43 protein-coding genes (1 of these 43 running past the window's edge) are annotated in these 57,671 nt (G+C 48.7%); 17 read left to right on the top strand and 26 right to left on the bottom strand.

What is annotated here, in order from left to right; translation table 11 throughout:
• From NC981_RS13545 to NC981_RS13535, 3 genes are all read right to left on the bottom strand, one after another.
• Window positions 1-53, bottom strand: partial view of a DUF4160 domain-containing protein gene (locus tag NC981_RS13545; RefSeq protein WP_348243333.1) — the start only. It extends 244 nt beyond the left edge of the window; the window shows 53 of its 297 coding nt (coding positions 1-53); its start codon is at window positions 51-53; the stop codon falls past the left edge of the window.
• Between the two features lie 511 nt (window positions 54-564).
• Window positions 565-2,382 (bottom strand): ABC transporter ATP-binding protein, encoded by a 1,818-nt coding sequence (locus tag NC981_RS13540; RefSeq protein WP_348243331.1) that lies wholly within the window; start codon window positions 2,380-2,382, stop codon window positions 565-567.
• 131 nt (window positions 2,383-2,513) lie between these two features.
• The gene (locus tag NC981_RS13535) at window positions 2,514-3,923 is read right to left on the bottom strand and encodes a GTP-binding protein (RefSeq protein WP_348243329.1); all 1,410 of its coding nucleotides are present in this window, start codon (window positions 3,921-3,923) and stop codon (window positions 2,514-2,516) included.
• A gap of 138 nt (window positions 3,924-4,061) precedes the next feature.
• Between NC981_RS13535 and NC981_RS13530 the strand changes: the two genes are divergently transcribed.
• Window positions 4,062-4,805: an NYN domain-containing protein gene (locus NC981_RS13530; RefSeq protein WP_348243327.1), complete on the top strand. Its 744-nt coding sequence runs from the start codon at window positions 4,062-4,064 to the stop codon at window positions 4,803-4,805.
• Here the strand turns inward: NC981_RS13530 and NC981_RS13525 are convergent.
• Entirely contained in the window at window positions 4,802-5,638 is an 837-nt protein-coding gene (locus NC981_RS13525; RefSeq protein WP_348243325.1) for an ADP-ribosylglycohydrolase family protein, read from the bottom strand. The two genes, NC981_RS13530 and NC981_RS13525, sit on opposite strands and share 4 nt — an antisense overlap.
• A 101-nt stretch (window positions 5,639-5,739) precedes the next feature.
• On the opposite strand from NC981_RS13525, the gene NC981_RS13520 reads away from it, so the two are divergent.
• The gene (locus NC981_RS13520; RefSeq protein WP_348243323.1) at window positions 5,740-6,330 is read left to right on the top strand and encodes a peptidoglycan-binding protein; all 591 of its coding nucleotides are present in this window, start codon (window positions 5,740-5,742) and stop codon (window positions 6,328-6,330) included.
• A gap of 638 nt (window positions 6,331-6,968) precedes the next feature.
• Here the strand turns inward: NC981_RS13520 and asnB are convergent.
• Window positions 6,969-9,008, bottom strand: a complete 2,040-nt coding sequence (gene asnB, locus NC981_RS13515; protein ID WP_348243321.1) for an asparagine synthase (glutamine-hydrolyzing) — start codon at window positions 9,006-9,008, stop codon at window positions 6,969-6,971.
• Between the two features lie 205 nt (window positions 9,009-9,213).
• On the opposite strand from asnB, the gene NC981_RS13510 reads away from it, so the two are divergent.
• Complete coding sequence (locus tag NC981_RS13510; protein ID WP_348243319.1) at window positions 9,214-9,378, top strand: metallothionein; 165 nt, start codon at window positions 9,214-9,216, stop codon at window positions 9,376-9,378.
• Between the two features lie 58 nt (window positions 9,379-9,436).
• Here the strand turns inward: NC981_RS13510 and hemL are convergent, their stop codons facing one another.
• The gene (gene hemL / locus NC981_RS13505) at window positions 9,437-10,735 is read right to left on the bottom strand and encodes a glutamate-1-semialdehyde 2,1-aminomutase (RefSeq protein WP_348243317.1); all 1,299 of its coding nucleotides are present in this window, start codon (window positions 10,733-10,735) and stop codon (window positions 9,437-9,439) included.
• 105 nt (window positions 10,736-10,840) lie between these two features.
• Here hemL and NC981_RS13500 point away from each other — a divergent pair, with 105 nt between their 5' ends.
• On the top strand, window positions 10,841-11,038 hold the full coding sequence (locus tag NC981_RS13500; RefSeq protein ID WP_190376795.1) for a ChaB family protein: 198 nt from the start codon (window positions 10,841-10,843) through the stop codon (window positions 11,036-11,038).
• 46 nt (window positions 11,039-11,084) lie between these two features.
• Here the strand turns inward: NC981_RS13500 and NC981_RS13495 are convergent, their stop codons facing one another.
• Window positions 11,085-11,459 (bottom strand): DUF1257 domain-containing protein, encoded by a 375-nt coding sequence (locus NC981_RS13495; protein WP_348243315.1) that lies wholly within the window; start codon window positions 11,457-11,459, stop codon window positions 11,085-11,087.
• Window positions 11,460-13,046 (bottom strand): AAA family ATPase, encoded by a 1,587-nt coding sequence (locus NC981_RS13490; protein WP_348243313.1) that lies wholly within the window; start codon window positions 13,044-13,046, stop codon window positions 11,460-11,462.
• Between the two features lie 91 nt (window positions 13,047-13,137).
• Between NC981_RS13490 and NC981_RS13485 the strand changes: the two genes are divergently transcribed.
• From NC981_RS13485 to NC981_RS13470, 4 genes are all read left to right on the top strand, one after another.
• The gene (locus NC981_RS13485; RefSeq protein WP_348243311.1) at window positions 13,138-13,950 is read left to right on the top strand and encodes a hypothetical protein; all 813 of its coding nucleotides are present in this window, start codon (window positions 13,138-13,140) and stop codon (window positions 13,948-13,950) included.
• 27 nt (window positions 13,951-13,977) lie between these two features.
• Window positions 13,978-15,165 (top strand): ATP-binding cassette domain-containing protein, encoded by a 1,188-nt coding sequence (locus NC981_RS13480; protein ID WP_348243309.1) that lies wholly within the window; start codon window positions 13,978-13,980, stop codon window positions 15,163-15,165.
• 131 nt (window positions 15,166-15,296) lie between these two features.
• On the top strand, window positions 15,297-17,045 hold the full coding sequence (locus NC981_RS13475; protein ID WP_348243307.1) for a PAS domain S-box protein: 1,749 nt from the start codon (window positions 15,297-15,299) through the stop codon (window positions 17,043-17,045).
• A gap of 49 nt (window positions 17,046-17,094) precedes the next feature.
• A complete protein-coding gene (locus tag NC981_RS13470; RefSeq protein ID WP_348243305.1) occupies window positions 17,095-18,384 on the top strand; it encodes a sugar ABC transporter substrate-binding protein in 1,290 nt (429 codons plus the stop codon).
• A 219-nt stretch (window positions 18,385-18,603) separates the two neighbouring features.
• Here NC981_RS13470 and cysC read toward each other — a convergent pair whose 3' ends face one another.
• The 3 genes from cysC to NC981_RS13455 all read right to left on the bottom strand — a co-directional run bounded on the left by cysC (window position 18,604) and on the right by NC981_RS13455 (window position 21,179).
• On the bottom strand, window positions 18,604-19,155 hold the full coding sequence (gene cysC / locus NC981_RS13465) for an adenylyl-sulfate kinase (protein ID WP_348243933.1): 552 nt from the start codon (window positions 19,153-19,155) through the stop codon (window positions 18,604-18,606).
• Between the two features lie 48 nt (window positions 19,156-19,203).
• A complete protein-coding gene (locus NC981_RS13460) occupies window positions 19,204-19,989 on the bottom strand; it encodes a sulfotransferase (protein WP_348243303.1) in 786 nt (261 codons plus the stop codon).
• 68 nt (window positions 19,990-20,057) lie between these two features.
• Window positions 20,058-21,179, bottom strand: a complete 1,122-nt coding sequence (locus tag NC981_RS13455; protein ID WP_348243301.1) for a quinone-dependent dihydroorotate dehydrogenase — start codon at window positions 21,177-21,179, stop codon at window positions 20,058-20,060.
• A 174-nt stretch (window positions 21,180-21,353) separates the two neighbouring features.
• On the opposite strand from NC981_RS13455, the gene NC981_RS13450 reads away from it, so the two are divergent.
• The 3 genes from NC981_RS13450 (at window position 21,354) to NC981_RS13440 (ending at window position 26,538) form a co-directional block, all read left to right on the top strand.
• A complete protein-coding gene (locus tag NC981_RS13450) occupies window positions 21,354-24,083 on the top strand; it encodes a GAF domain-containing protein (RefSeq protein ID WP_348243299.1) in 2,730 nt (909 codons plus the stop codon).
• Window positions 24,084-24,205: 122 nt separating this feature from the next.
• The gene (locus NC981_RS13445; protein ID WP_348243297.1) at window positions 24,206-24,625 is read left to right on the top strand and encodes a hypothetical protein; all 420 of its coding nucleotides are present in this window, start codon (window positions 24,206-24,208) and stop codon (window positions 24,623-24,625) included.
• 2 nt (window positions 24,626-24,627) lie between these two features.
• Window positions 24,628-26,538: a penicillin-binding protein 2 gene (locus NC981_RS13440; protein WP_348243295.1), complete on the top strand. Its 1,911-nt coding sequence runs from the start codon at window positions 24,628-24,630 to the stop codon at window positions 26,536-26,538.
• Between the two features lie 61 nt (window positions 26,539-26,599).
• Here NC981_RS13440 and NC981_RS13435 read toward each other — a convergent pair whose 3' ends face one another.
• The 5 genes from NC981_RS13435 to NC981_RS13415 form a co-directional block, all read right to left on the bottom strand.
• On the bottom strand, window positions 26,600-27,229 hold the full coding sequence (locus tag NC981_RS13435) for a ribonuclease H-like domain-containing protein (RefSeq protein WP_348243293.1): 630 nt from the start codon (window positions 27,227-27,229) through the stop codon (window positions 26,600-26,602).
• Window positions 27,230-27,287: 58 nt separating this feature from the next.
• On the bottom strand, window positions 27,288-27,839 hold the full coding sequence (locus NC981_RS13430) for a CAP domain-containing protein (protein WP_348243291.1): 552 nt from the start codon (window positions 27,837-27,839) through the stop codon (window positions 27,288-27,290).
• A gap of 335 nt (window positions 27,840-28,174) precedes the next feature.
• Window positions 28,175-29,752, bottom strand: coding sequence for a glycosyltransferase family 39 protein (locus NC981_RS13425; protein ID WP_348243289.1), 1,578 nt, complete (start codon window positions 29,750-29,752; stop codon window positions 28,175-28,177).
• Between the two features lie 3 nt (window positions 29,753-29,755).
• Complete coding sequence (locus tag NC981_RS13420; RefSeq protein WP_348243287.1) at window positions 29,756-31,459, bottom strand: glycosyltransferase family 39 protein; 1,704 nt, start codon at window positions 31,457-31,459, stop codon at window positions 29,756-29,758.
• Between the two features lie 125 nt (window positions 31,460-31,584).
• Complete coding sequence (locus NC981_RS13415) at window positions 31,585-32,496, bottom strand: alpha/beta hydrolase (RefSeq protein ID WP_348243285.1); 912 nt, start codon at window positions 32,494-32,496, stop codon at window positions 31,585-31,587.
• Window positions 32,497-32,636: 140 nt separating this feature from the next.
• Between NC981_RS13415 and NC981_RS13410 the strand changes: the two genes are divergently transcribed.
• Window positions 32,637-33,194 carry a DUF3611 family protein gene (locus NC981_RS13410; protein WP_348243283.1) on the top strand — a complete coding sequence of 186 codons (558 nt, stop codon included), beginning with the start codon at window positions 32,637-32,639 and terminating at the stop codon, window positions 33,192-33,194.
• Window position 33,195: 1 nt separating this feature from the next.
• Here NC981_RS13410 and NC981_RS13405 read toward each other — a convergent pair whose 3' ends face one another.
• Both NC981_RS13405 and NC981_RS13400 read right to left on the bottom strand, forming a co-directional pair.
• Window positions 33,196-33,420, bottom strand: coding sequence for a DUF2949 domain-containing protein (locus NC981_RS13405; RefSeq protein WP_348243281.1), 225 nt, complete (start codon window positions 33,418-33,420; stop codon window positions 33,196-33,198).
• A 204-nt stretch (window positions 33,421-33,624) separates the two neighbouring features.
• Window positions 33,625-35,370, bottom strand: a complete 1,746-nt coding sequence (locus NC981_RS13400) for an ATP-binding protein (protein WP_348243279.1) — start codon at window positions 35,368-35,370, stop codon at window positions 33,625-33,627.
• Window positions 35,371-35,651: 281 nt separating this feature from the next.
• On the opposite strand from NC981_RS13400, the gene NC981_RS13395 reads away from it, so the two are divergent.
• Together NC981_RS13395 and truB are read left to right on the top strand one after the other, a co-directional pair.
• Window positions 35,652-37,304, top strand: coding sequence for an alpha/beta hydrolase (locus tag NC981_RS13395; RefSeq protein WP_348243277.1), 1,653 nt, complete (start codon window positions 35,652-35,654; stop codon window positions 37,302-37,304).
• A gap of 4 nt (window positions 37,305-37,308) precedes the next feature.
• Window positions 37,309-38,181 carry a tRNA pseudouridine(55) synthase TruB gene (gene truB, locus NC981_RS13390; protein WP_348243275.1) on the top strand — a complete coding sequence of 291 codons (873 nt, stop codon included), beginning with the start codon at window positions 37,309-37,311 and terminating at the stop codon, window positions 38,179-38,181.
• Between the two features lie 242 nt (window positions 38,182-38,423).
• Here the strand turns inward: truB and NC981_RS13385 are convergent, their stop codons facing one another.
• The 6 genes from NC981_RS13385 to NC981_RS13360 form a co-directional block, all read right to left on the bottom strand.
• Window positions 38,424-41,285, bottom strand: coding sequence for a methyl-accepting chemotaxis protein (locus tag NC981_RS13385; RefSeq protein WP_348243273.1), 2,862 nt, complete (start codon window positions 41,283-41,285; stop codon window positions 38,424-38,426).
• A 164-nt stretch (window positions 41,286-41,449) separates the two neighbouring features.
• Window positions 41,450-44,347, bottom strand: a complete 2,898-nt coding sequence (locus NC981_RS13380; RefSeq protein WP_348243271.1) for a response regulator — start codon at window positions 44,345-44,347, stop codon at window positions 41,450-41,452.
• Window positions 44,348-44,350: 3 nt separating this feature from the next.
• Window positions 44,351-47,155 (bottom strand): methyl-accepting chemotaxis protein, encoded by a 2,805-nt coding sequence (locus NC981_RS13375; RefSeq protein ID WP_348243269.1) that lies wholly within the window; start codon window positions 47,153-47,155, stop codon window positions 44,351-44,353.
• A gap of 95 nt (window positions 47,156-47,250) precedes the next feature.
• Window positions 47,251-47,760 (bottom strand): chemotaxis protein CheW, encoded by a 510-nt coding sequence (locus tag NC981_RS13370; protein WP_348243267.1) that lies wholly within the window; start codon window positions 47,758-47,760, stop codon window positions 47,251-47,253.
• 3 nt (window positions 47,761-47,763) lie between these two features.
• On the bottom strand, window positions 47,764-48,141 hold the full coding sequence (locus NC981_RS13365; protein ID WP_190376773.1) for a response regulator: 378 nt from the start codon (window positions 48,139-48,141) through the stop codon (window positions 47,764-47,766).
• A gap of 35 nt (window positions 48,142-48,176) precedes the next feature.
• Entirely contained in the window at window positions 48,177-49,205 is a 1,029-nt protein-coding gene (locus NC981_RS13360) for a response regulator (protein WP_348243265.1), read from the bottom strand.
• Between the two features lie 1,056 nt (window positions 49,206-50,261).
• On the opposite strand from NC981_RS13360, the gene psaK reads away from it, so the two are divergent.
• Complete coding sequence (psaK, locus tag NC981_RS13355; RefSeq protein WP_190376771.1) at window positions 50,262-50,522, top strand: photosystem I reaction center subunit PsaK; 261 nt, start codon at window positions 50,262-50,264, stop codon at window positions 50,520-50,522.
• 234 nt (window positions 50,523-50,756) lie between these two features.
• Window positions 50,757-51,968: an acetate kinase gene (locus tag NC981_RS13350; protein ID WP_348243263.1), complete on the top strand. Its 1,212-nt coding sequence runs from the start codon at window positions 50,757-50,759 to the stop codon at window positions 51,966-51,968.
• Here NC981_RS13350 and NC981_RS13345 read toward each other — a convergent pair.
• Both NC981_RS13345 and NC981_RS13340 read right to left on the bottom strand, forming a co-directional pair.
• The gene (locus NC981_RS13345) at window positions 51,965-54,247 is read right to left on the bottom strand and encodes a Tex family protein (protein WP_348243261.1); all 2,283 of its coding nucleotides are present in this window, start codon (window positions 54,245-54,247) and stop codon (window positions 51,965-51,967) included. The genes NC981_RS13350 and NC981_RS13345 overlap by 4 nt on opposite strands.
• Window positions 54,248-54,303: 56 nt before the next feature.
• Entirely contained in the window at window positions 54,304-54,930 is a 627-nt protein-coding gene (locus NC981_RS13340; RefSeq protein WP_206753822.1) for a hypothetical protein, read from the bottom strand.
• A gap of 327 nt (window positions 54,931-55,257) precedes the next feature.
• Here NC981_RS13340 and dxs point away from each other — a divergent pair, with 327 nt between their 5' ends.
• Window positions 55,258-57,153 carry a 1-deoxy-D-xylulose-5-phosphate synthase gene (gene dxs / locus NC981_RS13335; RefSeq protein ID WP_348243259.1) on the top strand — a complete coding sequence of 632 codons (1,896 nt, stop codon included), beginning with the start codon at window positions 55,258-55,260 and terminating at the stop codon, window positions 57,151-57,153.
• Window positions 57,154-57,671 lie beyond the last annotated feature (518 nt).

Below are 57,671 nucleotides of genomic sequence, written 5' to 3'. Positions count from 1 at the left end.
GAGTAGATGTACACGAATAAATTGTTCGTCGAATCTTCGAGAATTTTGCCCATCGAAAAAATCCTGCGGGTATTGGTTGATTTCAATTAAAAACATGAGGTCTTCCCTTATGGTGGTACTTTCTTTTTTTAGATTAACCTAACGCTTGGGTTTCTGCAAGTATTAGATTTTTTACAGTATTGCTCTTGTACTGAGAGACTGCGGCGATCAAGAAATCAGGGAGCGAAATTATGCTTCTTGCCTCTACAGTGTGACAACGACAGGTGGACTGCCTTGAGATCGAGTTTGCAGCTTTTCTCAAATCTAGCCGTTGGTCGCGATCTCTCCTACTACGACAGCATTGATGTTGGTCTCTGCAATCAGTTTATTCAATGTGATCGAGCGTTTGCTCGATCACATTGAATAATTCCCACAAGCTTGGGCAGCGCCATCGGCAAATACTCGGCGTGTCGCCTTCGGAGTTTTCCGTATGGTGTCGTCTACTAAATTGCTCCTCAAGGCATTCTGATTATCGCCGTGATGCCACCTCCAGCGCAAACTCAACTATTGGATCGATCGTTCAATCTAAGCTAACAATTCGCCAGTTTCCTGAAGCGAGTGCAAGCGTTGATAGAGTCCGCCTTGTTGTAGCAGTTCTTCGTGGCTGCCAACCTCAACAATGTTGCCTTGGTCTAACACCACAATTTTGTCTGCTTCACGCACCGTACTCAGTCGGTGAGCAATGATGATCAATGTTCTCGTTCCCAGAATCGATCGCATTGCTAACTGAATCGATCGCTCTGATTCATAGTCCAAGCTTGAAGTTGCTTCATCAAAGATCAGCACATCCGGATCAACAATCAAAGCTCTGGCAATCCCGATTCGCTGTCTTTGTCCTCCGGAGAGTCGAACCCCCCGTTCACCAACGATCGTCGCATATCCGGCTGACATCTGTTGGATAAAGTCTTCTGCCTGAGCAATACGACAGGCTTCGCGGACTTGCTCCATTGTGGCGTTGGGATTGCCATAGGTCAGGTTATCGAGCAATGTGCCATTGAAGATATCAACCTCTTGGTGAACAATGGCTAATCGCTTCCGATAGCCACTAATATCCAACCGTCGAATGTCTTGACCATCGATCAAGATCTTGCCCTGATTCGGCTCAAAGTAGCGGAACAGAAGCTTGACAAGCGTTGATTTTCCTGACCCCGATCGACCGACTAATGCCACCGTTTGATATGGTTCGATGAGTAAGTTGATGTTTTTGAGAACGGGTCGATCGGCATTGTAGCCAAACCGCAGATTAGAGAATTCAACTTTCCCAGTGAACTGGTACTTCGGTACCGCTTCAGGATGGGGTGCAAGGCTACTAGCATCCATACCAACCGGAAGCTTCATAAACTCGTGAAAGCGAACCATTGAACCATAGCGCCGCGCAAAGAACTCAGCAAATTGACTAATCGGTTGTACTTCCGCATACGCCATACTTGATATTGTGAACGTCGTTGTAAAGTGACCGATCGAGATCTTGCCCTGTGCTGTGGCATAGACTGCTAAAGCAAACAAGATGAACACACAAGTCTGAACGATCGTGCGCTCATACATCATCAGCATTACATAGCCTTTGTGAATGCGATAGTCCAGCACTTTGAACTCTCGATCAAGTCTCTGCTGCTGGCGCTTCAGCTCTGAAGTTTCGGTTGCAAAGGCTTTCACTGTCTTAATGTTAGTGATAATCTCAGAAGTGCGGCTTTCAGTGTCCTCCATGTATTTATCTAAGCGTTCTTCTTGGTCAGAAAGCTCTTTCAGCCCTACTAAGTTAAACGCGAGAATACCAATAAACGAAACGAGCAGTAAAATCGCGATGCGCCATTCGATAAACCAAATCACTGCAACGATTCCAATCACCCGTAAAAGCTTCGGGAACAGTTGCGAAATCATATCCGGATAGATCCAAGTATGATTTGACAATCCTTTTGCAACACGCGCTGCAATCCGTCCAGCATTGTTCTCGTCGTAGAACTCTAATGGTAAAGTCAATACCTTTTTTAACGATTCCTCAGCGTTATCACGACGCGCCCGAAATGCAGTATCCCAAGCAAACCAGGCACCTAACCACGGCTGAATCGGCGCACGCACCACAGACACGATCGCGATTAGTACCAATAACACCGATAGCGTAAAGGATTGATTAACTTCAGCTCGGCTGATTTGTGCAGTTGAATTGATCAGGCTTTGTAAGATACGATCGATCGGCTGCCCCGACAGGACATTCAAAATTTGCCCGATCGTATAAGGCACAAATAAGTCAATAATCTCGAACAAACTCATCATCGCAATACTGAAAATTGAAATCTTCCAGTAGTTGCGAAAGTATTTGAGAATGTCTAAAAATTTAGCCATACATCCTCCCAGTGTGGCTGAGGGTCGATCGCCCCGACAACATTCAAAAAATTCCAAGCGCCAACGGAAATTGAGACAGGACGCTGCTCAACTTCTTCAAGATTTTTATAATACTACAAGTATTACAGATATTACAAAAGTTCTTGCCGCAATCGATAAATAATCGTTTTGGCATCCACTTGATTCAATATTTCGCGAATCACCGTGTTAGCGCCCTGTGCGCCCCAGGTGCAGCCATTTTCCAGGTAAACTTGCGCTGCTCGTCCAACCGAGTACGACCCATATCCTGCAATGCCTGCTTGAACAGCAGCCGTTCCCGCGAATGCCGAGAATCCTGCACTGCCATCTACTCCGGTCGCTAAAGCTGCTGCACTTTTGCCCATTCCTAGTAAAACTCCGCTACCAATCTCACCGAGCAGCAATGTTCCTGAACTGAGCAGGATTGTATTTAATAGCTTTCCTGCCTCATAGCGCGTCATCGGCAAGCCATAGAGATTCGCTAAAGCTTGGATCATTGCTAAATCTGAAACTGCGCCACCAATGAGATCGAGAAACGCGATCGGGTTGAGTGCAATGGCGATCGCTTTGTAGCGGGTAAACTTCCAGATTAAGGCTTCAGCTTCGGCGTTTCGCAGTTCCATCACTTTCGCCGCGATTTCTTCTTCTGCGACTCTAGCTTGAGTCAACGCATTGAGTGCCAAGAGCGATCGACCTTCTCGATTCAGAATCGTCAGAATCTTCGCTTTCAATTCCTCAATTTGCGGAGGTGGGCTTTCCCATTCATAGCTCACCCGCCCGTCTGGATATTCCACGCGCATTTGCAGCGGTGCGGGTTCCGCCGCAACCATGACAATCTCATCTGAAGTTAAAAGCTGCTCTAAGCGATCGCTATTTCCTGTTCTAGCCCCCAAGCTTTGCAGATTGAGATAGATATCTTGGCGCGATTGATCCGGATAAAGGTCAACTTTGTTAAACACTAGAATTAGCGGCTTTTGTGCTTGTCTGAGATCACAGAGCGCTTTGTATTCAGTCCGCGTCATATCTCCAGAAATCACAAACAAAATTAAATCCGCTTGTTGGGCAACTTCTTGCGCCATTTCTGCCCGCGCTTGTCCGTCAATTTCATCAAGTCCCGGTGTATCGATCAATTCGATGCGAATCTTGCTCGAAGACTCTGGCACGATCGATCGTCCTTCAGACACAAACCCACCACTTGGCGACCAAGTAACCAGGCTGGGAGCCTGCGTCACGCCGTTTAGGGGCCCTGTTTCAAACACCTTTTCTCCAATCAGCGCATTCAAAATTGCCGATTTTCCGCGACTCACCAAGCCAAACACCGCAATTCTCAGCACGTACTGATCGAGCTTCTTCAAATTGCTTGAGATCGTTTCGAGTTCCGCCTTTAATGCAGATTCAAGTTGCGGGTCTTTGATTGATCGCAAAAACTGAGAATAATTGGTAAACGCTTGGCGCAAACTTGCCCGCGCTCGATTGAGGTGAGTGTCCTGGGGATTCGGGCGATTAGAAGGGGCTTGACTCAAGGCAATCTAGACCAACGGCATCGATTTCTATTCTCGATCAAATTTGCAAAACTCGGCGGAAAGACACCCGTACAATTTCGCGCTTCGGATGGGAATGATAAAGGCGTTTAGAGCGAAACTTCCCCTACTAATGTCCTAATGTCAAACAAAGTCGCAATTTTCCTAGATGTTGAGAATCTATCCGGATGGTTGAAGTCAGAAGGGGGAAGCATTTTGCTGCAACAAGCGAATGCACTCGGACAGGTGATGATTCAACGAGCCTATGGTGACTTTAGTAATGCAGCGATCAGTGGTCGCCAAGAGGATCTGATTAACTTGGGCTTTGAACTTGTTCACGTTTACCATCCCGTTAAAGGCAAAAATGCGGCTGATATTCAGATGGTTGTAGATGTCATGGAGATGACTGCACGATCGCCCGATATTTCTTCGTTTGTGCTGGCAACCAGCGATGCTGACTTTTCGCCATTGTTTCGGCGATTGAAATCACTCGGTAAGAGAACGATCGGAATTGGTCGAGAATCGGTTCTGAGTCGAACGGTGCAAAATTGTTGCGATCGTTTTATCTACATCGACGCAGATAAAACGCTGGAAACAGCAGTTGATCCTCAAGCCCAAGCACTCAAACTATTAAAGCAAGCGCTTTCCGGTCTTCAAACGCCAACAACGCTCTCTCTACTCAAAGCAGAAATGCTGAAACAAGATCCAACTTTTGATCACAGCAAGTTAGGGTATGGCAAGTTTCTTAAGTTTGTTGAGAATGCGAATTCTGTTGTCAAACTGGAGCTAATCAAAAAGAAATGGCTAGTTCATCCTGTAGCTGAGAATGTGAATATTGTTAGCCTCACCGCAAATAGCAAAAAATCTAAGAAAAAAGCAAGTTAACGCCGTATCACTTGAGGAGCCGCAACTGCAAAATTCCTCGGTCTAACCACATACATTCCTGACCAACTGGCTAACAGTTGCTGAGACAATTGCTGAATTTCAGCTTGTTGTGGAACATTCATGCGCCATTCGGACGGAAGCCCGATCGTGCTGTTATACGCTCCAGAAAGCGCCCCAGTGAGCGCGGCAACCGTTGGAGTCTGATACTCGATCTGTAGCGATCGCAGAACCGACAAGCGAAAGTCTCCTGGCGTGCTGAGAAAACAATACAGGGCTAACGCAACGGCAGCATCTCCCAGCGTGGCATCACTCAGCGTCAAAATAAGCTGAGTCGCCTCTTCAAGTCCAATGCCCTGCTGTACCATCGTTTCGACTTGCTGAAGCCGCTGGAGCTTGGGAACTCCTTCAGGCGGTGGTAACAAGACTTCAAACATCGAAGTGACAAAGCGGCGAGGATTGAGCGATTCGAGTAAAGCTTGCGAGAACGTATACCCGATCGCCAGTAAGTCCAGCTCCGACACCGCAGAATTCTGCCATAGCCTCAGAACAGTCTGAGCATTCTGCCTCAGCTTCAGAAAGTCTTCGTGAAAGAACAGGAACACAGGCAGAAGCGCGATCGCAGATTCCGCCGTTGTCAGTGGCTCTCGAAAAATCGGATGGTCTTCTGTTTCGATTCGCTCCGGAGTAATCAAAGACTCCGCGTAAAACTGCATGAGCTGATCGAGCGAATACCGACGAGCAGGAACCCGATTCAGCGATTGCAGTGCGATCGTTTCGCCGATTAGCGCCCCCATCATTGCGGCTTGAAATCGATAGAGAAGGGCAGATTGCATGATTATTTCTCGAAACCTAGTGTAAAATCTTCGCTGACTTGGTTGGTTTTTTGGCAGATTCAATCCGTTCGATGCAACCTTACCCCCTGATATCGCGTCTCATGATTCGTCCTTATTCTCGCTTGTCTATGCGGACTGTTCGATCGCTGATCATTTCGATTGCGCTGGTGCTGAGTACGATCGTGCCTGGATGGACGCAGACTCGACCGATTCTCCGAGTTGGAAGTCAAGGCGCAACGGTGACTGAGCTACAAAGCACTTTGAAACTTTTAGGATATTTTTCAGGTTCAGTCAATGGTGCATTTGAAGAAAGCACCGATCAGGCCGTAAAACGCTTTCAACAAGCGGCGGGAATTACAGCCGATGGGGTGGTTGGGAATGAAACCTGGAACCGCTTGTTTCCCACTTCTGAGCCTACGACGCTGACTCCAGCGCCTCGGACTCCTGAAGCACGTCCGGTTCGTTCTGAGCCTGCGCCGACGGGAGCGTTTCCGATTTTGCGACGGGGTGCGAGAGGTGAAGCAGTACAAGGATTACAAAGTCGATTGAGAGCGATCGACATGTATGACGGAGAAGTTGATGGGGTGTTTGGCGCTGGAACTGAAGCAGCGGTAAAAGCAGCACAAGCGAAGTTTGGGTTAGCGGTTGATGGGGTGGTTGGGGGTGCAACTTGGGCAGCAATCTTACGCTAGTTTGGGCGATCGTTGCAGTCCGTAAAGCGCTGTAAACATTAGTGAATTGAGTGAGCCGAACTGAGATGGGAGTGCTACTTTAGATTCAAGACACAAAAGAAGTTGAAACCCTTCTTCCCAGTCAGGTTAAAGCCTGTGTCTCCTGCTTTAATCGCTCGCAAAGTCTAAAGGGCGAAACTACGATCGACCTTCAATTACTTTCAGATTTGTCTCTTTCACTTCAGTTTAATGGTTCAATTTGAGGCAAGCTAAAGTTCAATGAAAACTACAGCCTGATTTGGCTGAATCCGTGGTGAATGCTGATTAGAATGTTTGCGATTTTGTCCACCTTACTTGTTACTTCTTGTTTCAGCTACACATACAACTAAGTGACTACAGTTTTCAGGGTTTGGCGTTTTGCCAGACCCTTTGATGTATGTTTGAAGTCATCGCACAACTCTGTGAATGTGGGTTCGATGGGAAGCGTTCGCTCCGATGTCAAATCCGGGTCGCCTCCTCAATCCCCCAGAATGGGGGATTGAGAGAAGAACAATTCCCTAAGCTTAAGAAGTTTTCTGGCTTTCAAAGTCCCGCACTTGTGGGGGATTTAGGGGGCAAGAAGCCGATCGAGCCGAAGCGAGAAACTCGTTGCATTCGCCTTAGCTGACCCCAGAGAGGACAGGTTGGTGAGATCGCCAATTTAAGTGCTGCGATCGCTCCCTTGCCAATCTCGGAATATCTACCGCAACAAACTGCTGATGCAACATCTGAACACTTAATAGATGATTGATGATGCCATCTAGCTGAGTTCGTGCAGAAAGCGGTGTGTTCGGATTGGTATGGCGTTGCAGCACTTGATTCACTGCCTCAGCATCAAGCAATCCTGCATCTGCGATCGCCCGGTTTGAAAGATACAGATCACACAGCGATCGCAATGCTCTTTGCTTTTCCACATCCGTATGCGAAGGAGGAGCCATAAACGCAAACTTCTGGCGATCGTACAATGCTTGCGGTAATAGTCCCTTCATTGCTTCCCGCAACACATACTTATCTCGCTTGCCGCGAAAACGCATCAATGGCGGGAGTGTGACCGCAAATTCAACTAAATGATGATCCAAGAATGGAGGACGCGCTTCCATTGAGTTTGCCATATCGACGCGATCGCCTGCCCATCCCAGAACTTGTGATTCAAACTGAGTTTTGATCCAGATGTATTGCACTTTATCAAGCGGATGTCGATCGGAGATTTGAGCAGGATCAAGGGCGGCAGCGATCGCTGCTCCAGGTGAATAGTTCGCAGTTGCAGCGCGATGCTCCGGGTGCAACAATCCAGGAACTTGTGCCCCCATTGATAACCAGGACTGTAAGCAACTCGGCGTGAAGCCAACTAACTGAGTTAGGGCTGGATCATCTAATGCTTTTTGAGCTAGTAGATTGCCCTGGAACAATCGATTACTTTCTTGTAGCCAAGCTTCGAGATCGGCGCGTTCCTCTGGAGTGGCATCATTCATGCCGTGACGAATCATATCCAATCGCAGTTGAGGATATCCGGCAAACAGTTCGTCAGAGCCTTCACCCGTGAGAACAACGCGATATCCGGCTTTATGGACGTGCTCACTCAGGAGCAGTTTGGCGATCGTAAACGTATTGTAGATACTGCGCTCGGTGTGCCAAATTGCGCGAGCAAAGTGATCATATAGTTCGCCCCCCCGTGTCATTACAATGTCTTGATCGGCTCCGACCGCTTGCGACATTTGTTTTGAGATCTCAGTTTCATCATAGTCCTGATTGTCAAATCCAACCGTGAAAGCTTTCACCGGAGACTGTTGGCAAGCTGCTGCAACCCCTAAAATAGTGCAAGAATCAATTCCACCCGATAGATAACAAGCCACGGGAACATCGGCTTCTAACTTGAGTTGAATTGCTTCGATAAAGCGTTCTCTTAGCGTTTCAATGTAATACTCGTCGTCGTATTGTTGGGTACGATCGCTGAGTAAGGGAAAGTTCAAATCCCAGTAAGTTTTGGTGCGAACCTTCAGTTCTCCATCTTGACGCTCAACAATCACCATCTGTCCCGGTTGAACTGCGTGAACTCCCTCAAATGCAGTCGTTCCCGGAACCATGAGTTGCATGAGTTGATGATACAGTCCGTGTGATGAAATTTTACGCTTGACTGCGGGATGAGCAAATAAGACCTTAATCTCAGAACCAAACACCAACCCTTCTGGAGTCATTGTCCAGAACAAGGGCTTAATGCCAAAGCGATCGCGTACTAATGTGAGTCGATCGTATTGCTTTTCATAGATTGCAAAGCCGAATTCTCCGCGCAGATGAGGTAATGCACCTTCTAATCCGAAGCGATCAGTTAAGTGCATCAATAGTTCTGTATCGCTTTTGGATTTAAACTGATAGCCGCGTGAAGTCAGGTCTGCTCGAATGCGTTTGTAGTCATAGAATTCGCCATTGTGAGCAATCATGATTTGCTGATTTTCTGACACAAAGGGCTGACGAGCACGATCGGCGTTTAAATCAATAATGGCTAAACGGGCATGAGTGAAACCGACACCGCGATCGTTGATCGTTTTCCAGCCGCAGCCATCTGGCCCTCGATGCGATTGAATGGCTGCCATTGCGATTAAAACCGCAGGATCGATCGGTCTTGCTGGGTCGTGCTGGAAAATACCACCAATGCCACACATACACCTTTCTCCTACAACTAGGAAATCAATTCGCTTTGCTCACTGTATGCAGGATCACATTTCAAAGAATCTATTGTTTGGAATAATTTAAGATTTTCTGTTATTTGAATGAATATCTGAAGCCATCTGCTTTATGTAGAAGTTTGTAATATCTGAACAAGCATTCAGATGTTAGAATCAAGCCAACTGATTCGGAGAAAATAAGATGACGACCGTAACCCAAATGAAATGCGCTTGTGAACCTTGCCTGTGCATCGTCTCAACCGATAGCGCTGTTCAGAAAGACGATAAATTCTATTGCAGCGAAGCCTGTGCAGATGGACATCAAGACGGACATGGTGACTGTGGACACAAAGGCTGCAACTGCTAAAAAACTAAAAAAAGCCGGAAGAAGTAAATCCTCCGGCTTTTGCATTTCAGTAGAAAGCTTACAAACTTGACATCACCGATCGTGCTGCTTCAATCGTGCGATCGATATCTTCATCGGTGTGCGCCAGCGAGGTAAAGCCTGCTTCAAACTGCGATGGAGCGAGGTAAACCCCCTGCTCTAACATTCCGCGATGAAACTTGCTGAACTTCGACAAGTCCGATTTTTTCGCATCTTCGTAGCTGTGAACAGGCCCTTCGGCAAAGAAGAAGCCAAACATTCCGCTAATCGAACCCCCGCAAGCGGCATGTCCGGTTTGTTTGGCGACATCAAGTAGACCTGCGATCAGGCGTGAAGTGATGCGATCGAGATAGTCATACGTCCCCGGTTGACGCAGCAGTTCGAGTGTTTTAATTCCCGCCGTCATTGCCAACGGATTGCCGGAGAGCGTTCCTGCTTGGTACATCGGGCCTGCGGGAGCAACCATCTCCATGATTTCGCGCCGACCGCCATAAGCACCGACAGGTAAACCACCGCCGATCACTTTACCCAATGTGGTTAAGTCCGGGGTAATGCCAAACTTCTCTTGCACTCCACCGTAAGCGATACGGAATCCGGTCATCACTTCATCGAACACCAGCAGCGCTCCGTGTTCTGTCGTGAGTTCGCGCAAGCCCGCGAGGAAGCCGGGGTCTGGGGGAATAAATCCAGCATTTCCGACGATCGGCTCCAGCATTACGCCTGCCACTTCACCCGGATTTTCTTCAAGTAGCTGTTTGACTGCTTCTAGGTCGTTATACGGTGCAGTCAGCGTACTGCTGGTGGTAGATTTAGGCACACCGGGAGAATCCGGTAAACCGAGCGTTGCCACACCCGATCCAGCCTTCACCAAGAACATATCTGCGTGTCCGTGGTAGCAGCCTTCAAACTTAATAATTTTCTCGCGTCCAGTGAATGCCCGCATCAAGCGCAGCACCGACATACAGGCTTCCGTTCCCGAATTCACAAACCGCACCATTTCGATACTGGGAACCGCGTCGATTACCATTTCCGCGAGGACGTTTTCGAGGTAAGACGGCGCGCCGAAACTCGTTCCTTTTTCCGCCGCCGCTTGGATTGCCCGAATCACCTCTGGGTGAGCATGACCGCAAATCGCAGGCCCCCAAGTGCCAATATAGTCGATGTATTGATTGCCATCGACATCCCAAGCGTAAGCGCCTTTGACGCGATCGAACACGATCGGCTGTCCGCCCACCGACTTAAACGCCCGAACGGGAGAACTTACGCCACCCGGCATTAATTTCTGAGCAGCCGCAAAGATTTCATCTGATTTGGTGGTTTTCAAAGTACCTGTGATCAAAGTGGTCTCCTTAAATCAAATCCTGAAGATATTCCATAGGGCAGGTGAGTTTTGTCCACACAGCCGGGATACTTGAAAATTATCCCATTACTGGAGGCGGCTTGAATGTCGTACCAAAGTAATCGCGAATTGCCCAAAGAGGTTCGCGATCGCCTGTCGGAAACTGCCCAGCACTTCTATAGGGTAGCGTTTAACTCTGCGCTTCAGTGGTATGGGGAGGAGTCGAAAGCGCACCAAATTGCCTGGAGTGCGGTGAGAAATCAAGCGGTGAGTTTGAATAGCGCGATTGTTGAAGTTTTGTAAATCTATGAGTGCCGTTGAAATCTAATCTCAACGGCACTCAAGCTATTTAAATCCAGCGTCCGACGACGACTCGCACGGTTCCATCTTCTAGGACTTCTTCAGCTTCGATCGTATATCCCTGCTCTGCGGCAGTCCTTTGCAGTTGCTTGTGGGCGTATTTTTGCTGAACTTCATTGATAAATTGCGTTTGATTGATTCGCGCTCCCCAGAAGTCTGCAATCAGGACGTATTCATCGCCTTCGCGTCGAAAGCCGAGATCGTAGCCATTCGATCGCCGAATGACATAATCTGCTTGAATTTTATTGCCTTGATAGCCTCGCACAAGTGCATTTTGCTCAACTTTGTATCTGAGTTCGCGTAAGGCTTGATGTAGCACTTCGCCGTCTTTGATTTCAACTTTAATCGTCGTAAAGTGTGACATTTATTCAATCTCCAAATCAATTCCACGCTGGCGAGTAATGGCGCGTAACTCTTCGATCAACTGTATATCCTGTGAAGCTGGACGTGCTCCTGAATTGGCAGCCCATTGTTTCAGGGCATCGATTTGATCACGCGCGATCGCAGCGAGGGGAACAGATTCTTCGATCGCCCGCACGATATCTTCAGTTGTAAAGTCTCGACGGTTGCCAGGACTGCCCTGACTAAAAGCCCGTTGCATTCCATCGACGATCGTTTGCTCAATTTCTGCACCGCTAAACTGTTGAGTCTGACGAGCGAGTAACGCTAAATCGAACTCGCGGAGTCGGCTCGATCGTAATCTCTGAAGATGCACTCGAAAGATATCGCGTCGTTCTGGCTCGGTTGGCAAATTGAGGAAGAAAATTTCATCAAAGCGACCTTTGCGTAGGAGTTCAGCCGGGAGAATTTGAACATTATTCGCAGTCGCAACAATGAAGACTGGACTCGTTTTCTCCTGCATCCAAGTAATCAGACTGCCAAACACACGGCGACTGGTGCCAGAATCTCCGTCCATGCCTGCATTAATGTTGCCGAATGCTTTATCGATTTCGTCCATCCACAGCACACAAGGCGCGATCGCTTCGACAATTCGGATCATCTGCCGCACTCGACTTTCGCTTTCCCCGACCAGTCCACCAAACAATCGACCCGCATCGAGCCGCAATAGAGGTAAGCGCCATTCGTGCGCGATCGTTTTTGCAGACAGTGATTTTCCTGTACCTTGAATGCCTGCAAGTAGAACGCCCTTTGGGTTCGGAATGCCGTAGCGCCTTGCTTCTTCGGTAAAGCTATCCTGGCGCATTTGTACCCATTTTTTCAGATTGTCTAAACCTCCCACACTTTTGAGTGATTCTTGGGTGGTGAAGAATTCTAGAATTCCAGTTTGACGAATCGCTTGGCGTTTAGCCTCAAGAACACTATCAATATCTTGTTCGTTGATGTGTTGTTTGGCTGCGATCGCTTTGGCTAAGACTCGCTGAATTCGGGCGCGGCTCAATCCCTGACAGGCTTTTACCAATTGTTCGCGACCCAGTTGAGAGAGTTTGAGCTTTTCCGCCACCACGATCTGAGAAATTAAGGCATCAATTTCTTCTACATCAGGGAGCGGGAAGTCGATTACCGTCATTTCTTCGATAATCTCTTGTGGCACATCAAGAGAATGGCTTGTGAGTACCAAGGTTTTACGACTGCGCTTCAGGTCACGCGCCAGGTTTTTGATCTCCCGCACGATCGGAGCATTCGTTGCTTGTAGCGGAAATTTGAGAATCGGATGAAGATCGCGCAGAACATAAACTGCAGCTTGATTATTTGAAGCTTTGGCAATGCGTCCGAGGGCTGCGATCGCTGATCCTTTGTCTGCTCCGTTATCGTCCCAACCGCGCACAATATCCCAGCATCGTAATTCCCGCTCGGATTGTTGGCACACTTGCAGAAGAACGGCTTCGATCGAGTCCTCTTCGACTCCGACTAAGTAAATCAGTGGATATCGAGCGCGTAACATCAAATCGAGTTGCTCGATAATTTCTTGCTGAGAGCGAGTAGCAACCATGTGAACGATCGCGGCGAAATTCAGTTCAAATATACCACAGCCAAAAGATTGCTTTTCCGGCACACTAGAGAGAGCATCCCATTGATTCAGCGTGTCTCAGTTCCCGAACGAGTTTGATGCAGTGTTAGGAAGTTCCGCCCGTCCAATGATGGGTAGCGCTGTATTGGGAGGAATCGACGGCATTCGGCAACGGCTTAAGAGCGATCGCATCGATCAACGAATTGCAGCCTTGCAAGAAATTCAACACACAGCAGCAGGGTTAGATCTGTTAGTTCAAGCCTTAGATGATTCGGCGATCGCAGTTCAGAAAGTTGCTTATACATTGTTGCAACCTTATCCAGAACTACTGCAATCGTATCCGCACTATCGATTGTTTGAATGTTTAGCGGCATTAAAAGGACATCACACTGGAATTACAGCGATCGCAGTTGCAACACAGCATTTACGGTATGGCGATCGCTCGATTGCGATTAGTGCGAGCCGAGAGGGATTGATTCAGGTTTGGGACATTGCGGCTGAAGATGTCATGTTTAGCATTCAGGCTTATACCTTTGTTTACACCATTTCGATTGATCCCGAAGCTGATATTTTTATGATTCAAGGAGCAAAGCGCAAGGTACGATCGTGGAGTCTGAAAAATGGTCAAGAAATTGAGCCGACCGAGATTAAATTAAGACAAATTGCATCCGTGGCGAGAAATGACGATCGCTATCTCATTAGCGGCAGTCAGAACACAATTAAAATCTGGGATTTGCAGGCAGGGCGGGAAGTTTGTCAATTGCAGGGACATACAAGCCTGGTTACAGCCGTTGCCGTCAATGAAGATCAGTCTTTAATTGTTAGCGGGAGTGAAGATAAAACGGTGCGGATTTGGGGAATTTCTGCATTGCCGCAAATGCGATAAACTGCTTCTACGCATTAGGGCAATACCGTGGCTCAAGTTGTTCTCGAAAACGTCTACAAATCCTATCAAAAGGGCGATCAAAGCGAAAATACCGCCGTGTTGCGATCGATTAATCTCCTGATCGAAGACGGTGAATTTATGGTGCTAGTTGGCCCCTCAGGATGCGGCAAAAGCACCTTGTTAAGACTGATTGCAGGACTCGAAGAACTCACTGCCGGAAACATTCGAGTGAGCGATCGCGTAGTTAACGATTTGCCACCGAAAGAGCGCGATATCGCCATGGTGTTTCAGAACTACGCGCTTTACCCACACATGCGCGTCTATGATAATTTGGCATTTGGACTACGACGCACCAAGTTAGACGGAAAAAATGCGAATTGGACAGAAAATTTAGCGGTTGGAGTGACGCGAAACTTACCCAGTGGAATGCGTTACATCAGCGATCGAGAACGCGCCGTTCGAGAACGAGTCAAGCTGGTCGCACAAATGCTGCAAATTGAGCCATTATTGCATCGCCTACCAAAACAGCTTTCAGGTGGACAAAAACAGCGAGTTGCACTCGGTCGAGCCATGGCACGAAATCCACAAGTTTTTTTGATGGATGAACCGCTCTCAAACTTAGATGCAAAGCTCAGAGCCGAAACACGGGCGCAGATTGTCAAACTTCAGCGTCAGTTAGGAACCACCACAATTTATGTCACGCATGATCAAACCGAAGCGATGACAATGGGCGATCGCATTGCCGTCATGAACGGCGGACAGATTCAACAGCTTGCCACACCGCTAGAACTCTACAATCACCCTGCAAATCGCTTCGTGGCTGAGTTTATTGGATCGCCCCCAATGAATTTCATTCCGATGCAAGTTCGCGCTCCATTGACCTTGCATCATGCTCTATTTCAACTCACACTCCCGAATCACTGGGCATCAGCGCTCAGCCGCTACGATGGTCAAATGATTACGCTAGGCATTCGTCCTGAGCATCTGAGTTTAAGCGATTCTAATGAGCAGACCATTCTAGTTGCAGTCGATTTAATCGAAGCTTTAGGGCATGAAACCGTTCTCTCTGTCAGACTCGCTGACAAGTCAGACACCATGCAGGTTCGTACCACTCCCGATCGCACCGTCAGGCTGGGTGAAGCTCTGAGATTGTTTGTGCCGATCGACAAAATTCATCTGTTTGATGAGAAAACTGGAGCAGTGATTGTTCCTTAGCTAATACTGAAAGTTTGTCGCCTGCATCTCTGTTCTGGGCAGGAGGGTTTGCATTAGCGCATACCAGCTCGCTGGCACAATAGAATTCCTTTCTGGGAATCCTAAAAAGGACGTGTATCAGGGATTCCACGATGATTGGTCAGGAGATTGAGACCACCGCAGCACTAAGTTTTTGTCACGTTCTCGATCGAGTTGCGGCTCCAATTTTTATTCAAGATCGTCATGCTCGCGTTGTGTTTGTGAATCGCGCCCTTGTCGCACGATCGCGCTACACCGCTGCACAACTCCTCGAAGGTGCCGATCGCGTCTTCTCCGCAGAATTAAGAGACGATGGAGGCATTTTCACCCGCGAAACCGATGTGATTCAGACAGGCTACCTCCACGATGCTAACGGACAAGCGCAAGCGGTTTCAGTGGTTAAGTCGATCGTACACGATGCAGACGGAAATCCTTTTGTTATCGGAACAATCGAAGATTCAATCAATGCGGACAGAATTGATCGCGCCAGAAGCGAGATCGAACGACAGCAGGCGGAAGTTGCACTTCTAAAGTCAGAACAACGACTATCGATGCTGATTCAACACGCACCGATGGGGATTATCGAATGGACACCGGAATTTACCGCGAAAGAATGGAATCCAGCAGCCGAAAAAATCTTTAAAACTCCACGATCGCAAGCAATAGGACGGAATGGAAACTGTTGGGTGCCGGAACAGGATCAAGCAAAAGTCAATCAGATTATTAAAACGCTGTTTGAGCAACAGGGTGAAATTCACAGCATTAATCAAAACCTCAGAGACGATGGAGAAATCATTGTTTGTGAGTGGTATAACAGTCAGATTTTAGATGCAGATGGAAACGTCACTGGTGTCGTTGCAATGGTGCGCGATATCAGCGATCGCATCCGGTTAGAGGCAGAACGCGAACAAGCAGATCTTGCACTCAAACAATCCGACGCCCAACTCCGTCAACAAGCCCAAGAGCTTGAATCTGCATTTAAGCAACTCCAAAAAACTCAGGCACAACTGATTCAAAATGAAAAAATGTCGAGCTTGGGGCAATTAGTTGCAGGCATTGCTCACGAAATTAACAATCCAGTGAGTTTTATCTACGGCAACGTTGAACACGCAAAAGACTATATCGAAGATTTGCTACGAATAATTCAGCTTTATCAAGCGGATCATCCGGTTCCCAGTGAACAGATTGCCGAAGAACTCGAAGACCTGGATTTAGAATTTGTGCGGCACGACTTAATGAAGCTGCTGGACTCAATGGGAACCGGAGCAGAACGCATTCGCGATATTGTGCGATCGCTCAGACATTTCTCGCGCCATGATGAAGCGGATCTAAAAGCGGTCGATTTGCACGAAGGGATTGAAAGTGCATTGATGTTATTACAGCATTTGTTAAAGTCAAATCGAGCTTGCGGGAGTCCGTTGCTGCGTCCAACCATTCAGATTGTCAAAGACTATGGCGCTCTACCAAAGATCCAATGTTACGCAGGCTTGCTGAATCAAGTCTTTATTAATGTGCTATCTAATGCGATCGGTGCAATTAATGAGCGCTGGCTTGCAGAAGAAATTGACTTTACTCCAGAAATTACAGTGCAAACAGTGCTGTTTCAACAGTCAGATTCAACCGAGTGGGCGCGAATTTCGATTACAGACAACGGCATCGGCATGACTGCGGCAACACAGCGCCGTTTGTTTGATCCATTCTTTACGACAAAGCCTGTGGGACAAGGGTCAGGATTGGGACTATCTGTGAGCTATCAGATTGTGACTGAGCAGCATGGAGGACGATTAAGCTGCGATCGTCCCTCAAAGCGGGGTGCAACTTTCGTAATTGAGATCCCGGTGCGGCAGTTAATGTGGAGTTGAGCAATTGATCCGGTAAACTGAGCTACACTGCAAGACATTGTGTAGATTCATGCGTCAGATTAGAACTTGGAAAACGTTTACGATATTTACGATTTTGGGAGTTGTGCTTAGTTGGCTGGTCAGTTGCGGCAGTGGGACTCCCAACGGACAAAGAGCGGCGGACGGTCAGCTTGATTTTTGGACGATGCAACTGAGCCCACAGTTTGATAACTATTTCAAAGCGCTGTTTGCAAAGTTTGAGCAAGAAAATCCGGGCGTAAAAGTTCGCTGGACAGACGTGCCTTGGGCAGAGATGGAGCGCAAGATTTTGACTTCTGTGGCGGCGAAAACGGCTCCAGATGTGGTGAATCTTAATCCTGGGTTTGCGTCTCAGTTGGCTGAGCGGGGCGCGTGGATGAATCTCGATGAGAAAATTCCGGCGGACGTGAAGCAACAGTATTTTCCGGGAATTTGGCAAGCGAGTACGCTGAACGGTAAAACCTTTGGTGTGCCTTGGTATTTGACCACACGAGTTGCGATTTACAACACGGATTTGATGAAGAAAGCAGGCATTTCCAAACCGCCTGCGACTTATGCAGAACTGGCTCAAGCTGCAAAGCAAATCAAGGAAAAAACTGGAAAATATGCGTTCTTTGCCACAGTTGTTCCGAATGATTCTGGGGAAGTGATGGAATCGTTTGTGCAGATGGGTGTTCAGTTAGTCGATGCTCAGGGCAAAGCGGCATTTAATACGCCTCAAGGTAAAGCGGCATTTCAGTATTGGGTTGATATGTACAAAAATGGTTTGATGCCAAAAGAAGTCTTAACTGAAGGACATCGACACGCGATCGATCTCTATCAGCAAGGCAATACGGCGATTTTGGCATCGGGTGCAGAGTTCCTCAAGTCGATCGCGAAAAATGCACCGACGATCGCTCAAGCCTCGCAGTCTGCGCCGCAAATCACGGGCGATACTCGCAAGAAGAATGTTGCCGTAATGAATATCGCAATTCCAAAAGATACGGATCAGCCGGATGCTGCTGTAAAGTTTGCGCTGTTTTTGACCAATAATGCCAATCAGCTTGAATTTGCTAAAGCTGCGAATGTGTTGCCCTCGACAATTCAAGCGGCACAAGATGGTTACTTCACGGCTGCACCCGCGAATGCGACTGCGATTGATAAAGCCAGAATCGTCAGTGCAGGGCAGCTTAAGGAAGCGGAGGTGTTGATTCCGGTGGTTAAAAATATCAAGACGTTGCAGCAGACGATTTACGAGAATCTTCAGGCGGCAATGTTGGGTAAGAAAACTGTAGATCAAGCGATTAACGATGCAGCGCAGGCTTGGAATAGTCAGGCTTAGAGTTGCTGAATTGATGAGATTTCTCGCTGCGTTGGGGGCGATTCGCCCTCATTCCCAGCCCTTCTACCCTGTACACACAAGTCGATTGGTTTGTGATTGCTGAGATCCCTCGCCCCTAAATCCCCCAATTTGGGGGATTTAGGGGCTGAAGCCGATGGCAACGAAGCGGGAAAGAGATGTTTGTGCACGGTAGGAGGGATTTAGGGGGCAATCACCCATTCAAACCGAAGCCGAGAAACTTGCTGAACTCGCCTGATATCTAGAAATCACCTGCATCACTTTGGTCACACTCTGGTCGATCGTTTCCTCCGCAGTCGAGCAAGTGACCTCCGGATTCAAAGGCGCTTCATACGGTGCATCAATTCCAGTAAACTGTGGGATCTCTCCATTTCGCGCTCGTTGATACAGTCCTTTCACATCTCTTTGCTCACAAACCGCTAAAGGCGCATCAACAAACACTTCAATAAATGCACCAATTTGCGATCGAACTTCTTGCCTTATCGATCGATAAGGCGAAATCGCAGAAACCAACACAATTACACCGTTTCGAGTCAGTAAATGCGCCACAAACCCGATCCGACGAATGTTCTCTTCACGATCGGCTTGACTAAATCCCAATCCTTTGGTCAATGTTTGGCGTACTAAGTCCCCATCTAAATGTTCAACTTTTAAGCCCTGCTCAATCAAGTGTTGGCAAACGGCTTGAGAAATTGTGGTTTTACCTGCACCGCTTAATCCTGTAAACCAAACCGTTAAGCCCTGCTGAGCAATGTCCGGTTTGGCTAACTCTAAGGTATCGATGTTTTGCAGCATGTCAAATTAGGCGAGAGATAAAGTAGTGTTGCGGTAGCTTAGATAGTCGTCTGCTGAAACCGTGCGCGATCGCAGCCGTTGGTAATACTCATCAATCAGCGCAACACCCGTTTCAGTTGTTGTTTGATGATGATAGTGAGATCGATCGACCACTGCTGCTGCACGATCGACCAAGCTCAAATCCAGCCCAAAATGTTGTGCTAACTGTTCAGTTTCCTTGCCGGGATTGTTCATCAGATCCTCATAGCAAAGAAAATAGACAGGCAGATCGCGAGTAAAGTACGTTGCCGCTAAGTTTAATTGCAGCCAAAAGCGCAGATGTCTATCTACGTCCCAGCCTTCCCAGTTGTAAAACAAGGCTTGATTGGATTTGAGAAAACTAGATGGAGAGCGAAACGCAAGAATGATGTTTAATTGATAGCCTGCATTTGATAAAACTCGCTGCCATAGCGGAAAAGTGAGCGAAAAGCGCGGATCTTTGAGTCCGATCATCGCAGTCTCGCCCCATTCTTGAGCAATTTTGGTCTGTAGATTTTCTTCGGGTTCAAGCCAGCGATCGTCCTCGAAATCTTGCTCAATGGGTAAGAAAAAATCGCTATAGCGATAACCCAACGTTTGAATCAGTTGATTGTTGGCATCATTGACCCACTTCAATTCAAAAAAAATCGGATTATGGCCACCTTGAATAAAGTGTTGATCCGAGCCAAAATTAACTCCAAATTCCGACAAAATGTGGCTCGTTACCGATGTTCCACTGCGTTGTGCGCCAAAGATCAGAAACGCGGTTTTCATACAGAGCGATCGCAGAACTTCCTTTTTACTATTCGGAAAGTGATTGATCCCCGCATCGCTCTTTAGGATTACTCTTTAATCGCAAGATTGTGCGAGGAGCCGATCGCCGCCTGCAAACTCTCAAAGCCCGATTGCTCTAGTCGTTCCTCTAATCCCTGCAAGATCCGCTTGACCATTGTTGGACCTTCGTAAATCCAACCCGTATAGACTTGAACTAAACTTGCCCCAGCCGTAATCTTTTCCCAAGCATCCTCCGCCGAAAACACACCGCCTACGCCGACAATCGGTAAGCTTCCCCGAGTTTGTTTCCAAATCGCTCGAATGACTTCGGTGGATCTTTCTCTGACCGGAGCGCCACTGATTCCACCTGCTTCTTCTGTAATCGGCTTTCTAGTCGCCGGAATCATTTGCGTTTTCAGTCCATCGCGGCGAATCGTTGTGTTCGTTGCGATAATTCCAGACAGTTGAAAGCGCTGAGCTAAGTCTACGATCGCAGCAATATCCTCAAATTCCAAATCAGGCGCAATCTTTACCAGCAAAGGCTTTTCACTCTGATTCTCGGTTTGTAGCGCTGACAGAATCGGTTCTAGCTGATCAGTGGCTTGGAGCGATCGCAGTCCCGGCGTATTCGGAGAGCTGACGTTCACGACAAAATAATCGCCCAGGGGTTTTAACAATCGAAAACTGCCTAAATAATCCTCTGCGGCAGCCTCCAGCGGCGTAATTTTTGACTTGCCTAGATTAATCCCGATCGGAATCCCTTTGCTTCGCTGCTCCAGTCGCGATTGCAGCGAAGCGGCTCCTTGATTGTTAAATCCCATGCGATTGAGTGCCGCCAGATCCTCGACCAACCGAAACAAGCGCGGCTGTGGATTTCCAGGCTGAGCATGAAACGTCACCGTTCCCAATTCGGCAAACCCAAACCCAAAACTCGACCAAACATTCGCTGCCACGCCATCTTTATCAAAGCCTGCCGCTAAACCGATCGGATTCGCAAACGTCAAACCCCAAAGAGACTGCGACAACCGAGGCGAGTCAAATCCATACAGATGATTTAAGCGCGATCGCAGCCAGTCCGACGAATTGATCCAACTGAGCGATCGTAAAGTCTGAACATGCAGCCACTCCGGATCAGCATTCAAACCAGAAAACAGAACAGGACGAAGAATCGATCGATAGAAATCTGACACAGGAAGAATTTAATTAAAACAAGAGAGCATCGATACAGTAGCGCATTTTTGGTCAGGTTCGCTGCGCGACTGTATCCATCCAATCGCACTCGTGCAAAACCTACAATCTCCGGGCACTCTATCAAACGAGTAGGCAAATCCCGCCGCTCCTGTGCGCTATCCTCCGGCTGATACATGGGTTACTCGAAAGAGACAACGCAATCTGAACAACACTTAATCGCCCTCAGTCGCGTTCTCAAACATCTGCGTGAGGGAGATACCCTTGCGATCGAATCTGTCTACGCCTATCTCAATACCTGCTTTGCCTTCGATCTCGTCTGGATTGGATTGTACGATCGTGCTGAACATCGTTTGTCTGGTAAAGGAGGGAAAAGCCCGCTGCGAGATGCACCCTTTCTCAAACAACGATTCATCCTCACTCCAGGCGACATTCTCGAACAAGCCGTCGTTCAGCAAATACCGCTCACCTTTCCTGATCTGCGTGAAGCACAACGGGCAAACGAGTGGCGCAAATTTGCCGAAAAAGCGAACATTCAAGGCGCGATGATTTTCCCGATCTCACTCAAGAATCAATGCTATGGGGTCACGATCGTCGGCTCAAAACTATGGGGAAGCTTTCCAAGACCCGAAGAACAATCGCTAATCGCGATCGTTTTAGGAGAATTTGCAGCCACGCTAGAAGCCGCAGAACAAGAACAGAAGCGACAACAAATTAAGCACGTTGATCGTCCGATGTTAACAATGCTCTCGGAACTGCGATCGCTCCCTAATTTTGAACAGCGGCTCGATCGCGTTATAGAGCAAGTCCAGCAGTTTGTTCAGCCTGCCCGAACGAGCCTCTACTGGTTTGAACCGACGCGCCGCTATTTTTGGCGAAGAGCCACAAATCAAAAAGGAACTCGCTCGATCGATTCTGCATCCGGGCTAACCGTGCAGGAAATGAGCAGCTTTTATCAAGCGCTGCAAGCCGATCAAGTGATTACAATCGGCGAATCCATCAGCCTGACCAAAGCGGAGATCACCGTGCGAGTGATGGAATTCATTCGGGCGCGATCGCTAATTGCGGCTCCGATCTTATGCCAGAACGAGCTATTGGGATTTCTCACCGCAGAAAGCGACCAACCCCGAAGCTGGCAAGACGAAGATAAACGGTTTATGCGAGCAGCCGCGCAGCTACTGGGGCTGGTATCGCCGCTCGAAGGCATGGAAAACACGATCGCCCAAGTCAAACTCGATCAAGCCCTCACTGCCGAAATCGCTAAAGCAATTTACAGCACAGGCGATGGAGTTTCTGCCTTGCAAAATGCTGCAGCTTTGTTAAATCAGCGATTAGGCATCGATCGCGTGATCGTTTTGCTCTACGATTCCGATCGCGATGCGTTTGAAGTGCGCTATCAAACCCAGCCACAATATAAACGACCGCTGCCTGCTTGGTTTGCCTCTCTCAGCCCGATCGACTGGCAAATGCTAGAAAAACAGTCGAACCCGATCGCGATCGAGAATCTAGCAGACGATCTCCGCTTTGCAGCTTGGCGAACTCCGCTTTTAGAGCTGGGAGTGCGATCGCTATTGGTGTGCAGCACGACTCTCGGACACGCTGTAGAAGGGGTGCTGATTTTGGCGCATGAGCAGGCGCGATCGTGGACACAGCGCGAAGGCGAGTTTACCAAAATTGCCGCTCAGCAAGTGGGAATTGTTCTCCGGCAATGGAGCTTGCAGCAGCAAAACGACCAACAGCGCAAGATCTATCAGACGATTCAATGGGGCTTGAATACGATTCAACAAACGCAGCATTTAGATTTGCTAGAAAAATCGGCGTTACAGTACATCGCGCAAATTTTAGAAGCACCCTTGGCAGTTCTAGCCGGCTGGGCAGCAGGTCGAGGAATCGGACGAGTGGTGCAATCTAACAACGATCGTCGATTCCACATCGACCCCCTTCTGAAAGTCTCGATCGAGACGGATACCTTTCTTCAGCGCGTCCTAGCTCACGACGGAATTCTCTCCGTTTCTATCGATGAGATTCCGATCGAAACCCGGCAGTGGTTGAACGCGCCTGGAATCGGTCAAATTTTGGCAATCACGCTCAGAACTGCGCCCGAACATGAACCCACTGCGGTTGTCCTGGTGGCGGATCGGCTAGAGCGGCAATGGCTCGATCGTCACCTCACCGTTTTGAATACCTTGGTCGCTCAGTTTGCCTGGTCACGCCGACATTTAATGGTGTCCGAAGCATTGAAGCGCGATCGCGAACGGTTAGAGCGCCTCAGTTGGTACAAGCATCGTCGGCTCGAAGATCTGTATCGATCGGTCAAGTTCAGCGTTTCTCGACTAGCTGAGCTGCCGCTCGGTGATGCGCGACAAGCTCAACTGCTGCGGCAAATCGACACCACGATCGATCCGGTGCGTCATGTGATTCGCGATGAACAATGGCAACTGACAATCAGAAACGAAACGGTGCAAATGATCGGACTGGTCAGACGAGCGCTCGATCGCGTCGATCACTTGCTCAAGCAGCGCCAACTCTGGTCACAAGTGCATCACGAAATTAATCCGATGATTTACGGAGACATTACTAAGCTTGAATTAGTCCTATACGAACTGCTGCTGATTGCTTGTCAGCGGGCAAATTTGGGCGGACGCATTGATATTTGGTGTCGGCAAATCAGCGCTCAGTGGATGGAAATTGCCATTACCGACGATGGTGCGATCGAGCCGCGACTCTGCGAAGACCTTGAAGCCGGACGAGCCGTAGATTTGCTCGCTCCGTCCACGCTCGACAAACCGCCCGGACTCCATCTCGCAATCTGTCAGTCACTCATGCAGCAAATGGAATCGGAATTCAATCTTTACAAGCTAGATGATGGGCGAATTATGAGCCGAGTGGTACTCCCGATCGCATGACCCAACAAAATTTAGAGTCTTTCGTCTGCATAGTTTAAAACTACCGATACAATGTTCGCTTGAGGACAATGAATCGTTCTTAAGCAAACCATCAAGGCAAACTATCAAGGTGTGAGGGCGGTATGGCGGCGGCACTCAAGTCTAAGCGAAAAAAATCAGCGACATCGGTGCGGCAGTTACCCCAGTCAGGCCAACCTCCCCGATGGTTGCGATCGCTGCTCCTGACTCAGCGAGTTTCGATCTTAGTGACGTTTGGTTTAGCAGGTACGGTACTTGCCGTTTATGGATGGACGGTGTACACTCAGCAGCTTTGGGGCAAAGAATACAGCAAGCTGGAACAATTGCGTCGCAACGAACGCCAGATCACAGCAAACGGAGAAGTCCTGAAAAATCAGATCGCGACTCAATCGAATCGCCCGGATGCAAGTTTGGTTCCGCAAAATCCCGATAGCCTCATTTTTATTAAAGCTGCTCCGCCCCGTCCTGAAAGACCCGTTGCTTCTTCTTCGCAATCCTCGCCTGTTGCCCCTCTAGGATATTAGTTATGCCAAACCGAGGAAAGCCTACCTCCTCACCCCGCCGCCCCTCAAACACTGCCCGCTTTGCGAGTGGAGCGAGTCTGCCGCCGATGATCGAGAAGCTGCGCGATCGACTGCTACAGGCTGTAAGTCAGACTCAACTGATCGAACGGTTTCGCACAGCGCAAGCAAAACCGAGCGTTCGTCGCTTATTTCTCGTTTGGGCAATCTTGGTGGGTGCAACAGGACTCCTATCGCTCAATCTGGTTCGGCTGCAAGTCTATCAGTCGCCAAAATTGCTTAAAGAGGCACGCGCTCAACAAACTACTTTTTTGCGTCCCTTTATCCCGCGTCGCCCGATTACCGATCGCAACGGCAATGTTTTAGCGATCGATCGTCCGGTCTACACGCTGTACGCCCACCCGATCGCGTTTCAGGAGCCGAAAACCGAAATTGCAACGAAACTCTCTGCAATTCTGGGCATCCCTGCGGGGGACTTGCTGCAACGATTTAGCGCGGGCGAGAGCGGCATTCGCGTTGAGTACGCCGTGCCCGAATCGGCAGCCGATCGCATTCAATCTTTGCAGATTGACGGCTTGGAACTGGCACAACAGCAGCAGCGACTCTACCCCCAGCAAACCCTCGCAGCCGATGTGGTTGGGTATTTGGATTTGGATCGCATCGGGCAAGCAGGAGTTGAATATAGCCACAAGAATCTACTTGAACGATCAGTGAAATCTGTGCGACTGAGCCGCACCGGCTCAGGGGTAATGATGCCCGATCGTCTTCCGGGGGGATTTTTGCAGATGGACAACTTGCATTTGCAGTTGTCGATCGATAGTCGAGTCCAGAGAGCGGCGATCGCCGCCCTTCAGCCGCAGCTAAAAAAATTCAACGCTAAGCGTGGTGTAGTGATCGCGATGGATGCCAAGACAGGCGAAATCCGAACGCTAGCATCTGCTCCGTCTTATGATCCGAACGAATTCTATAAAGCAAACATTGAGCAGTTCAAAAACTGGGCGTTAACCGATTTGTATGAGCCGGGATCAACGTTTAAGCCCTTGAACGTGGCGATCGCGCTTGAGGCGGGAGCAATCAAACCCGACCAAGTGATTAATGATGAAGGGGCAATTCAGGTAGACGGATGGCCCATTCAAAACTTTGATTTCTCCAGCGCTGGTGCAAGAGGGCCTAGTACGATCACTCAAATTATGGAGCATTCCAGCAATGTCGGCATGGTGCGAATCGTGCAGCAAATGTCTCGATCCACCTACTATTCCTGGCTACAAAAAATAGGTTTAGGGCAGCCGACCGGAAGCGATTTGCCGTTTGAAGGGACGGGGCAAATCAAAGACAAAAAGGCTTTTACCGAGTCTGCGATCGATGCGGCGACCAGCTCGTTTGGGCAAGGCTTTTCGATTACGGCGCTGCAACTGGTGCAACTGCACGGGATTTTAGCAAGCGGCGGTAAGCTGCTCACGCCTCATGTGGTTCAAGGCTTATTTGATGAAAAGGGGCAGCCTTACTGGAACGCGAACGCTCCTCAACCCAAGCCAGTTTTTTCACCGCAAACCGCGCAAACCGTGCTGAAAATGATGGAATCGGTGGTGCAAGACGGAACCGGAAAAGCCGCGCAAATTCCCAACTACCGCATCGGCGGTAAAACTGGAACCGCGCAAAAAGCTGGAGAAACGGGTGGATATATCGAAGGTGCGAAGATTACCAGTTTTGTGAGTATTTTCCCGATCGATGCGCCTCGATATGTTGTGGCAGCGGTGATTGATGAGCCGAAGGGTGCAGATGCGTTTGGTTCGACGGTAGCAGCGCCGATCGTCAAAGCGGTCATGGAAGCTTTGATCGTTGCAGATAAGATTCCGCCAAGTGTGCCTGCTGCACCGAATCCGGCTGCGTCTCCGAGTCCTAGTCCGACACCTTAGCGGGGATTTAAGGAAGCTCTCCGGAGTCCACAGGAAGCAACCTCCTTTAATGTGAGTTCCTTTAATGCTCAAACACATTCTGATATTGCAGAATATCAAGCTGGGCAAACACAGGCAATGCTTGAAAACACTGCTCTGCAAGTTCCAAGCGTTCCTCGCGCTCTAGCATTTCAATCAGTTTCGATCGCGCCTCAATCAAATAGCGCACATCATTCGCCGCATACTGCAGCTGTGCCTCAGAGAGATTCATGGCATTGCCCCAATCGGAGCTTTGAGCGCTCTTGTCGAGTTCCACCCCAGTTAATTCTTGAATCAAATCTTTTAAGCCGTGACGGGGGGAATAGGTGCGAATTAGCTTACTTGCCAATTTCGTGCAGAAAATCGGTGTGACCTGAATTCCCAGGTGATGGCGCAAGGTCGTAATATCAAATCGCGCAAAGTGAAAGATTTTCGTAATGTCTGACGCTTCAAGCAGTTGCTTCAAGTTTGGTGCTTCGGTTTGCCCCCGCTCAATTCTGACAACCGCTACTTGATCGCTCTCATCGCACAACTGTACTAAACACAAGCGATCGCGGTGTGGTAGAAGCCCCATCGTTTCGGTATCGACTGCGATCACGGTGGCTGACTGATACTGCTCCAATAGCTCGGAAGTAAGATCGCGATCGCAAAGGTGAAATTCACGCGGTTGCATAAGGTGAGGCAAGTGATTTTACAACTCACGTATCTTACACCTGATGCAGATTTGCACCTTAATTTCGCACAAAGTCTTGCGTAAAGTAGTATTCTCCCATTGCGCTGAGGCCGATGCCGATCCCGGTTACGTTGAAATTTCCTTCGATGTTTTCCCGATGCTTTTGGCTTTTGATCCAAGCTTCTACAACCTGCCCGATCGGATCGCGGCGGCTCATAATCCAAGCCACATTTTCACTTGTCGCCCGCGCTGGAATGCTGCTGGTAATTGCTTTTGCGCGCTTTTCAAATCCTTGATGACCGAATGGAACTGCTTTTTTCGCCATATTGCGGCTGTGTTCACGCGCTTGCTTGGCAATGCTATCGTTCCAGGCCATTGCAGGCAAACCTTTGCTGGCGCGGTACTGGTTAATTCGAGTAAAGACCATGCGTTCCATTTCTGCGATCGGAATTCCCTGAGCAATCTGAAACGCGAGCGTTTGAGAGGTAGACACACCTGAAGGTACGGTTTGAGCTTGGCTTTGAATCGTGCTGCCAAAGGTTCCGGCGATCACAATGCCCACTGACATTGCCAAGGTTTGCACGATTTTGCTGGGAGCTGGGTTCAGCATTACGTCTCTCTCCTAGGTGTTAAGTCTCGATGAAGAGGTTAACCCGATTGTTAAATTGTTGCAAGTTATCTTGGATACGATTTTCCTAGAGCAGATACGTAGAATTTCTTATATCTCCCATCCTATTTACGTTTTAGCTGGATCAAAAAAATTCCGATTTGAATTTTGTGCGCTCACAAGATATTGCATAAATTTAACCTTTTGTGAGAGGGTTTTGCTAATTAGGGCGGTTGAACTGCTATTTAGTCACAGAGCAATTACGCCATCTAGACAAGTTAAGAAAATAGACTAAATTGCTATATTGCTACATGAAGATGTGACGTAATGATTTTGACTCAGTAAGGACGCGGGAATGGTTTTAGCAAGTTCGTCCCTTGAAACACATGAATCCGATCGATCACTACTCCGCCCCGACGTAACTCCACTTCCCCTAGCTTGGTAAATTTTTCAAAATACGGGACATATTCCGCCGCAGAGTCTTCCTGGGTTTGAAATTTATCAGCAGTGATGTAGAGTCCTGTTTTACCCAGCCATTGTTCTGCGGTTGACCAGAAAGCGAATCCGCGCAAGTCGCGGCGATCGAAGCAAGTCATCGGAGTCGAATAGAGTGGCGTGAGCGCCATCGCTGTATGCCCTGCCATGTGGAATCGATTACTGAACATGAAGTCGGCATTTTTCAGCGCTGTGAGCAGTTGAGGCGATCGCGAAAATTCTCGCCGCAGTTGCAGAATGTCCATCAGATCAACCGAAGGATCGTCTTGCGGCGCAACGAATCCCCCAAACAGCGCGTATTGTCCCGGTTTTTGCAGCGTTCCCAGCGTGACGTGAGACAGCGCAAACAATAGCAGGGCGACGATCGCAAGGGTTGAACCCACAAGCCAGCGTTTTAGCACAGACGATCGCCACCTCGATGCGTACCAAGCGAGTAGTGGCGTAACCGAGAAGAATCCTGGCATTGTCCAACCGGGTAAAATCTGTTGATAACCACCAATCAGCGTAAAGATGATGAATACAGGCGTAGATGTCCACAACACGAAAGAGTGAATCGAGTTTGAAAACCTCCGCGACACGGTTAGAATAATTTCTCGAATGCTAACAAACCAGAGTGGTAATCCAAATGTAGGAAATAAATACAACGAGGCTGCAAACGCAACATCAATTACTTTAGAGAATTTGAAGGAACGATTTGGAACACTACGGTTTCCCTGAAACGTAAAAGAAATCCAATCGTGCTGGCTGTTCCAATACAATACAGGCGAGAACGCAACTAAAAATAGTAGAAAGCTTAATATTGTCCACGGAGATCGAAACACTGCCCAATGCCGCCGGCTGGTCAAACAAAATCCAATTAAGCCAAATCCAAGTAGAAATCCGTGGTATTTTCCAATGCAAGCCAATCCAACGAGTAGCCCGATGAGTGCAACTCGATACGAGGGAATGTAAACTGTACGATCGCGAGGAAAAAATTCAACCGCTCCCACCCAAAGCGTTAATGTCCAGAAAAACATTAGCGGTGAATCGGGTAGCGTAAAGGTGCCAAATCCGAGTTGGAAAATTGGAATGACCGACGCGATCGCTAACGTCAGCAATCCAACTCGAACTGAAAATAAATGAACTGCTGCACGGTATAGAAAGTACAACGTAAACGGATACAGCAATAAGCTGCCGATGCGGATTGTAAATTGAGAGACTTCGCCAGTTAACCAAATGCCGATCGCGCTCACCAACGAAACCAGTGGCGGATGATCAAAATAACTCAGAGCAGGATTTTGAGTGTAAATATAGTAGTACGCTTCATCAAATCCAGGTGGCAGCCAAAACGCGATAAAGCTGCGAAACAGAAATCCCACGATTAGAATTGCAGCAACTTGCCGATTGGTTGGCTCTGCCCACCATTTTTGTACTGATTTCATGAATTATTTTGAAGAACGAATTGGAACGCGCACAAGTTGATACTGACGATACTGTTGAAGCGGTTGGTACTGATTTGGTTTCACATTTCCTTCTTGCAGTGCGGTTGGGGTGGTGATCATCACGATCGATGTTGTTTTTCCTTCTTTCCGCAGCTTCTGTAAATATGGCTGAATCATCCGAGCACGATTGAGAAACGTGATCGGTTGCTGCGTATAAAACACCAAACTCGGTTTCTCAAACGCATCGGTTGCCATGATGATCGGTTCGTTCGGTCGTCGATCCTCGATCGTCGCTTGAGCAATTTGGCGCAGCGGTAATTGTCGAACTGAGTCAATAATGCTGACCGCAGGAGTAATAAAAAACAGAATAAATGCTGCAAAAGCAACAAGATTCACAGCCCAATACCAGCGCAATCGATACTGAATCGCTAAAACTAATCCAACGATCGCGGCTGTAATCCAAATGGATGCGCCAATGTGATGCAATCCAGACTGCTGCATTCTTAATCCCAAATTTGGCATAGCTGGATCACGATTTAACCAATTTGGGCTGTAAAAAATGAGAACACCAACAGCAACAGAAATAGCAATACTAAAGTATACGGTAGCCTTAACCGGGATGGACTGTCTTGATTGTGAAAAATGATGCACGAACCATAATGTGACGAGAATCGCTGCTGCGGGATATAGCGGTAAGGTATAAGTAATATATTTTGTAACCGCGATCGTGAAGAAGATCAGCACAACCGCAAACCACACCAGCGCGAACTTTCCAAGATGCTGTGATCTTGGTTCTTGTTGCCATTTGGGTTGCCTGATCGCATGAGCGATCGCCGCAGGCAAGCAAAGCGACCAAGGGAAAAACCCAACTAGCACAATCACCAAATGATAGTACCAAGCGCCAGAATGCTGATTCACCACGTTGGTAAAGCGTTCAACATTATGCAGCCCGAAAAACGATTGAATAAACGCATTCCCGTTTTGAAGATACGCCAACAAATACCAAGGCACACTCACCAACAGAAAAATTCCTGTTCCTTGAATCGGCTTCATCTCGCGCAGCACTCCGCGCAGGTTTCTCGCCCAGAATAGAAAGATGAGCACGATCGCACTCGGCAACACGACCCCAACCGGGCCTTTCGTTAAAACTGCCAGTCCCATCAGCCCATAAAACGCCCGATACCAGCGCTGATCCGATCTCACATAGCCGAAAAAAAACGCCAGCAGCGATCCACCAAAACAGGCACTCAGCAACATATCCGAGTAGCCCAACCGTCCGAAGAACAGCGTGATCAGATTAAACGCAACGATCGCCGATCCCAAGTACGGTGCAATTCTCAATGGAACAAATCGCCTAATCGTATAGAAACAAAAACCGACCAAAACGGTTCCCGCGATCGCAGAGGGCAGCCGCGCTGCCCATTCATTTACGCCAACCGTTTTGAATGCGATCGCCATCAGCCAGTAAATCAAGGGCGGCTTATCAAACCGAGTCACCTGATTAAAGTACGGCGTAATCCAATTTCCGGTGACCGTCATCTGCCGCGCTGACTCCACAAACAGCGGCTCTGTCTCATCTACCAGTCCGATGCTGCCCAACTGATTAAAAAATGCAATTCCACCTAATGCAAGCACCCAAACGATCGCAAAACATCGCTCCAAGATTAGCGATCGTGTTTTCCCTGGCATCTCTATCTGATCGTCCATGCACTCTACATCCAAGATCAAAATCTAAGATCAAACCAAGCGGTAGTGTGACATGGAACGAGGCAATTGAAAAGCGGCGATTAGGACATAAACTTCTCAAACAGGATCGCTATAGAAACAAGCCGTTAATCATTACAAAGCTGTTCCAAAACGCTGCGAATGTGCGATTCAACAGAATCGGTTTGCTCTAGCATTGATAGATGACCGCAATCGGGAAGCTCTAGAACATTGTCCGCCCCATCGCCAAATAGCGGATGAAAACTGGCTAAATGACGCACATACTTCGGTTCCATCACCGTATCTTTCGACCCAGTAATGAAGTAGAGCGGCTGTGATAACCGCGCCACGACTTGCGGTAAACGATGCACCTCGGCTTCCGTGGTCGAATCCAATAACGTCCCGATCGCGGCTTCTTGATCCGCATTAACAAAATCGATCACTCGTTGCCGACCCCACGATCGTTCAATCACGCTTGCCACATTCGCCCGCTGAAACACCAAATCTAAACAGGGCACCTGCGCTAACCATTTTGGGCGCAGTTTTACCATCTGCTGACCTGCCGATCGAAACCGCTCAAACGCTTCTTTCAAATAGATGCCACCGCCAGAATTTAGGCAAATCACCCCTCGAACCTGTTCCGGCATTTGGTCGGCTGCCCACAGCGCCACACAGCCGCCGAGTGAATGCCCAATCAGCCAAACTTCAGGAATCTGCAACTGCTTCAACAGCATTCCTAAATCCCTCGCATAAGCAAGCAGACTATACTGCGCGATCGCGTTCTGCCTGGCGACGGCAACTGCCCCACCAGATCGATCGTCCACAGCAGGCAGGCAAGCCGCATCTCGCGGTTGGGACTCACCAAAACCCCGCAAATCATAAGACAAACACTGATAATCCGATGACAACTGATCGATCAGAGGTTGCCAATAATTGCGGCTCAGCATCCAGCCGTGAATGAATACCAGAACGACAGAGTTTGATGTGGGAGCCGTCAGCTCGTAGGCGTGTGGAACTCCCGAAATAGGAAGAGTAGGCATAAGTTTCATCCTACCGTAAAGGCTGATCCGGTTGAATGTTTGCTGCAACACGATCCAGGTTTAACCGGATTGAAGTGCCGCGATCGCCTGTCCTACTCGTAAATTGGTATAAGCTGGATTTAGCTTCTGTGTGATCTGTTATGGCAAGATCTGACTCCCCCACGCTTCGAGAAATTGCAAGCACATTCCGATTTGCGGGTTGGTTTAGTTTTTGGTTTCAGTTGGTGCTGACAGTGATTTCGAGTGCGATCTTGCTGTTTGCTGCCGTTTCCACCCGCGCTCCAGCCGCCAACAATCCAGGAACTGGGGTTGGGGTCGTGCTGACCATCGGTGGAATTGCGGTCTTAGGATTCAATATGTTCTGGTCGTTGACGAAGTATGTGGTGATCGGACGGCGGTTGAATGGAGCGGCAGCAGCGCGACCGAAAAAAGCGGAGGCGATTCAAACGATTCGGACAGGATTGATTGCAAGTTTAGCGGGAACCCTCTTAGCGCTCTTAGGGGCAGAGGCGATCGTCGGTTTGCTGTTTGGGAAAGCCGTCAATCAGGGGTTTGCAGGTTTTGTCAACGTCGATCCGGCAAAATTCATTCAACCCATTGACATTCTTGTAGTGCAAGCAAGCATCAACGTGATTTTGGCGCAGTTTGTTGCCATTTCGACCTCACTTTGGCTCTTGAACAAAATGAGCAAGCAGTAATCTAGCGCTCCATCCAGTCAAAAATTTGGTTCAGTTGGTCGATCGAAACAAATCCATAGCGCCACAGCACCATCGGTAACGTTCCGCGTTCTTGCTCACAGTGGCGCATCGCCAGTTCGATCGACTCGTCCGGAACGGCTAACTCTTCTTTGAGATAGCGGACTAAGCATAAGTCGCTCTCTTCCGTCTGTGTCTGCTCGTTGACTTCCGATGATAAAACTGTCATCTAGATAACCTTTGATGAAATTAAGATTCGGGGGTTCATCCTATCACTAAAAATTAGCTCAAGTAATACTCCAAGCAAAAAATTAAATAAAGCTTGGTTGTATGAATCTTTATAGAACTTAATTACGAAATCGATGTCGATCGAAAGTCGCAATCTGTTCTCTGTCCATTCTCCGAATCGCTCTATTTGGTTTTAATAGAGCCTCTACCCAACGGGCTGGTGGATTGCTGTGATCGTCTTAAGTAGGCGCTCCGGTTCAACCGGCTTAGATAAATGCTGGTGAAATCCAGACTCGATCGCTCGCTTCTGATCGTTGTCACTTGCATAAGAAGTTAGGGCAATTGCTACCACTCTACCCCCTTGCTCAACCGGACGCGATCGAACCTGTTGAATGAATTCGTAGCCGCTCATTTCGGGTAATCCAATATCGCAGACGATCACATCTGGGCAAGAGTTAGACAGCACATTCAGAGCGGCCTTCGCAGAATCAACCGCTGTCACCTTCGAGCCTGCTTGACTCAGAACGAATGCAGTAAACTCGCGAGAGTCACAACTATCATCAATCACCAAGATATGCAGCCCTGCTAAAGTCGAATTTTCTTCAGAGCGCGATCGTTTTGGAGCTACGTCTGCGGCTGTAGCGCAAAGGGGCAACCTCACCGTGATGGTTGCTCCCTGTCCCTCGCCTGCACTTTCGGCAGTAATAATGCCCCCGTGAAGCTCCACAATTTGACGACTAATTGCCAGCCCTAACCCTAAACCGCCAAATTCACGCGTATTGGTACTATCTTCTTGCCAGAAGCGATCGAACACATGGGGAAGCGCAGCCGCCCCAATTCCCTTACCTGTATCTCGGACGGTAATGGTAGCAAAATCTGAGCGCTGATTCGTCTGACGAGTTAAGCTCACTTCAACTCGACCGCCTTTGGGCGTAAACTTCACTGCATTAGAGAGCAAGTTCCACACCACCTGCTGCAATCGTCCGGCATCTCCTAGAACTTGTCCAATCTCTGCTTCAAGCTGGGTCTCAATCTGAATCTGTTTTGCTTCAGCCGCTAGAGAAATGGTACTAATCGCTGCAAGCACCACCGTCTTTAGATCGGTTGCAGCAGCAGTGAGGGTTAACTTTCCGCCCATAATGCGAGAAATGTCCAGCAGGTCTTCGATTAACTGCGCTTGTAGCTTGGCATTGCGCTCGATCGTGTCAAGCGCGATTGCGGCTTTCTCTGGTTTTAGCTGTTGTCGCTGTAAAAGTTTTGTCCAACCCAAAATTGGATTGAGCGGGGTTCTGAGTTCGTGGGACAGAACTGCAAGAAACTCATCTTTGACGCGATTGGCAGACTCTGCTTGTTCTCGCGCTTGTTGTTCTCGCTGCAACAGCGATTCTCGTTCTTCCTGAATGCGCTGGCGCTGAATAATTTCTTGCTGAAGCTGTTGGTTAATCGCAGTCAGTTCAGCAGTACGTTGTGCTACTAATTCTTCAAGTTGGTCTTGATAGCGCTTTAGTTCAAGTTCAGCCTGACGGCGTTCTCCAATTTGAACTTGGAGTGCCTGGTTGGTGAGAGCAAGTTGGGTTGGGCTGGGCAGTGCCAACGCTTTGGGAATCAGCGGATAAAGTTCCACAGCAGTCAGGACTGAAACGATCGCAGTCACCGCTTTTAAGCCGCCTGAAATCCAGTAGTCCGGGTGCCACAACGTCCAAATGTCGAGCAAATGACCTGTTCCACAGGCAATGATAAAAGCTCCAAATAGCAGAAAAATCCACTCAAACGGTAGATCGCGACGCTGCCGCACAAAGAAAACCAGGGTAATCGGAATTGAGTAGTATGACAGCGCAATTAGCGCATCGCCTGTGATATGAAGCCACACCAGCCCAGTTTGCCAGAGATAGCAGTGTCCGTGAGGAATAAAGGAGCTTGAATCAAGCAAACGATCCCAAAATGCTGTCATGGTGCTGCGTACAGAAGAAAATGAGGAAGCGTCGCAATCGGGACGGTTAAATCTGAGGGTGTGATCACCGATCGCAACTCAATAAGCTCCTTCATCTTAGAAGGTTTTCCAGAAGGCAGTTTATTTTTGGATTTAATTTAAATAAATCAGAGACACCAATTTTACTACTAGTCAGAAGGGATATCTTTGCTAGAGTATGCGGTAATTTGCCTTGTCGCAAGTTTATCTGTGCGCCAGAATGAGGCAGACAAGACTAGGTAGAATCCCAGCGCGTGGTCAAGATGCGAAAGTTTAAGCGGTTAAAGGTTGCGCTTTGTGCAATCGGGGGATGGATGTCGCTCTCTGTTGTGAGTCGTCCGGTCTGGGGGGCTGAGCGTGTCTTCTTGACGTATGGAATCTTGGAGCGATCGATTTCAGTTTCGTCGCTTGAAGCTTATGCCCGCACGGGTACATTGGACAGCGATCTTTATGTCTATTCGCAGTATGTCACGCCTGAACAACTGCAAACACTCCGAAAAGCATTACTGACACGGGCAGATTTGACTCCGATCGCGGTGTCGCAGTTTCTCTACACGCAGCAAGGGGAGATTCTATTGCGGCGGTTAGGGCAGATTATCCAGCCAGACTCTCGCGATACTGGTTTTTTTGCAATTCGGGCTGCTTTAATCCTGGCATCGGCAGATCCAGAGGGATTAACCGCGCTGAATGTGCTGCGTAAATTTCCGACGCGCGGACTGCGAGTTGATTTACAGCGCAGTTTAGACATTGCGGGAGAGCTGGGAAATTTGATTAATCAAACGAACCGGGCAACGCAGACAATTGCCCAACTCTCTAATACAGAAACTACACCGTTACCAGGGGGTGCGATTCCCGATTTGTCAGTTCGAGGCGCTTATGGATTTCAAAAGGAAGCGCTGAGATTGGTTGATCGATCGCGGGGATTTGTGCAGGCTTTAGGGCGAGAGCGGGTGTTTCCGGTTGATGTTTACTTGCCCGTTGCCCGTCGGCAGCCGTTGAGCGCCTCAATTCCGGTGGTTGTCATTTCACACGGACTTGGCTCCGATCGGGGCACGTTTCGCTATCTTGCAGAGCATTTGGCTTCACATGGATTTGCCGTGGCAGTGCCCGAACATCCGGGAAGTAATGCCAAACAGCTTCAAGCGCTGGTTGGTGGAACGGTCAATGAAGTGACGAGTCCGAGTGAGTTTATCGATCGACCGCTAGATATCAAATATCTGTTAGATGAGCTAGAGCGCAGAGCCAACACCGATTCGCGCTATCAGCGCTTAAATATCAAGCAGGTCGGTCTGTTGGGGCAGTCTTTTGGGGGCTACACGGTCATGGCGCTCGCGGGTGCGCCGATCAATTTTCAGCAACTCCAGAGATCGTGTCAGCCCGCCGAAATCGATCGAACGCTGAATTTGTCGCTGTTGCTGCAATGCCGCGCTGGAGCACTGCCGCCGATTTCTTATAACTTGAGCGATTCACGGGTGAAAGCGATTATTGCGATTAACCCGATTACGAGCAGCGTCTTTGGACAAGCGGCGATCGCGCAGATCGAAACGCCAACGATGATCATTACGGGCAATGCCGATACGGTTGCGCCTGCTTTGCCGGAGCAGATCCAGCCGTTTACCTGGCTGAAAGCGCCAGAGCGATATTTAGCCCTGATCGATCGCGGAACGCATTTTTCTGCCCTACAAGAAGGCGATGCTCAGGGGGTTCCTTTGCCACCAGAGGTGATTGGTGAGGCTCCAAACGTTGCCCGTCGCTATGTGAATGCTCTAGGTTTGGCGTTTTTTCAGACTTATCTTGCGAATCGATCGGACTATCGCCCTTACCTTTCGGCGGCTTATGCCCGTACCTTGTCTCAAGATCCGCTACGGTTAAATTTGGTACAGTCGTTGACTGTGGCGCAGTTAAACGGAGAATAATCGCGTGGATGGGTTTCTAAACCTGAATAAACCGTTTGGGTTAACTTCGCATGATTGTGTCGCGAAGGTTCGCCGAATTTATGGGCTGAAAAAAGTGGGTCACGCGGGGACGCTTGATCCGGCAGCGACAGGGATTTTGCCGATCGCGTTGGGTCGCGCTACTCGCCTGCTGCAATATCTCCGCCAGGATAAGGCGTATCATGCGACGATTCGATTTGGCGTAACGACGGCAACAGATGATCTTGAAGGTGAGATCCTGACTCAGCAAGCAGTTTCGCGCCTGAGCTTAGAACAGATTCAGGAAAAATTGCCCTTGTTTCAGGGGGTGATTCAGCAGATTCCGCCGAACTACAGTGCGATTCAAGTTCAAGGGAAGCGGCTGTATGATCTAGCGCGATCGGGGCAAGCGATCGAGGTTCCCGCTCGTACCGTTGAGATTTATGATCTGAAGATTTTGGATTTTAGAGCGGGTGATTTTCCCGAACTTGATTTAGCAATCGCTTGTGGCAGCGGAACTTATATTCGTTCGATCGCTCGTGATTTGGGAGAGCAACTGGGAACAGGGGCAACGTTAGCAAAACTGCTGAGAACCGAAAGTAGCGGCTTTGAATTGAAGGAGAGCGCTACGATCGAGGATCTGCCTGTTCCCCTGATTGAGCCAGAAGCAGTGCTGCTCCATTTACCAGAAGTTGTGTTGGAGAGTGCGATCGCGAAACGTTGGTGTCAGGGACAAAAGATTGCACTGGAACTTGAGCGATCGGGAATTGTCAGGGTTAAGCGCGAACACTCCGTGGAGCGAAGCTTGCGGTTCTTGGGAATTGGGGAGATTCGAGCCGACGGGGTATTAGTTCCGCAAATGGTTTATGAGCCTATTTGATGAGAGAGGCGGAAGACGCGATAAATCGCGTCTTTACTCAAGATCTGTAGCGAGGATTTAGAGATCTGGTATTAGCTCCCTACTTCTTTTAACGTCAGTTCGATGAGTTTTTTCGCTTCGATTTGAGCCGAGCTGCTCCCTAAATCCCCCATTCTGGGGGACTTAGAGAATAGCGATTCCCAAATAGCCAAGACTTGTATCGAACTCACGTCCTTTTAGCATTCACAACTCAAACCGGATCGCTATATTTCCCGATCGCCCCCTTGCACCTTGAACATTCCCACCGAAGCCTGTAGCTGCTCTGCCACATCCACAGTTTGCCGTAACGCTTTCGACACTCGCACCGACGAATCAGAAGTTTGCGTCGAGACTTCCGCCACGTCTTTGATCAAATCGGTCAAAGACTGAAACGATCGAGTTTGAGAAACCGTTGCTTGCGCGATCGAGTTCATTAAGCCATCCATCTGCTCAGAAACCTGCACGACATGAATCAGACTTTGCTTGGCGTTGCGGGCTGAGTGGGCACTTTCGACCACTTGGGTCGCGCCCCGATTCATCGCTTCAACAACCTCGGTGACTTGTTCCTGAATCGTTTGGATCAGCGCGGCAATTTCGCGGGTTGCCGTGGTCGATCGAGATGCAAGCTCCCCGATCTCAGTCGCGACAATGCCAAAGCCACGTCCGTGCTCTCCAGCTCGGGTAGCTTCAATACTGGCGTTAATGGCGAGCAGATCGGTTTGCGTTGCAAGATCGCTGATCAGCGAAACCACCCGCCCGATTTGCTGAGAAGCATCTCCTAAGAGCTTAACTTTGCGGGTTGCGTCTTCGACCGTGGCTCTGAGATTGTAAATACTGGTCACGGTCGAATCCATCACGGTTTCTCCAGATTTTGCGGCATTCGCAGCATTCTGAGCGACGATCGCCGCTTGTTGTGCGCGATCGGCAACAGCTTGCAGCGCTAACGTCATCTGCTCTACTGAATTAAGGGTGCGGGTCGTCTCCTGGGCTTGTTGACGCGCCTGAGTGGCTAAGTGCTGGACTTCCTCCTCGTTTTGGTTGAGCAAATCGTTGACTTGAGCAGAAGTCTGTTTCACTTTCAGAACCAGATCGCGCAGATTTTCAACCACGGCGTTGAAGAAATCAGCAACGGTTCCGAGATCATTCGCGGTGACATTAGCGCGAACGGTGAGATCTCCGGCAGACACCGTTTGAATTTCGCCCAAAAGTTGAATGATTTGCTGCTGAAGCGAAGTCTTACGATCTTCGGCGGTTTGCACAGCGGATTGGTGTTCCTGTAACAGTTTCACTTGGTCTAGGGCAAAGCCAATCTGAGTCGCAAGCTGCACGAAGAAATTGATTTCGGAGACTTGCCAATCGCGCTCCTGTTGACAACTTTGAGCACAGACGAGTCCAATAATTTGATTTTCTTGTTTGAGCGGAACCGCAATTTCAGCTTTGATGGTTAGTTGGGCAAGCTGTTGACGATAGCGATCGTCCATCTCTTTCGCTGCGTTTTTGACGACCCAAACCGACTGGGCGCTGTATTGCTCAAACCGATCTAAACCTAATGGAGATGCGATCGTTTTATGAATCAAGCTAAGATTCTCAGCTTTGATTGATTCTGCAATCACCGTTCCATTAACTACGCAGGATTCTAATTCATAAACCAGGATGCGATCGAGGTTGAGAAACGATCGGGCTTCGTCGATCGCGGTTTGAAGGATTTGGCTCGGATCAAGCGATCGACGCATTCGTACCGTAATTTCGCTCAGCACCCGCGCTTCTTGCATTTGCTGTTCTTGGCGCGACACTTCATTTGCCAAAGAAACTTCAGAAGCGTTGATGCTATCTGCCATGTGATTAAACGCGATCGCCAATTGTCCCACTTCATCTTTAGCAAACACTTCAGCCCGGACAGATCGATCGCCATTGGCAAATGCTTCGGTCGTCTGCTGCAACTCCTGAATCGGTTTGAGAACGATGCGACGAAAAATAATTGTCCAGACGACGATCGCTCCGATTGCTAGCGCCAACACGATCACCTCTTGCTGCACACTCATTAGCAGCAATTGATTCAGGGCAGTTTCAGGGGTGCCGCGCACCAGGATGGCACTGGGAGCGTCTCCCATTTCTGCAACGGCTCCATCTGGTGTTTCGACAATGCGATTCGGGAGTGCTTTAGCAGCAACGGTGTAAGTCTGACCGTTGACAGGAATTCGCTGAGTGGCAGTCTCACCTTTGGCAGCGATCGCCGATTTGAGAATTGCTAGGTCAGACAAAGCCGCATCAATTTGAGGTTGATTCGAGTCGCTGTCTTGGTTCAGCCCAGTGGCTAAGCCAAATTCACCATTCTCGCGTCGAAAATAAACGGCACTATAGCCACTACCAAAGGCTTTTAGGGTATTTTCGACGATCGGGAGTTTGTGGTTGACGATATCGCCAAAAACGAGAGCGCCGATGATATTGTTTGGGTTTTCGGGGTCACGAATGGGGGTAACGACGTAGCGAATGAGAGCATCTTGGTTAGTGAAGCGATCGGGTAGCGGCGGTGCTTCTTTGCGGAGTTCGTCCCAGCTAACGGTGCTACTCGCTTTGATTTGTTGCCCATCTCGGAGAGCTTGCTGAATCAGCGGCACCAATTCAGGCGTTGTCACCGTTTCTTTGGCTCGTTTGTTATTTGCATTCGCAATGATGCGTAAATCTTTGCCGATGAGGGTTGCATATTCTATGCGGCGTGCTTTCACTTCGTTTTGCAAAATCTGCTGGAGTTGATTTTGCAGATCGGTTGAGAGATTTTCGTTGCGCTGATGATTTTTTGTCGCGGTAATGATCGCAGGATTATCCGATTGTCCCCGCGATCCGAATCCCATCTGATTGATTTTGATGTTGTAGTTCGTCTCCGTCACCGCAACTTCGGATTTTGCTTGGGCAAGCAGTTGGGTGCGTAAACTATTTGCAAGCACGATCGAGAAACCAATGCCTAATCCGACGATCGGAATCAGTTCACACACCAGTAGCGCAAGCAGTTGTTTTCGCTCGATCGGTAAATGACGAAACCAATTTGACCAAAACGGACGAGTGGGGCGAGAAGAACGGTCTAACATAAGGGCTACACAAAAATAAACATCGCTGCTTTGAGCGAAAGAAATATTGCGAGAATTTAGGGATTAGGTTGATGCTCAGGTTGGATTGTTGCCTCTCGTCTCCCCGTGATAGAAGACTTCAAGCTGGATTCAACCCTCCAACACTGATATCGAACATACATTAATTAAACGACGGCGATCGAGTTCACCATTTTTTCGAGCGTTTTGAGTAGAACCTGCTCGTTATAAGGTTTTGAGAAATAAGCGGATGCGCCTAAGTTTTCAGCCAGCTTACGATGTTTTTCGCCACTCCGGGAAGTCAACATCATCACAGGCAACTGAGCAAATTGCGTATCCGATCTCATCTTTGCCAAAAATCCGTATCCATCTAGCCTTGGCATTTCGATATCACAGATTACAGCTTGTACAGCTAAACCCGATTCAAGCCGCTCGATCGCGTCCTGTCCGTCTTTTGCCTGCTCGACGCGATAACCCGATCGCTCTAGCGTCAGCGCCAAAAATCGCCGCACGTTGATCGAATCATCGACGACTAGCACGGTTGGAACCAAGCTTCCAGGAAGTTCGGGGCGCTGAGATAGGCTGGCTTTGAGTTGGGCGCGGAAATTGAGGTCGAGTTCTGGTTCGGTTTCGGAGCGCTCACAGCTTGTGATCCAGCGCAGCAGTTCCGGCGCATTCACCAAAGGCACAACGCGACCATCCCCCAGAATCGTACAGCCGCTAAATCCACTCGGTAACGGCAAATTGCCTTCGACTTTACGAATCGTCGCTTCTTGTTCACCCCAGCAGCGATCGATATAGACTCCAAACCATTGCGGGTTTTGGTCGAGCATCAGCACGCTGGGAGTCGCGATCGTGGGCGGAGTCTCAAAGCCGTGAGGAATTTTGGGACAATTAAAGCGCATCCATTTTTGCAGGCGCACCAGTTGTACCATGCGATTTTGCCAGTTTAGGAGTTCGCTACCCGGAGCTTGAATAATTTGATCCGGCTGCAGCAGCACTAATTCTGAAACCACGTCGGTAGGAAACGCAAGTAGCATTCCCGCACTCTCAACCAGCAACACTTTAACCGTCGACAGAGTGAATGGAACCGACAAGGTAAACGTTGTCCCCAGTCCCGCTTTGGTATTGACGCTGATTTCACCCCGGATTTGTTTAAGATTATTGCGAACCACATCCATTCCGACCCCGCGACCAGAAAGGGCAGTGACTTGGCTGCTTGTACTAAATCCCGGCTCGAAAATCAGCGACAGTAATTCCTCATCTCGCGCTGCATCAAGCAGCACCGGATCGAGTCCCATTTGTTCCGCCCGATCGCGAATTTTGTGAATGGGAATGCCTTCACCGTCATCCCGAACCGTGATAATCGTGCGATTACCTTCGTTGAATGCCCGAATTTCGATCACTCCTTCTGGCGATTTATTTTTCGATTCTCGAACGCTGGGAGCTTCGATTCCATGATCAAACGCATTGCGTAACAGGTGCATTAATGGATCATTGAGCGTTTCGAGAATGTTGCGATCGATCAGCGTACTGCCACCCGCCATGTCAAATCGAACGGGCTTGCCGTACTGCAATGACCATTCGCGTAAAGCTCTCGGAAAGCGATCCAAGATATCCGAGATCGGACGCATTCTAAGCTGAGACAGTCCGCTTTGCATTTGTTTCGCGGTTTTATTCAGGTTCCGCGAGGACTGTTCGGTGTCGTCTAAGCTCAGATCAATATCTTCGCTGACCTCCTGAAGCTGCACGATCGTTTCCATCACCTGCTGCGACAGTAAGTGCAGATCGCCATAGCGATCGAGTTCTAGCGCATCAAATTCCGGGCGACGATTTTCGCCCAGCGTTCGTACTCCCGCTAAACTCACGCGATCGTAAGCCAATCTCAATTTCGCATTCGCTTGATCGAGCGTTTGCACCCGTTCGTGCAGCGTTCTGGCGAGCGATCGTAATCGCTTTAGATAGAGATCTAACCCGTTGCGATCGACGGTTAATTCACCAAACAAATCGTTGAGCTGATTTAGTTGCCGCACCGGAACGCGCACCGTCGCGTCTTGATCTTCAGCAACCGTTACAGGTTCGGGTTCCGCTTCCAGCACTTTGAAATCGGTCACTTGCGGTTGGGCAGGAGTCGTTGCTTGCGCTGCGCTGCGCGATCGTGCAGGAGCCGGAATCGGTTGAAAGTCGGGATACGCCGCATCATCAAAGCTATCGGCGGCAAGCGCTTCGGTAAACCAATCGCTCGGCTCGACGACCTCGATCTCGGGTGCGGCAAAATCAACCCGTTCCGCACCCGAGATCGAGGTGGGAATCTGGTCGTATTGTCCGGCGATCGCAAACGTCTGCGCGACTCGCCAAGCCTTTAAAGCAGATTGAGCGGTTTCGACGGTCTCTCCTTGCTCAATCTGGTGAAACACCGATTGGCAAAGCTGAATAAAATTCGTCAGTTGCAGCATCTCACCGAGTCCGCCCAACTCTTGCGCTAGAATCGCAACTTCCTCGCGCAAGCAAGGCTGATCCGGTGCGGCTAGCACCGACTCTAATCGCTGCAAACAGCCTTCCACTTCCGTTTCAAACAACAGCGGCACAATGTCTTGACCGTCTTCCGGCGACAGCACCGAGGCAGCGTTTTCCTCCTGCGGATCGCCCAATTCCGAATGCAGCGCATCAAACACGGGATACGCCTCAACTGCTAGCCAGTTTGCGTCCACACAAGAAGCCTGATGGCGCTGCATCGAGTCGCGATCGAACTCCACGACCTGTCGCAGACAGCTTACCGCCGCTAACAGCAGATTTTCGAGTCGGGGAGTCAGGGAGATTGATTTATCAATCTTCAGCACTTTCCAGGAGTCTTCGAGCCGATGGGCAAGTTCACTCAGAACCTGAAATCCCATCATTCCTGCGCCTCCTTTAATCGAGTGCGCGGCTCTTAACGCTGCATTCGCTTGGGTCGCATCAACCGGATGGTTAGCTAACCCCAAAATCGTGGCATCAAGCGTATCAAGATACTCTTGCGCTTCATCGAGAAACTGACGGCGAATCTCAAGCTCTCTATCTTGCTTCATCGTTTAGCTCACCTTAAACGCGCCCACTGATTCCTGTAGCTCTTTTGCTACCCCAACCGTCTGCCGCAGCGATCGCGAAACCTCCAGTGAAGCCGAAGAAGTACGACCCGCGACTTCTACGATTTCCTGCATCAGTTGCGTTACCGCATCCGAGGTTTCTACCTGTGTCACCGTCGATTCTGAAATCGCTTGCACCAAGTCATCGATGCGCCGCGACACCGAGAGAATCTTTTCTAAGCTCTGTTTAGCATTATCAACGAGCCGCGTTCCCTCCACAACCTGTGAGGTTCCCTGCTCCATTGCTTCGACGACTTCAGAAGTTTCGCGCTGAATCGTGGCGACAATTTGCTCGATTTCTCGCGTTGCCGCAGCCGATCGTGCGGCTAATTCTCCGACTTCTTCTGCCACGACCGCAAATCCTTGCGATCCTTCATCAGCTCTTGCCGCTTCGATTCCGGCGTTAATCGCCAGCAAATTCGTTTGCATGGCAATTTGATTAATCAGCGATACCACTTTAGAAATTTGCTGCGACGATTCGCCCAGACGTTTCACTTTCTTCGCGGTTTCACCGATCGTGTCGCGCAGTCCCAGAATGTTCTGCACGGTTAATTCCATCGCAATTCCGCCTGCTTCTGCGGTCGAAGAGGCTTCCCGCGCCACATTCGCCGCTTGCTGAGCGCTATGCGACACTTTTTGAATCGATCGCACCATATTTTCCACCGAAGCTAACGTTCGGTTCGTTTCCTCAGCTTGCTGCACCGCTTCTGCGGACAGTTGCCGTACCGCTTGCTCATCAGCGTTGAGGGCATCGTTCACTTGAACGGCTGCCGATTTCACTTGTGTCACAATCTGGCGCAGACTTTCGACGATCGAGTTAAAGAAATCTGCCACGGTGCCGATTTCACCTGCAGTCACGTCGGCTCGAACGGTTAAGTCTCCCTCGACGGCTCCTTCAACTTCGCTCAGCAAATCGATCAGCTGCATTTGCAGTTCTTCTTTCTGCTGTTGGCGCTCTTCAGATAGTTGCTCTGCGGCTTTTCTGGCGGCTTCAGTTTGCTCCAGCAAGAACGCTTGGTCAAGGGCATAGCCGATTTGCGCTGCCAACTGCCCAAAGAAATCAATCTCTTCCGCTTTCCACTGACGCGGATTGGCGCACTGATGGGCACAGATGAGTCCGATTAATTCTTTGTTTTGCAGAATTGGCGCAACAATATTTGCCTGAACTTCTAGCCGCTCCAGAATTTCACAGTGACATTGGGTGAGATTTGCTTGGCGCAGGTTTTCCATCGACCACACCCGCCCACCCCGGTAGCGATCGACGAGCGAGGCTTCCATCGGGTCGTTGACAATTTTTCCGAGCGCCTTCGTCCAACCCGGCGCAACCGATTCAGCCGTAATCGTCCCGCTGAGATAATCCGGTGCAAAGCGGTAAATCACCACGCGATCGACTTTCATAAAGTCGCGAATTTCATCGACGCTGGCAGCAAAAATATCTTCAGGCGAGAGCGATCGGCGAATTCGCACAATAATCTGATTTAACAACCGTGCCCGTTCAGCGCTTTCGGTTTGCTGATCGACAAAGCCTTGCAGTTGTCCCGCCATCAGATTGATGTTGCGCTGCAACACGCCGACTTCATCTTCACTGCTGACCGTGACTCGTGTATCGAGCTTGCCGTCCCCTAGCGCTTTAACTGCACTTGTAGCCGCCAAAATTGGGCGAGTTGCGCGATCGGCGAGCCATTTCGCCAGCAATCCCGTCGCGACAACTGCTGCTCCAGTTCCCAGCAAAAATGTCCAAAAGAGCTGGCGCTGAGGTTGGTATGCAACCTCGGTTGGCACAGAAAGAATCACGTCCCAGCCTAAATCGGGCAGGCGATCGCGCCCCGTCCAAGGCACAAAGCTAGCAAGAACAGGCTTTGTCTGATTGGCAACCGTTTCGTTAATTTCGCCGGAATTAATCGATCGGCGCGACTGCATTTGTGAAAGCCGCGAATAAACCGAAGCAGCATTTTGACCGATTTGCGCTTCTTTCGAGGACAGAAAGATTTGATTGCTGGCATCTAACAAGCTAAAGTTAGTGCCGATTCGACTATAGTTTTGCAATTCCGATGCCAGGTTTCTAATCGGCAGGACGGCGCGAATAATTCCCGTGCGCCTATCTGTGCCGCTTTCCTGCACCGGAGCAGTCACATACACGAAATAAGCACCCGTCTTGTCTGCCCGCACTGGACGACTAATCAAGACGCGATTCGACTGTAGGGCGGCGCGGAAATAGTCCTGCTCACCCTGCCAGGGAATTGCGGCGCGATCGCTTTGCAGCACTGCATTTCCGTTCAAATCAAACAGCGCCACTCCTTCATACACGCCCTTCTCCTGAACAAAGCGTTCAAACACAAGCCGCTTGTCGTCTTGAGACACCAAATCTCGTACTGATGGCACCGTTAAAGACGGCAAGCTGGAGAGCGTTTGTAGATCTGAGGTTCGCTCTGTCATAAAGCTTGTCACCCGCTGGCTGAGCGTCGTCGCCAGCGTTTCTTCCGTGGCGATCACCTGCCTTGTCACCGAAGCATTGGCAAACGAATAGGCGATCGCGCCAATCGCTAGGACGGGTAGGGTACCGATCGCGATGGCGATCGTCGTCGCTTTGGTTTTCAGGCTTAATCGTCTTAGGGCTGCGATGCTGGACGGTTTAGAGGAGGTTACAGAGCTTGAGGGTAGACCGGGCCTAGAGGAAACCTCGATTACACTCGGATCAAATCCGCGATCGACGGGTTGATCCCGTTGGGCTGCGTTCAGTTGATCAACCATAGGTAGGAGTTCTCAAACGGGTAATAGAGTAGATGAGATGCACAAATCGCCTGATGAGTCAAACGCAAAATCGAACACAAAGCAAACCTTAAAAATCAAGAATGCTGAAGCAGCGGCGCTTGCAAGATCGCTTCGCCGTCCAGCATGAATACTATTTCTTGAGACTGTAAAAGGCAGCCGCGAGAGTAAGGAATGAGTCCCTTGCTCACATGACTCGGAACGGGTTGTAAAGCCTCTGGAAGCGTCCAAGCAATCCCATCCACTCGTTTGATTGCCGCAGCAACAGAAATCGAACCCGTTCGCAAAATCACAATATCGTACTGCTGCGGACTGTAATCGAGCCTGCCCACTTCCAACAGCATCGCGAGATCAATAACCCATAAGACGCGGCTCCGACGGTGCATCAGTCCTAAAATTTCCGGCTCCATATTGGGAACCGGAGTGAGGTAGCGGGGCTGTAGCACCACGACTTCCTGAACCTGCTTCATCGGCAGTCCGACGATCGTGCCTTGTCCGACTTCAAACTTGAGATAACTTTCTCCGAGGTTAGGAGGGGCAATTTCCCCCTTTCGAGTTGTTGTTAAGGTCAATACTGAGTTATCCACGGGTTATCCTCCGACCGATCGCACAGCACGAATTAGTTGCTCTCGTGTAAAAGGCTTGGTGATATAGACATCTGCGCCCTGTCGCATTCCCCAGAGGCGATCGATTTCCTGCCCTTTAGACGTACAGATAATAATCGGCACGCTTTGAGTTTCGGGGTTTTTCTTCAGGCTGCGACACAGTTCAAAGCCGCTCATTCCCGGCATGACCACATCGGTAATAATCACATCGGGCTTAATCTCGATCGCCTTGTTCAAAGCATCCTTGGCAGAAACAACTCCAACAACGCTGTATCCACCTTCACGGAGGTAGTGGCTGAGTAGCTCCATTTCCGAGAGTGTATCTTCAACGACTAGAACTGTTCCCATTAAAGTTAAGCTCATAACGTTTCATTGCGGTAAAAAGGGTAAACAATGCGCTAATTGAGATATCGAAACACCATTTTGACGAGTTCCGATTGCGTAAACGGTTTTGTCAAATAGCCCGATGCACCCACGATTTTGGCTTTAGCCCGATCGATGAAACCTGTGTGACCCGTCACCATAATGATGGGGGTTTGCTTAAAGCTCGGATGGCGACGCAGCAGCGAACAGAGTTCGTATCCATCTAGATTTGGCATTCCGACATCCAGCAAAATCATGTCCGGCTTGCTGCGAACCACCTGCATCAGCGCTTTGACCGGATCGTTGATCATAATCACCACGACGCTAGAATCATTGAGAAAGGTACTAATCGCTTGTAGCACTGTGGGACTGTCATCAATACAAGCGATCGTGTAGCGGGCGGTTTGGTGGGCGGTAATGGGGGTCGGCGACACTGGAATTCTGGTTGGAGCTGGCTCGGTTGGAGAGGTGAAGCTCAAGGGCCGCGGCGGTGTCGTTGGGACACTCGGAGCTGGAGTCTGTACATCAGCGCTTGTTGCCCTAGAAGTTGGAACTTGCCGCAGTTCAGAATGACAGCGCTCTACGACCGAGCGTAAGTCCAGTTGACAAAGATTTGGATAGTCTAAAAAGCTAGCTTTTGCAATCACCTCATAGATCCCTTCTGTGACGGTGAGAAAGGGTTTCAGCACCTCGATCGCGAGGGTTTCAACCAATTCGCGCACTTGCGATCGCTCAATTAACTGCTGATCAATCAGCCATTGAATCGCTTGATAATCAGCACTATTTGCAGGGTAGCTTCCGGTGACGCTCTCAAACTGTCGTAATTGCGACCGATCTAATCGCTTCAGTGCGGGAGTGCGATCGCTCATCTGAACGAGGATGCGATCGAGGCGATCGAAGGGCTGGATTGAATTCGTGGCAAAAGCAAGCCTGCCTTCATCGAGATACAGTAACCAGGAGGTTGATTCGCTCATGATTTGCAAGCACCCATCGACTCGACGGCTGATTAATTGTGCCAACAACGACAGCGGCTGAAGGCGTTGAAACGGTTTGTGACTCACCATAACTAATCATTACTCGGCGAAGGTTTCGAGAGATGAAGTGCGCTTCTACATAAGCTTCTACATAAATTGTGGACAGCTAATTGTGAACAGCTTTGCTGTGCCGAAAGCAACGCATTTTTCATCGACAGATTTATCTCGTAATCAGCGGAAAAGCTGATAGTATCTTGCTTATTAGAAAGCCTATCAGCACTAGGACTATCAGTACTAGGAATAGTCGTGCTATCTTAACCGAAACTTGATGAAAGAACAGAAATTTCCTCATATTTAGATTTGGTCTCTAAACACAAAAACCCGAACTATCTATCAGAGATAGTCGGCAATCTGATATGAATTTCAAGCCCTTTCTTCGGCAAGAATGAGCGAAGTCTGTTCAATCCTATTCTTGTTGACTTGATTAAACAAAAGCCTCAGAAAATATTAGCCTCCTGATTACGACAGCAAATTAATTTGTTAGTGCTGTGAGCACATGCGGTGCTTGTTCTGTGACTTGCAATATCTCTAGAACTGCAAATTAAAATTCTAGGTATTTCGAGTCACCAATAGGGTACTGGTAACTTTCCGAAATGGCAAGTAACATTCAGAACCAAATCATACTGAATGTAAATTGAGATACTAATATTCGTGTTTTTCGTTTTACTCAAAAAAGCTTAAACCACCAAAGGTTATTAGGGGTTACAGCCACATCGAGGGAGCTAAGCAAAGTATTTGTTTTCCAGGCATAATTATAAAACAAAATTCAAGCTTTTAACATACTGAAATAGAGCTGATGAGCGAATAGATAGAGGGCACTGCAAAATTCATGCATCGAATTCATGTGTTATTTGAGACTCAGTATTCCATGTCAAATGAATTAAATACGAAGTCTTAATAAGAGCAGCTCAACGTCCATTATTTCTACTCATCTATCTGTATATAAAATTACTCAGTATGAGCGCAGTTTTGTATCAAACTACATAGAAACATTAACTATTACTGCAATCTGATCTAGGGGATTCGCGTTTCTGGTAGAAATTCACTATTCAAAATATTGTGTTGCAAAGCGAAGGAGAAGCTCAATTGTTTACTTCTACACTGCTGGCTGTTGTGCCAAGAACGTTGGAATGGACTCCGAATGTTGCGGCAGTCATGATCGTTTGTAATATTTTGGCGATCGCGATTGCGAAATTTACGATGAAAAACCCAAGTGCGCCGCCTGCGATGCCGTCCTCAAACTTTTTCGGCGGGTTTGGGTTGCCTGCGGTAATTGGAAGCACTTGCTTTGGTCATATTTTGGGTGCGGGTGTCATCCTCGGCTTATCAAATATGGGCGTTTTATAGACCTAGAGTCCTGATTGTTGCTCAAAGATGTGTAGCCAGAGAGAAAGTTCTCTCTGGCTTTCTTGTAGGATTTCGATAGCTTTCATAAGAATTTTCTCTGATATATACCAGTCTCCAGAAACCCTGCTATATATCAGTTCTTGATCGCATCGCTCCGTTTTCTTGCTGCAATTCAGGATTCAACTAGAATGATGGAGTTCTGTCAATTCAGGGATTTCAGGACTTTAGTTGCCTATGAAAGTTCTTGTTTTAAATGCTGGATCAAGCAGTCAGAAAAGTTGTCTCTACGATCTCAATGGCTCCTTGCCGATCGACCCGCCCGATCCAGTCTGGGAAGCTCAGATTGATTGGACAGTACAACCAGGAAAAGCAGTCCTCAAAGTTAAAGCCAATGGAACAAGGCTGGAATCTACAATTGAGTCCACCGATCGCGCTACAGACACTCTACAAATGCTGAAAACGCTTTCTGAGGGTAAAACCAAAGTGATTCAGCAAACTGGCGATGTTGATATTGTCGGACATCGCATTGTTCACGGTGGGCAGCATTACCGTCAGAGTGTACGGATTGACCAGACTGTGAAAGCTACGATCGCTGATCTGGCTCGATTTGCCCCGCTACACAATCCCGCAAATCTTCAAGGCATCGAAGCGATCGAGCAGAGCTTGGGAGGTGTTCCTCAAGTTGCGGTATTTGATACTGCATTTCACGCAACTTTGCCCCCTGCTGCCAGTATCTACCCAATTCCTTACGAGTGGTATGAAAAGGGCGTACAGCGCTATGGTTTCCACGGTATCAGCCATCAATATTGTGCAAATCGTGCGGCTCAGTTATTGGGACGTGAGCTAATTGACTTAAAGTTAGTCACTTGTCATTTGGGCAATGGTTGCTCCTTGGCGGCAGTTCAAGATGGGCAGAGCATTGATACAACAATGGGATTCACACCGCTTGAAGGCTTAATGATGGGCAGCCGATCGGGGTCAGTTGATCCGGGTGTGGTGCTTTATCTCATGCGGGAAGGAAACTACACGATCAATGAAATTGAGCAAATTCTAAATAAGAAATCTGGCTTGCTCGGTATTTCAGGAATTTCGAGTGATTTGCGTCAAGTTGTGAGTTCACAAACAGAAAGATCGGCTAGAGCGATCGATACTTATATTCACAGACTGCGCTCAGGAATTGGTTCGATGCTGGCGAATTTAGGTGGATTGGATGCAATCGTTTTTACCGCAGGAGTCGGAGAAAATTCGGCATTAATTCGATCTCGTACCTGTGAAGCATTTCGCTGGCTAGGGGTCGAGATCGATTCAGAAAAAAATCAGTCCTCACCGATTGATCAGGATATTAGTGCGCGATCGTCAAAAGCGAGAATTTTGGTTATTCACACGCAGGAAGATTGGGCGATCGCGCAGGAATGTTGGAAATTAAGCCATTCACGATCAAGTTAAGCTTTTTTGCCGAACTTTGACTTCAAATCATTGAGCGAGGCTGGTTTCTGAAAGGTTTGCTTTTGCTCTGATCGCTTCGATGTCTCTTGGTTCTTTACATCTTGATGCTTTGTAAAAACAGGCTTACGTTCTCCAGACTTCATCGAAAGACTAATTCGCTTGAGCGCTTCATTTACTTCTAGGACGTGAACTTTTACAACTTGTCCCACTTTTACAATCTGATTTGGATCGCTGACAAATCGATCGCTCATTTGCGAAACATGAATCAATCCATCCTGATGCACTCCAATATCCACAAATGCACCGAAATTTGCCACGTTTGTAATAATTCCCTCAAGCTCCATTCCTACTTTGAGATCAGAAATCTCTTTGATCCCCTCCCTGAAGGTTGCATATTTAAATTCAGCGCGTGGATCACGTCCTGGCTTCTCCAATTCACTGATGATGTCTCGTAGCGTTGGCTCTCCGATCGTCTCTGTCACATAGTTTTTCAGATTTGCTTTGAGTTGCGCTGCAATTTGAGCAGTTTCCGAGAGTGAAATATTTGAGTTTTTAGCGATCGCCTCCAAAATTCCATAACGCTCTGGATGCACTGCCGTATTATCTAGCGGATTTTTCCCACCCCGAATTCTTAGAAAACCTGCTGCTTGCTCAAATGTTTTTGCACCTAGTTTTGGCACTTTAAGCAGAGATTTACGATCAGGAAACGCTCCGTTTTCATTGCGATAGGCAACAATATTATTCGCCACAGTTGCACTTACGCCCGATACAGACATCAGCAATTCTTTCGACGCAGTATTAAGGTCAACTCCGACATAATTGACACAGCTTTCAACAGTTTCATCAAGCTTTTTCTTTAAAAGCTTCTGATCAACATCGTGCTGGTACTGCCCAACCCCGATCGATTTTGGATCAATTTTCACCAGCTCCGCAAGTGGATCTTGTAAGCGTCGTCCGATACTGATTGCTCCTCGAACCGTAATATCTAGTTCTGGAAATTCTGCGATCGCAACCGGACTTGCTGAATAGATTGAAGCCCCTGATTCGTTCACAATAACCTTGATTGGTTTATGATTGATCTCTGCTAGAACTTCCCCAACAAATTCATCAGTTTCACGGCTAGCCGTTCCGTTTCCGATCGCGATTAATTCGATTTTGTATTTGTCAATTAACTGCTTCAGTGTAACTCCAGCTTGTTTGCGCTTTTCTGCTCCGGTATGTGGAAAAATTGCTTCATACTTCAAAAATTTTCCAGTTTGGTCTAGCACCGAAACTTTACAGCCTGTGCGAAATCCTGGGTCGATCGCTAGTGTCGGCTTCATTCCTGCGGGAGCCGAAAGCAATAATTCTCTCAAATTCGTTTCAAACGTTTTGATTGATTCGATATCTGCTTCTTGTTTTTTCTGCGATCGTACCTCTGAAATAATCGACGTTCGCATTAATCGATTAAACGCATCTTTCAGCATTGATCGATAAAATTCTCGTACAGCTTTTACTTTCGATCGAATAACTTGCGTTTCTAAATATTGCTGTACCGCGTCTTCATCAAACGTAAGCTCAAAACTTAAAATCCCTTCTGATTCCCCCCGATATAAAGCAAGAAGATTATGGGGTGCGATCGTTTTCACTTTTGCCTCGTAACTTCGGTACATTTCAAACTTAGTAGTACCCTCGGCGTAGTCAGATTTAATGCGTGATGCAAACACACCTGTATTGAATAAAAACTCTCGTAAATACGATCGTAATTCTGCCTTCTCTGAAACTTCCTCCGCCAAAATATCCGAAGCTCCTTGTAATGCCTCTTCAATCGTTTTGACGCTTTTCTCTTCAGATAAATACTTCCTTGCTTCATCTTCTAAAGAAGCCACTCCTGCATGCGGCTGATTCAGAGAAGCAATATATCCTGCTAACTTGCCTAAACCTTTTTCTTTAGCGATCGTCGCCCTCGTTCGGCGCTTCGGACGATACGGCAAATACAAATCTTCTAGCTCATTTTTCTGCAAACAAGCCTCAATTTTGCCTCTCAATTCCTCAGTTAGTTTGCCCTGAGTCTCGATCGATTCCAAAACGCTTTTCTTGCGCTCCTCCAACTCCGTGAGATAGGTAAATCGATCGAGCAAATCCCGCAATTTCACCTCATCCATCTCACCTGTTCGCTCTTTGCGATACCGCGCAATAAACGGAACCGTTGCTCCTTCTGCAAATAATTCCAGCGCATTTGCAACCTGAGACGATCGTAATGAAAGCTCTTGCGCCAAAAGTTGAGGAATGTTGATCATGAGGAAAAATTCGGAACTCAGTGTTCGCCAAAATTCTGCTGAGTTCCGAGTGTAACTTAGAATCGTTGAGGTGTCACAGTTCCCGGCGTAGATGACCCTGGGGTTGTCGTCGGGGGTGTTGGGGTTGTTTGACCCGGAGAAACAGGCGGGGTCGGAGAAGTGGAACCTGAAGGCGGCGTGGTGACAGGCGGTGTCGTTGTCGAACCGGGCAGCACCGTTGGAACCACATCACGAGATCGATCGGTCGCATCGATACAAGTTGCGATCGACTGATCCGTTGCCAGCTTCAACTCTCGGCTTAAGTCTACAACGCATCTAGAAAAACGTTCCGGCAGCAAACTCCGACGACAGCCGCTCAAAACGTTGACTAGCGAAGTTTGAGGCGCTCTCTGGCGGATATCCACCACACAAGTCGAAGCCTCCACAGGACGGCGCACCTGCCGACACACCGAAAGCGCATCCTCCCCAGCAATGTTGTTTCTGGTAATGCGATCGACACAAATTCCCAAATCTCTGGGGCGCTGTGCCTTCGCGCAAGCATCCGCCGCAGTTGCTGCTGAAATCTTGCCTCGCACCAAATCCCGCGCACAAGTATCGTAATCTGCCTCATCCACACCCGGACGAATCAGCAAATCATCTAGCACCCCTGCTTTAGCAGGCATCGCCAATGCAATTAAACTCATCCCCACGATGGATGCAGTTATACTTCGCATTCCTCTTGATTGCATTAAATTCCGCATCAACATCAATAAAATCCTCGCCCCACGGGTGCAAACTTCAGAAAGATTGTGGCACATCCTTCCGTAGAACCGACACGAAGATTAAAGACGCATAACCCGCATCACCACAGCATAAAGTGTTTCTAATGAACGCGATCGCGCCTAAACTTTTATCACAAGAAAAGTTGCGATTTGCATACGAATACTCCGAATCGTTACCCCCGATGAACTAGAGTGATAAGAGTAGATCCGTCTACTGCTCACATCACATCATCCGAAGGATACCCCGGTATGCATTTGAGTGAATTAACACACCCAAACCAGTTGCATGGATTATCGATTTTTCAGCTTCAGCAAATCGCGCGTCAAATCCGCGAAAAGCACCTGCAAACTGTGGCAGCGATTGGGGGACACCTCGGCCCTGGATTGGGTGTCGTTGAATTAACCCTCGCCCTCTATCAAACCCTGGATCTCGATCGCGACAAAGTGATCTGGGATGTTGGACACCAAGCATACCCCCACAAGCTAATCACTGGGCGCTATGCTGATTTCCACACGCTTCGACAGAAAGACGGCGTTGCGGGCTACCTGAAACGCTGCGAAAGCAAGTTCGATCATTTCGGTGCAGGTCACGCCTCAACCAGCATCTCTGCCGCACTTGGCATGGCACTGGCACGCGATGCTCAAGGCGAAAACTTCAAAGTTGCCGCTGTTATTGGCGATGGCGCACTCACAGGCGGCATGGCACTCGAAGCAATTAACCATGCTGGACACCTACCGAAAACGAATCTTCTTGTCGTTCTCAACGACAACGAGATGTCAATTTCTCCCAACGTCGGTGCGATTCCTCGTTATCTGAACAAGATGCGCCTGAGTCCGCCCGTTCAATTTCTCACAGACAACCTGGAAGAACAGATGAAAAACATGCCGTTCTCTCCAGAACTGTCCCGCCTCAAAGAAGGAATGAAGCGGCTTGCTGTGCCAAAGGTTGGAGCCGTTTTTGAAGAATTGGGCTTTACCTACATCGGTCCAGTTGATGGACACAATCTTGAGGAGTTGATTGCGACTTTCAAAGAAGCGCATAAACATCCTGGGCCAGTCCTTGTTCATGTCGCAACGGTGAAAGGAAAAGGCTATGCGATCGCCGAACAGGATCAAGTCGGCTATCATGCCCAAACTCCATTCAACCTCGCCACCGGAAAAGCTATCCCCTCCTCAAAGCCCAAGCCCCCAAGCTACTCCAAAGTATTTGGAGAAACCCTGAGCAAATTGGCGGAGAATAACCCGCGCATCATCGGTATTACCGCAGCAATGGCAACGGGAACCGGACTTGATATTTTCCAGAAGCGAGTTCCGCAACAATACATGGATGTCGGCATTGCAGAACAACACGCAGTGACCCTAGCAGCAGGATTAGCTTGCGAAGGAATGCGTCCTGTCGCAACCATCTACTCCACCTTCCTCCAACGCGCCTACGATCAAATCGTCCACGATGTCTGTATTCAAAATCTCCCTGTATTCTTCTGCATGGATCGCGCTGGCATCGTCGGCTCAGACGGGCCCACTCACCAGGGAATGTACGACATCGCGTACTTACGATCGATCCCCAACATAGTGCTAATGGCTCCCAAGGACGAAGCCGAACTACAACGAATGCTCGTCACTGGCATCAATCACACTTCAGGCCCGATCGCCATGCGGTATCCTCGTGGCAATGGTTATGGTGTGCCCTTGATGGAAGAAGGTTGGGAGGAACTGCCGATCGGTAAAGCCGAAATTCTCCGTCAAGGCGACGATCTATTAATGATTGGCTATGGCTCAATGGTCTATCCTACAATGCAGACCGCTGAGATTCTCAGCGAACATGGCATCGAAGCCACCGTAATCAACGCACGATTTGCAAAACCGCTTGATGAAGAGCTAATTCTCCCCTTAGCCCAGAAAATCGGTCGATTGGTCACACTTGAAGAAGGTTGTCTACCTGGTGGATTTGGAAGCGCGATCATTGAATCCCTAATGGATGCCGAAGTCGTTGTCCCAGTCACTCGCATCGGTATTCCTGATATTCTGGTCGATCACGCAACTCCTGATGAATCGAAAGCGGAATTAGGATTGACTCCTCCACAAATGGCGGATCGGATTCTGAAGACGTTTGTGAAAGAAGGGAGTGCGATCGCAGCAGTTTAGGCAATTGAACTTTATTCTGAAATGTTCAGCGCAGTGTTTGTATCATCAGTACAGATACTGTGCTGAATATTTATTTTATTAAGGGTATGAGACATCAGATTGTGCCTCTTGCTGTAGCGGTCGTGTCAGTTTTAGGACTGCTTTAAGCTTTTATAAGCATTGCTAAATGGTTTATCCCGCAAGGTGAAAAAACATCTTGGTGGGACTATAAGCATTTATGGATGCAAGAAGTAGGCAGTGGCAATCAAATAGAAAGCAGCAGAGGCTGGACTGATTGCAGTGACAGTGGAGATAGTTCCCCTGAATGAATCTTCCAATCCTGCCAAAATTTTTGAAGCTCTTGTGTAGCAAGACTAGATATGAATCCAGCCTGACCTCAAAACGAAACCCGAAATTTTTTTGGTCAACCTGCTTGACATCCTCCTTCTGTTCCGGCTATATTGATTAAGCGGTGAGGGAAGCCGAGCGAAAGCGACGCACTTCACAGTGCTTGAACCGATATACAACAGAATAGTTTA

It is taken from the genome of Leptolyngbya sp. DQ-M1 (assembly GCF_039962505.1).
In the GTDB taxonomy this organism is placed as follows: Bacteria; Cyanobacteriota; Cyanobacteriia; order Leptolyngbyales; family Leptolyngbyaceae; genus Leptolyngbya.
This window is presented reverse-complemented; position numbering and strand designations above follow the sequence as displayed.

What these genes read in the sequence shown, in the direction of transcription:
- NC981_RS13540 (WP_348243331.1), bottom strand. Translation starts at nt 2,382, where the DNA reads ATGGCTAAATTTTTAGACATTCTCAAATACTTTCGCAACTACTGGAAG.
- NC981_RS13530 (WP_348243327.1), top strand. Translation starts at nt 4,062, where the DNA reads ATGTCAAACAAAGTCGCAATTTTCCTAGATGTTGAGAATCTATCCGGA.
- NC981_RS13525 (WP_348243325.1), bottom strand. Translation starts at nt 5,638, where the DNA reads ATGCAATCTGCCCTTCTCTATCGATTTCAAGCCGCAATGATGGGGGCG.
- NC981_RS13520 (WP_348243323.1), top strand. Translation starts at nt 5,740, where the DNA reads ATGATTCGTCCTTATTCTCGCTTGTCTATGCGGACTGTTCGATCGCTG.
- asnB (WP_348243321.1), bottom strand. Translation starts at nt 9,008, where the DNA reads ATGTGTGGCATTGGTGGTATTTTCCAGCACGACCCAGCAAGACCGATC.
- NC981_RS13510 (WP_348243319.1), top strand. Translation starts at nt 9,214, where the DNA reads ATGACGACCGTAACCCAAATGAAATGCGCTTGTGAACCTTGCCTGTGC.
- NC981_RS13500 (WP_190376795.1), top strand. Translation starts at nt 10,841, where the DNA reads ATGTCGTACCAAAGTAATCGCGAATTGCCCAAAGAGGTTCGCGATCGC.
- NC981_RS13495 (WP_348243315.1), bottom strand. Translation starts at nt 11,459, where the DNA reads ATGTCACACTTTACGACGATTAAAGTTGAAATCAAAGACGGCGAAGTG.
- NC981_RS13490 (WP_348243313.1), bottom strand. Translation starts at nt 13,046, where the DNA reads ATGGTTGCTACTCGCTCTCAGCAAGAAATTATCGAGCAACTCGATTTG.
- NC981_RS13475 (WP_348243307.1), top strand. Translation starts at nt 15,297, where the DNA reads ATGATTGGTCAGGAGATTGAGACCACCGCAGCACTAAGTTTTTGTCAC.
- NC981_RS13470 (WP_348243305.1), top strand. Translation starts at nt 17,095, where the DNA reads ATGCGTCAGATTAGAACTTGGAAAACGTTTACGATATTTACGATTTTG.
- NC981_RS13460 (WP_348243303.1), bottom strand. Translation starts at nt 19,989, where the DNA reads ATGAAAACCGCGTTTCTGATCTTTGGCGCACAACGCAGTGGAACATCG.
- NC981_RS13450 (WP_348243299.1), top strand. Translation starts at nt 21,354, where the DNA reads ATGGGTTACTCGAAAGAGACAACGCAATCTGAACAACACTTAATCGCC.
- NC981_RS13445 (WP_348243297.1), top strand. Translation starts at nt 24,206, where the DNA reads ATGGCGGCGGCACTCAAGTCTAAGCGAAAAAAATCAGCGACATCGGTG.
- NC981_RS13440 (WP_348243295.1), top strand. Translation starts at nt 24,628, where the DNA reads ATGCCAAACCGAGGAAAGCCTACCTCCTCACCCCGCCGCCCCTCAAAC.
- NC981_RS13435 (WP_348243293.1), bottom strand. Translation starts at nt 27,229, where the DNA reads ATGCAACCGCGTGAATTTCACCTTTGCGATCGCGATCTTACTTCCGAG.
- NC981_RS13430 (WP_348243291.1), bottom strand. Translation starts at nt 27,839, where the DNA reads ATGCTGAACCCAGCTCCCAGCAAAATCGTGCAAACCTTGGCAATGTCA.
- NC981_RS13425 (WP_348243289.1), bottom strand. Translation starts at nt 29,752, where the DNA reads ATGAAATCAGTACAAAAATGGTGGGCAGAGCCAACCAATCGGCAAGTT.
- NC981_RS13420 (WP_348243287.1), bottom strand. Translation starts at nt 31,459, where the DNA reads ATGGACGATCAGATAGAGATGCCAGGGAAAACACGATCGCTAATCTTG.
- NC981_RS13415 (WP_348243285.1), bottom strand. Translation starts at nt 32,496, where the DNA reads ATGCCTACTCTTCCTATTTCGGGAGTTCCACACGCCTACGAGCTGACG.
- NC981_RS13410 (WP_348243283.1), top strand. Translation starts at nt 32,637, where the DNA reads ATGGCAAGATCTGACTCCCCCACGCTTCGAGAAATTGCAAGCACATTC.
- NC981_RS13405 (WP_348243281.1), bottom strand. Translation starts at nt 33,420, where the DNA reads ATGACAGTTTTATCATCGGAAGTCAACGAGCAGACACAGACGGAAGAG.
- NC981_RS13400 (WP_348243279.1), bottom strand. Translation starts at nt 35,370, where the DNA reads ATGACAGCATTTTGGGATCGTTTGCTTGATTCAAGCTCCTTTATTCCT.
- NC981_RS13395 (WP_348243277.1), top strand. Translation starts at nt 35,652, where the DNA reads ATGCGAAAGTTTAAGCGGTTAAAGGTTGCGCTTTGTGCAATCGGGGGA.
- NC981_RS13385 (WP_348243273.1), bottom strand. Translation starts at nt 41,285, where the DNA reads ATGTTAGACCGTTCTTCTCGCCCCACTCGTCCGTTTTGGTCAAATTGG.
- NC981_RS13380 (WP_348243271.1), bottom strand. Translation starts at nt 44,347, where the DNA reads ATGAAGCAAGATAGAGAGCTTGAGATTCGCCGTCAGTTTCTCGATGAA.
- NC981_RS13375 (WP_348243269.1), bottom strand. Translation starts at nt 47,155, where the DNA reads ATGGTTGATCAACTGAACGCAGCCCAACGGGATCAACCCGTCGATCGC.
- NC981_RS13365 (WP_190376773.1), bottom strand. Translation starts at nt 48,141, where the DNA reads ATGAGCTTAACTTTAATGGGAACAGTTCTAGTCGTTGAAGATACACTC.
- NC981_RS13360 (WP_348243265.1), bottom strand. Translation starts at nt 49,205, where the DNA reads ATGGTGAGTCACAAACCGTTTCAACGCCTTCAGCCGCTGTCGTTGTTG.
- NC981_RS13350 (WP_348243263.1), top strand. Translation starts at nt 50,757, where the DNA reads ATGAAAGTTCTTGTTTTAAATGCTGGATCAAGCAGTCAGAAAAGTTGT.
- NC981_RS13345 (WP_348243261.1), bottom strand. Translation starts at nt 54,247, where the DNA reads ATGATCAACATTCCTCAACTTTTGGCGCAAGAGCTTTCATTACGATCG.
- NC981_RS13340 (WP_206753822.1), bottom strand. Translation starts at nt 54,930, where the DNA reads ATGAGTTTAATTGCATTGGCGATGCCTGCTAAAGCAGGGGTGCTAGAT.
- dxs (WP_348243259.1), top strand. Translation starts at nt 55,258, where the DNA reads ATGCATTTGAGTGAATTAACACACCCAAACCAGTTGCATGGATTATCG.